Origin of the sequence: Sphingobium sp. AP49 (assembly GCF_000281715.2) — a bacterium.
GTDB lineage: Bacteria > Pseudomonadota > Alphaproteobacteria > Sphingomonadales > Sphingomonadaceae > Sphingobium.
Window position 1 is genome coordinate 2,043,698 of record NZ_CP124576.1, and the last position, 55,100, is coordinate 2,098,797.

Annotated in this window: 56 protein-coding genes, 4 tRNA genes and 1 pseudogene (1 of these 61 cut by a window edge); 31 read left to right on the forward strand and 30 right to left on the reverse strand. The window is 63.3% G+C overall.

Annotation, left to right across the window (positions count from 1 at the left end):
• The 7 genes and pseudogenes from PMI04_RS10005 to PMI04_RS10035 all read left to right on the forward strand — a co-directional run.
• Positions 1 to 52: the 3' end of a Xaa-Pro peptidase family protein gene (locus PMI04_RS10005; protein ID WP_007708300.1), read on the forward strand. Its footprint begins 1,208 nt before the window's first position; the window shows 52 of its 1,260 coding nt (coding positions 1,209-1,260); the start codon falls outside the window, past its left edge; its stop codon occupies positions 50 to 52.
• 126 nt (positions 53 to 178) lie between these two features.
• Positions 179 to 526 (forward strand): hypothetical protein, encoded by a 348-nt coding sequence (locus PMI04_RS10010; protein ID WP_007708297.1) that lies wholly within the window; start codon positions 179 to 181, stop codon positions 524 to 526.
• A 55-nt stretch (positions 527 to 581) separates the two neighbouring features.
• Entirely contained in the window at positions 582 to 3,236 is a 2,655-nt protein-coding gene (alaS, locus tag PMI04_RS10015; RefSeq protein WP_007708295.1) for an alanine--tRNA ligase, read from the forward strand.
• Positions 3,237 to 3,240: 4 nt separating this feature from the next.
• A complete protein-coding gene (locus tag PMI04_RS10020; RefSeq protein WP_238535895.1) occupies positions 3,241 to 3,834 on the forward strand; it encodes a nucleoside 2-deoxyribosyltransferase domain-containing protein in 594 nt (197 codons plus the stop codon).
• A gap of 59 nt (positions 3,835 to 3,893) precedes the next feature.
• Positions 3,894 to 4,373 carry a hypothetical protein gene (locus PMI04_RS10025; RefSeq protein WP_007708291.1) on the forward strand — a complete coding sequence of 160 codons (480 nt, stop codon included), beginning with the start codon at positions 3,894 to 3,896 and terminating at the stop codon, positions 4,371 to 4,373.
• A 42-nt stretch (positions 4,374 to 4,415) separates the two neighbouring features.
• Entirely contained in the window at positions 4,416 to 4,922 is a 507-nt protein-coding gene (locus PMI04_RS10030) for a hypothetical protein (protein ID WP_007708281.1), read from the forward strand.
• 20 nt (positions 4,923 to 4,942) lie between these two features.
• A pseudogene (locus tag PMI04_RS10035) lies at positions 4,943 to 5,880 on the forward strand (glutaminase).
• Here the strand turns inward: PMI04_RS10035 and PMI04_RS10040 are convergent.
• Positions 5,877 to 7,661, reverse strand: coding sequence for a cation:proton antiporter (locus PMI04_RS10040; protein WP_007708276.1), 1,785 nt, complete (start codon positions 7,659 to 7,661; stop codon positions 5,877 to 5,879). The pseudogene PMI04_RS10035 and the gene PMI04_RS10040 overlap by 4 nt on opposite strands.
• Before the next feature lie 190 nt (positions 7,662 to 7,851).
• Between PMI04_RS10040 and PMI04_RS10045 the strand changes: the two genes are divergently transcribed.
• Together PMI04_RS10045 and PMI04_RS10050 are read left to right on the forward strand one after the other, a co-directional pair.
• Positions 7,852 to 8,085, forward strand: a complete 234-nt coding sequence (locus PMI04_RS10045) for a hypothetical protein (RefSeq protein ID WP_007708274.1) — start codon at positions 7,852 to 7,854, stop codon at positions 8,083 to 8,085.
• A gap of 169 nt (positions 8,086 to 8,254) precedes the next feature.
• On the forward strand, positions 8,255 to 8,398 hold the full coding sequence (locus PMI04_RS10050) for a hypothetical protein (RefSeq protein WP_007708272.1): 144 nt from the start codon (positions 8,255 to 8,257) through the stop codon (positions 8,396 to 8,398).
• 257 nt (positions 8,399 to 8,655) lie between these two features.
• Here PMI04_RS10050 and PMI04_RS10055 read toward each other — a convergent pair.
• The 5 genes from PMI04_RS10055 to aroA form a co-directional block, all read right to left on the reverse strand.
• Positions 8,656 to 8,741, reverse strand: a tRNA-Leu gene (locus PMI04_RS10055).
• Positions 8,742 to 8,789: 48 nt separating this feature from the next.
• On the reverse strand, positions 8,790 to 9,080 hold the full coding sequence (locus PMI04_RS10060; protein ID WP_007708269.1) for an integration host factor subunit beta: 291 nt from the start codon (positions 9,078 to 9,080) through the stop codon (positions 8,790 to 8,792).
• A 164-nt stretch (positions 9,081 to 9,244) separates the two neighbouring features.
• A complete protein-coding gene (rpsA, locus tag PMI04_RS10065; protein WP_007708266.1) occupies positions 9,245 to 10,957 on the reverse strand; it encodes a 30S ribosomal protein S1 in 1,713 nt (570 codons plus the stop codon).
• 175 nt (positions 10,958 to 11,132) lie between these two features.
• A complete protein-coding gene (locus PMI04_RS10070; RefSeq protein WP_007708264.1) occupies positions 11,133 to 11,762 on the reverse strand; it encodes a d(CMP) kinase in 630 nt (209 codons plus the stop codon).
• The gene (gene aroA, locus PMI04_RS10075) at positions 11,759 to 13,099 is read right to left on the reverse strand and encodes a 3-phosphoshikimate 1-carboxyvinyltransferase (RefSeq protein WP_007708262.1); all 1,341 of its coding nucleotides are present in this window, start codon (positions 13,097 to 13,099) and stop codon (positions 11,759 to 11,761) included. Before aroA ends, PMI04_RS10070 begins: the two co-directional genes overlap by 4 nt.
• 146 nt (positions 13,100 to 13,245) lie before the next feature.
• Here aroA and PMI04_RS10080 point away from each other — a divergent pair, with 146 nt between their 5' ends.
• The 3 genes from PMI04_RS10080 (at position 13,246) to PMI04_RS10090 (ending at position 13,962) form a co-directional block, all read left to right on the forward strand.
• Positions 13,246 to 13,584, forward strand: coding sequence for a TIGR02300 family protein (locus PMI04_RS10080; protein ID WP_007708260.1), 339 nt, complete (start codon positions 13,246 to 13,248; stop codon positions 13,582 to 13,584).
• An 88-nt stretch (positions 13,585 to 13,672) separates the two neighbouring features.
• Positions 13,673 to 13,748 (forward strand) — tRNA-Ala (locus PMI04_RS10085).
• 138 nt (positions 13,749 to 13,886) lie between these two features.
• Positions 13,887 to 13,962: transfer RNA gene (locus PMI04_RS10090), tRNA-Ala, on the forward strand.
• A gap of 83 nt (positions 13,963 to 14,045) precedes the next feature.
• Here the strand turns inward: PMI04_RS10090 and PMI04_RS10095 are convergent.
• From PMI04_RS10095 to PMI04_RS10105, 3 genes are all read right to left on the reverse strand, one after another.
• Positions 14,046 to 14,531 carry a GyrI-like domain-containing protein gene (locus PMI04_RS10095; protein ID WP_007705136.1) on the reverse strand — a complete coding sequence of 162 codons (486 nt, stop codon included), beginning with the start codon at positions 14,529 to 14,531 and terminating at the stop codon, positions 14,046 to 14,048.
• Positions 14,532 to 14,582: 51 nt separating this feature from the next.
• A complete protein-coding gene (locus PMI04_RS10100; protein WP_007705138.1) occupies positions 14,583 to 14,927 on the reverse strand; it encodes an AraC family transcriptional regulator in 345 nt (114 codons plus the stop codon).
• A 76-nt stretch (positions 14,928 to 15,003) separates the two neighbouring features.
• Positions 15,004 to 17,280, reverse strand: a complete 2,277-nt coding sequence (locus PMI04_RS10105) for a UvrD-helicase domain-containing protein (RefSeq protein WP_007705139.1) — start codon at positions 17,278 to 17,280, stop codon at positions 15,004 to 15,006.
• Positions 17,281 to 17,393: 113 nt separating this feature from the next.
• Between PMI04_RS10105 and PMI04_RS10110 the strand changes: the two genes are divergently transcribed.
• Entirely contained in the window at positions 17,394 to 17,789 is a 396-nt protein-coding gene (locus tag PMI04_RS10110; protein WP_007705141.1) for a GFA family protein, read from the forward strand.
• 107 nt (positions 17,790 to 17,896) lie between these two features.
• Positions 17,897 to 18,238, forward strand: coding sequence for a hypothetical protein (locus PMI04_RS10115; RefSeq protein WP_007705143.1), 342 nt, complete (start codon positions 17,897 to 17,899; stop codon positions 18,236 to 18,238).
• Here PMI04_RS10115 and PMI04_RS10120 read toward each other — a convergent pair.
• Positions 18,195 to 18,689, reverse strand: a complete 495-nt coding sequence (locus PMI04_RS10120; protein WP_007705144.1) for an Rrf2 family transcriptional regulator — start codon at positions 18,687 to 18,689, stop codon at positions 18,195 to 18,197. The genes PMI04_RS10115 and PMI04_RS10120 overlap by 44 nt on opposite strands.
• Positions 18,690 to 18,797: 108 nt before the next feature.
• Between PMI04_RS10120 and PMI04_RS10125 the strand changes: the two genes are divergently transcribed.
• Positions 18,798 to 19,244 (forward strand): globin domain-containing protein, encoded by a 447-nt coding sequence (locus PMI04_RS10125; protein ID WP_007705146.1) that lies wholly within the window; start codon positions 18,798 to 18,800, stop codon positions 19,242 to 19,244.
• Positions 19,245 to 19,259: 15 nt separating this feature from the next.
• On the opposite strand, the gene rsmD is transcribed toward PMI04_RS10125, so the two are convergent.
• Positions 19,260 to 19,814: a 16S rRNA (guanine(966)-N(2))-methyltransferase RsmD gene (rsmD, locus tag PMI04_RS10130; RefSeq protein WP_007705150.1), complete on the reverse strand. Its 555-nt coding sequence runs from the start codon at positions 19,812 to 19,814 to the stop codon at positions 19,260 to 19,262.
• Complete coding sequence (locus tag PMI04_RS10135) at positions 19,811 to 21,310, reverse strand: pseudouridine synthase (RefSeq protein ID WP_007705155.1); 1,500 nt, start codon at positions 21,308 to 21,310, stop codon at positions 19,811 to 19,813. Before PMI04_RS10135 ends, rsmD begins: the two co-directional genes overlap by 4 nt.
• Before the next feature lie 174 nt (positions 21,311 to 21,484).
• Here PMI04_RS10135 and PMI04_RS10140 point away from each other — a divergent pair, with 174 nt between their 5' ends.
• Both PMI04_RS10140 and PMI04_RS10145 read left to right on the forward strand, forming a co-directional pair.
• Complete coding sequence (locus PMI04_RS10140; protein WP_007705158.1) at positions 21,485 to 21,955, forward strand: response regulator; 471 nt, start codon at positions 21,485 to 21,487, stop codon at positions 21,953 to 21,955.
• Between the two features lie 91 nt (positions 21,956 to 22,046).
• Positions 22,047 to 23,372 carry an MFS transporter gene (locus PMI04_RS10145; RefSeq protein WP_007705162.1) on the forward strand — a complete coding sequence of 442 codons (1,326 nt, stop codon included), beginning with the start codon at positions 22,047 to 22,049 and terminating at the stop codon, positions 23,370 to 23,372.
• Here PMI04_RS10145 and PMI04_RS10150 read toward each other — a convergent pair.
• The 7 genes from PMI04_RS10150 to PMI04_RS10180 all read right to left on the reverse strand — a co-directional run bounded on the left by PMI04_RS10150 (position 23,357) and on the right by PMI04_RS10180 (position 29,805).
• Positions 23,357 to 23,797, reverse strand: coding sequence for a DUF6628 family protein (locus PMI04_RS10150; protein WP_007705164.1), 441 nt, complete (start codon positions 23,795 to 23,797; stop codon positions 23,357 to 23,359). The two genes, PMI04_RS10145 and PMI04_RS10150, sit on opposite strands and share 16 nt — an antisense overlap.
• 68 nt (positions 23,798 to 23,865) lie before the next feature.
• Positions 23,866 to 25,200: a folylpolyglutamate synthase/dihydrofolate synthase family protein gene (locus PMI04_RS10155; RefSeq protein ID WP_007705165.1), complete on the reverse strand. Its 1,335-nt coding sequence runs from the start codon at positions 25,198 to 25,200 to the stop codon at positions 23,866 to 23,868.
• A 33-nt stretch (positions 25,201 to 25,233) separates the two neighbouring features.
• Positions 25,234 to 26,082: an acetyl-CoA carboxylase, carboxyltransferase subunit beta gene (gene accD / locus PMI04_RS10160; protein ID WP_007705166.1), complete on the reverse strand. Its 849-nt coding sequence runs from the start codon at positions 26,080 to 26,082 to the stop codon at positions 25,234 to 25,236.
• The gene (gene trpA / locus PMI04_RS10165) at positions 26,079 to 26,897 is read right to left on the reverse strand and encodes a tryptophan synthase subunit alpha (RefSeq protein ID WP_007705168.1); all 819 of its coding nucleotides are present in this window, start codon (positions 26,895 to 26,897) and stop codon (positions 26,079 to 26,081) included. The genes accD and trpA overlap by 4 nt, the downstream gene beginning before the upstream one ends.
• Before the next feature lie 2 nt (positions 26,898 to 26,899).
• A complete protein-coding gene (gene trpB, locus PMI04_RS10170; protein ID WP_007705172.1) occupies positions 26,900 to 28,153 on the reverse strand; it encodes a tryptophan synthase subunit beta in 1,254 nt (417 codons plus the stop codon).
• A gap of 99 nt (positions 28,154 to 28,252) precedes the next feature.
• Positions 28,253 to 28,897 (reverse strand): phosphoribosylanthranilate isomerase, encoded by a 645-nt coding sequence (locus PMI04_RS10175; RefSeq protein WP_007705174.1) that lies wholly within the window; start codon positions 28,895 to 28,897, stop codon positions 28,253 to 28,255.
• Positions 28,898 to 28,929: 32 nt separating this feature from the next.
• Positions 28,930 to 29,805: a lauroyl acyltransferase gene (locus PMI04_RS10180; RefSeq protein WP_007705176.1), complete on the reverse strand. Its 876-nt coding sequence runs from the start codon at positions 29,803 to 29,805 to the stop codon at positions 28,930 to 28,932.
• Between the two features lie 65 nt (positions 29,806 to 29,870).
• Here PMI04_RS10180 and PMI04_RS10185 point away from each other — a divergent pair, with 65 nt between their 5' ends.
• Positions 29,871 to 30,986, forward strand: coding sequence for a glycosyltransferase (locus PMI04_RS10185; RefSeq protein ID WP_007705179.1), 1,116 nt, complete (start codon positions 29,871 to 29,873; stop codon positions 30,984 to 30,986).
• A gap of 44 nt (positions 30,987 to 31,030) precedes the next feature.
• Here PMI04_RS10185 and PMI04_RS10190 read toward each other — a convergent pair whose 3' ends face one another.
• Together PMI04_RS10190 and gyrA are read right to left on the reverse strand one after the other, a co-directional pair.
• Positions 31,031 to 31,378 carry a DUF952 domain-containing protein gene (locus tag PMI04_RS10190; RefSeq protein WP_007705180.1) on the reverse strand — a complete coding sequence of 116 codons (348 nt, stop codon included), beginning with the start codon at positions 31,376 to 31,378 and terminating at the stop codon, positions 31,031 to 31,033.
• Entirely contained in the window at positions 31,375 to 34,098 is a 2,724-nt protein-coding gene (gene gyrA, locus PMI04_RS10195) for a DNA gyrase subunit A (RefSeq protein ID WP_007705183.1), read from the reverse strand. The genes PMI04_RS10190 and gyrA overlap by 4 nt, the downstream gene beginning before the upstream one ends.
• 276 nt (positions 34,099 to 34,374) lie before the next feature.
• On the opposite strand from gyrA, the gene PMI04_RS10200 reads away from it, so the two are divergent.
• Both PMI04_RS10200 and PMI04_RS10205 read left to right on the forward strand, forming a co-directional pair.
• Entirely contained in the window at positions 34,375 to 35,646 is a 1,272-nt protein-coding gene (locus PMI04_RS10200; RefSeq protein WP_007705189.1) for a hypothetical protein, read from the forward strand.
• A gap of 103 nt (positions 35,647 to 35,749) precedes the next feature.
• Positions 35,750 to 37,024: a tetratricopeptide repeat protein gene (locus tag PMI04_RS10205; protein WP_086014430.1), complete on the forward strand. Its 1,275-nt coding sequence runs from the start codon at positions 35,750 to 35,752 to the stop codon at positions 37,022 to 37,024.
• Between the two features lie 81 nt (positions 37,025 to 37,105).
• On the opposite strand, the gene PMI04_RS10210 is transcribed toward PMI04_RS10205, so the two are convergent.
• The gene (locus tag PMI04_RS10210) at positions 37,106 to 37,579 is read right to left on the reverse strand and encodes an Lrp/AsnC family transcriptional regulator (protein WP_007705196.1); all 474 of its coding nucleotides are present in this window, start codon (positions 37,577 to 37,579) and stop codon (positions 37,106 to 37,108) included.
• A gap of 218 nt (positions 37,580 to 37,797) precedes the next feature.
• Between PMI04_RS10210 and PMI04_RS10215 the strand changes: the two genes are divergently transcribed.
• The 6 genes from PMI04_RS10215 to PMI04_RS10240 all read left to right on the forward strand — a co-directional run bounded on the left by PMI04_RS10215 (position 37,798) and on the right by PMI04_RS10240 (position 42,848).
• Positions 37,798 to 39,519 carry a HAMP domain-containing sensor histidine kinase gene (locus tag PMI04_RS10215; RefSeq protein WP_238535872.1) on the forward strand — a complete coding sequence of 574 codons (1,722 nt, stop codon included), beginning with the start codon at positions 37,798 to 37,800 and terminating at the stop codon, positions 39,517 to 39,519.
• A gap of 61 nt (positions 39,520 to 39,580) precedes the next feature.
• On the forward strand, positions 39,581 to 40,618 hold the full coding sequence (locus PMI04_RS10220; protein ID WP_007705202.1) for a polysaccharide deacetylase family protein: 1,038 nt from the start codon (positions 39,581 to 39,583) through the stop codon (positions 40,616 to 40,618).
• Between the two features lie 26 nt (positions 40,619 to 40,644).
• Positions 40,645 to 40,720: transfer RNA gene (locus PMI04_RS10225), tRNA-Ile, on the forward strand.
• A gap of 163 nt (positions 40,721 to 40,883) precedes the next feature.
• A complete protein-coding gene (locus tag PMI04_RS10230) occupies positions 40,884 to 41,348 on the forward strand; it encodes an Arm DNA-binding domain-containing protein (protein WP_238535873.1) in 465 nt (154 codons plus the stop codon).
• A gap of 327 nt (positions 41,349 to 41,675) precedes the next feature.
• A complete protein-coding gene (locus PMI04_RS10235; protein ID WP_283184878.1) occupies positions 41,676 to 41,945 on the forward strand; it encodes an OB-fold nucleic acid binding domain-containing protein in 270 nt (89 codons plus the stop codon).
• Positions 41,946 to 42,374: 429 nt separating this feature from the next.
• Positions 42,375 to 42,848 (forward strand): autoinducer binding domain-containing protein, encoded by a 474-nt coding sequence (locus PMI04_RS10240; protein WP_157178061.1) that lies wholly within the window; start codon positions 42,375 to 42,377, stop codon positions 42,846 to 42,848.
• 499 nt (positions 42,849 to 43,347) lie between these two features.
• Here PMI04_RS10240 and PMI04_RS10245 read toward each other — a convergent pair whose 3' ends face one another.
• Positions 43,348 to 43,998 (reverse strand): TetR/AcrR family transcriptional regulator, encoded by a 651-nt coding sequence (locus tag PMI04_RS10245; protein WP_157178062.1) that lies wholly within the window; start codon positions 43,996 to 43,998, stop codon positions 43,348 to 43,350.
• Between the two features lie 102 nt (positions 43,999 to 44,100).
• On the opposite strand from PMI04_RS10245, the gene PMI04_RS10250 reads away from it, so the two are divergent.
• Both PMI04_RS10250 and PMI04_RS10255 read left to right on the forward strand, forming a co-directional pair.
• On the forward strand, positions 44,101 to 44,388 hold the full coding sequence (locus PMI04_RS10250; RefSeq protein ID WP_007705209.1) for a hypothetical protein: 288 nt from the start codon (positions 44,101 to 44,103) through the stop codon (positions 44,386 to 44,388).
• On the forward strand, positions 44,385 to 46,883 hold the full coding sequence (locus tag PMI04_RS10255) for a glycoside hydrolase family 2 TIM barrel-domain containing protein (protein ID WP_007705219.1): 2,499 nt from the start codon (positions 44,385 to 44,387) through the stop codon (positions 46,881 to 46,883). The genes PMI04_RS10250 and PMI04_RS10255 overlap by 4 nt, the downstream gene beginning before the upstream one ends.
• 185 nt (positions 46,884 to 47,068) lie before the next feature.
• On the opposite strand, the gene PMI04_RS10260 is transcribed toward PMI04_RS10255, so the two are convergent.
• From PMI04_RS10260 to PMI04_RS10270, 3 genes are all read right to left on the reverse strand, one after another.
• Positions 47,069 to 49,402, reverse strand: a complete 2,334-nt coding sequence (locus PMI04_RS10260; protein WP_007705222.1) for an arylsulfatase — start codon at positions 49,400 to 49,402, stop codon at positions 47,069 to 47,071.
• The gene (locus PMI04_RS10265) at positions 49,399 to 50,049 is read right to left on the reverse strand and encodes a helix-turn-helix domain-containing protein (protein ID WP_007705226.1); all 651 of its coding nucleotides are present in this window, start codon (positions 50,047 to 50,049) and stop codon (positions 49,399 to 49,401) included. Before PMI04_RS10265 ends, PMI04_RS10260 begins: the two co-directional genes overlap by 4 nt.
• Positions 50,050 to 50,425: 376 nt before the next feature.
• Positions 50,426 to 51,319 (reverse strand): LysR family transcriptional regulator, encoded by an 894-nt coding sequence (locus tag PMI04_RS10270; RefSeq protein ID WP_007705230.1) that lies wholly within the window; start codon positions 51,317 to 51,319, stop codon positions 50,426 to 50,428.
• A gap of 96 nt (positions 51,320 to 51,415) precedes the next feature.
• Between PMI04_RS10270 and PMI04_RS10275 the strand changes: the two genes are divergently transcribed.
• The 3 genes from PMI04_RS10275 to PMI04_RS10285 are packed head-to-tail and all read left to right on the forward strand — an operon-like array spanning position 51,416 to position 53,000.
• Positions 51,416 to 51,745: a nuclear transport factor 2 family protein gene (locus PMI04_RS10275; RefSeq protein ID WP_007705231.1), complete on the forward strand. Its 330-nt coding sequence runs from the start codon at positions 51,416 to 51,418 to the stop codon at positions 51,743 to 51,745.
• The gene (locus PMI04_RS10280; RefSeq protein WP_007705232.1) at positions 51,742 to 52,122 is read left to right on the forward strand and encodes an SDR family NAD(P)-dependent oxidoreductase; all 381 of its coding nucleotides are present in this window, start codon (positions 51,742 to 51,744) and stop codon (positions 52,120 to 52,122) included. Before PMI04_RS10275 ends, PMI04_RS10280 begins: the two co-directional genes overlap by 4 nt.
• The gene (locus tag PMI04_RS10285; protein WP_007705237.1) at positions 52,068 to 53,000 is read left to right on the forward strand and encodes a VWA domain-containing protein; all 933 of its coding nucleotides are present in this window, start codon (positions 52,068 to 52,070) and stop codon (positions 52,998 to 53,000) included. Before PMI04_RS10280 ends, PMI04_RS10285 begins: the two co-directional genes overlap by 55 nt.
• A gap of 39 nt (positions 53,001 to 53,039) precedes the next feature.
• Here PMI04_RS10285 and PMI04_RS10290 read toward each other — a convergent pair whose 3' ends face one another.
• The 4 genes from PMI04_RS10290 to PMI04_RS10305 form a co-directional block, all read right to left on the reverse strand.
• A complete protein-coding gene (locus PMI04_RS10290; protein WP_007705238.1) occupies positions 53,040 to 53,249 on the reverse strand; it encodes a hypothetical protein in 210 nt (69 codons plus the stop codon).
• 60 nt (positions 53,250 to 53,309) lie between these two features.
• Entirely contained in the window at positions 53,310 to 53,438 is a 129-nt protein-coding gene (locus tag PMI04_RS10295) for a hypothetical protein (protein ID WP_007705239.1), read from the reverse strand.
• Between the two features lie 118 nt (positions 53,439 to 53,556).
• Positions 53,557 to 53,853: a DUF6481 family protein gene (locus tag PMI04_RS10300; RefSeq protein WP_349293596.1), complete on the reverse strand. Its 297-nt coding sequence runs from the start codon at positions 53,851 to 53,853 to the stop codon at positions 53,557 to 53,559.
• 731 nt (positions 53,854 to 54,584) lie between these two features.
• Positions 54,585 to 55,034, reverse strand: coding sequence for a DoxX family protein (locus PMI04_RS10305; RefSeq protein WP_007712142.1), 450 nt, complete (start codon positions 55,032 to 55,034; stop codon positions 54,585 to 54,587).
• Positions 55,035 to 55,100: the final 66 nt, after the last annotated feature.

A 55,100-nucleotide genomic window follows, 5' to 3' on the forward strand; every position in this document is an offset into this window, starting at 1 on the left:
GCCGCAATGGTTCTCCAAGCCGCCGGTGTCGATCGAGGCGCCGATCAATTGATCCTCCCCTGAAAGGGGAGGGGGACCGTCGCCGAAGGCGGTGGTGGAGGGGTGTCAGCCCTATCTCGCGAGGGTTTTACACCCCTCCGTCAGGGCTACGCCCTGCCACCTCCCCTTACAGGGGAGGATGGGCTATGTTTCACCAATGGACGTCAAACTAATATACAAGGTTCGCGCTGGAGACGTGGTTATCGGATCGGTCGCGCTGGATCACTGGGATCAATTCATGGGCGTAGCCGGAGGTCCATTCTATCCTCACGAGGCTTATGCGCCGCATCTCCACGCTACGATTTTGGACGGCGTCGATCTCAATGAGGCCGGGCAGCGGTTGCCTCTCAACATCGTTGATAGCGACGATGTGCAATTGAACTGTGAGGCGGTCGCTATTCAAGACTGGGCGTCTTCTGTGGGGGATGATGCTCGTGAGGTTACTATCTTCGGAGTGGAGAGTTTGCCTTCGTTCGAGGGCAAGTAGCTCACGACCAAATCCCCCGCTTGTGCGGCGGGCCGCTTCCCACTAAATCGCGCGCATGACCTCGACCAACGACATTCGCCGCAGCTTCCTCGATTATTTCGGGGCCAATGGCCACACCATCGTTCCGTCCGCGCCGCTGGTGCCGCACAACGACCCGACGCTGATGTTCGTGAACGCCGGCATGGTGCCGTTCAAGAATGTCTTCACCGGTCTGGAAACGCGCCCCTACAAGACCGCTACGTCGAGCCAGAAGTCGGTCCGCGCCGGCGGCAAGCATAACGATCTGGACAATGTCGGCTATACCGCGCGCCATCACACCTTCTTTGAAATGCTGGGCAATTTCAGCTTCGGCGACTATTTCAAGGAACAGGCGATCCATCATGCCTGGACCCTCCTCACCAAGGAATGGGGCCTGCCCGCGGAAAAGCTGACCACGACGGTCTATCACACGGACGACGAGGCGTTCGACCTGTGGAAGAAGATCGCCGGCCTGCCCGATCACAAGATCATCCGCATCCCGACCAAGGATAATTTCTGGGCGATGGGCGACAGCGGCCCGTGCGGTCCCTGCTCGGAAATCTTCTACGACCATGGCGACCATATCTGGGGTGGCCCGCCCGGATCGCCGGAAGAGGATGGCGACCGCTTCGTCGAAATCTGGAACCTGGTCTTCATGCAATATGAGCAGGAAGCCAACGAGATTGTTTCGGAACTGCCCAAGCCCTCGATCGACACCGGCATGGGGCTGGAGCGCATCGCGGCCGTCATGCAGGGCGTCCATAACAATTATGATATCGACACGTTCAAGGCGCTGATCGCCGAGAGCGGGGCGCTGACCCGCACCGCGACCGACGGCGAGTTCCAGGCCAGCCACCGCGTCATCGCCGACCATCTGCGTTCGACCAGCTTCCTGATCGCCGACGGCGTGCTGCCGGCGAACGAAGGCCGTGGCTATGTGCTGCGCCGGATCATGCGCCGCGCCATGCGCCATGCGCACATCATCGGTGCCAAGGATCCGCTGATGTATCGCCTGGTGTCGAGCCTGGTGTCGGAAATGGGCGGCGCCTATCCCGAACTGGTCCGCGCCCAGCCGCTGATCGAGGAAACCCTGCTGCGCGAGGAAACCCGCTTCCGCAAAACGCTGGAAAACGGCCTCAAGCTGCTGGACGAGGCGACCGCCGATCTGGCCGAGGGCGCGACCCTGCCGGGCGAGACCGCGTTCAAGCTCTATGACACCTATGGCTTCCCCTATGACCTGACCGAGGATGCGCTGCGCACCCAGGGCCTGTCGGTCGACCGGGCCGGCTTCGACGCCGCCATGGCCGAGCAGAAGGCCGCCGCGCGCGCCGCCTGGAAGGGATCGGGCGAGAAGGCGTCGGACGAGATCTGGTACGACATCGCCGAAACGCTCGGCAGCACCGAGTTCATCGGCTATGCCTCGACCAAGGGCGAGGGCGAAGTGCTGGCCCTCCTCAAGGATGGCGCGCGCGTCGATGCGGCGTCGGCCGGCGACAAGGTGACGATCATCACCAACCAGACGTCCTTCTATGGCGAGAGCGGCGGCCAGAATGGCGACGCCGGCACGATCACCACGCTGGGCGGCCTGGTGGCCGAGGTTGCCGACACGTCCAAGCCGCTCGGCCGCCTGCATGCGCATCAGGCCGTGATCAGCGCGGGCAGCGTCAAGGTCGGCGATACCGTCAACCTGACGGTGGATGTCGAGCGTCGCGATCGCATTCGCGCCAATCACAGCGCCACCCACCTGCTCCATGCCGCGCTGCGCAAGGAACTGGGCGGCCATGTCACCCAGAAGGGCAGCATGGTTGCGGCCGACCGCCTGCGCTTCGACTTCTCGCATCCCGAGGCGCTGACCCACGCCCAGATCGCCAAGGTAGAGGCCGATGTGAACGCGCAGATCCGTCATAATGACGAGGTCATGACCCGGCTGATGACCCCGGACGACGCGATCGCCGCCGGCGCGATGGCGCTGTTCGGCGAGAAATATGGCGATGAAGTCCGCGTCCTTTCCATGGGTAAGGGTGACGACTACAGCTATTCGGTCGAACTGTGCGGCGGCACCCATGTCCGCGCGCTGGGCGACATCGCCCTGTTCAAGATCGTGTCGGAAAGCGCCGTGTCCTCGGGCGTGCGCCGGATCGAGGCGCTGACCGGCGAGGCGGCGCGCCTGTGGCTGGTCGAGCGTGACGAGAAGCTGCGCCAGACCGCAGCCGCGCTCAAGACCACGCCGGAAGAGGTGCCCGCGCGCATCGCCGCGCTGGTCGAGCAGAGCCGCAAGCTGGAGCGGGAACTGGCCGAGGCCAAGAAGGCGCTGGCGCTGGGCGGTGGCGGTTCGGCCAAGCCGGCCGGTCCCGAGAAGGTCGGCAGCGTCGACTTCCTGGGCCAGGTGATCGACGGCCTCGACCCCAAGGAACTGCGCGGCATTGTCGACGGCAACAAGAAGACGCTCGGCAGCGGCGTGTCGGCGGTGCTGGCCGTGGTCGATGGCCGCGCGACCATCGCGGTGGGCGTGACCGACGATCTGACCGGCAGCTTCAGCGCGGTCGATCTGGTCCGTGCGGGCGTCGAGGCGCTGGGCGGCAAGGGCGGCGGCGGCCGTGCCGACATGGCCCAGGGCGGCGGCCCCGATGGCGACAAGGCGCAGGCCGCGATCGACGCGGTCAAGGCCGCGCTCGCCAGCGTTCCGGCCTGACACGATGGGCAGGCGCACCGCCGGTGCGCCTTCCGTCCCTATGCTGCGCCTGATCCTGGCCTCCTGTCTGCTCGCCCTGCCGATGACGGCGCGGGCGGGGGAGGCGGTGACCATCACCTCGCCTGATCCCTTGCCGGCCGCGCATGATCGCGCGCGCCTGTTCCTGGGCGGCAGCATCGACATGGGCAAGGCGAGCGACTGGCAGCGCGACATGATCGCCGCGCTGGCTGACGAGAAGGTGACGATCCTCAACCCGCGCCGGGCCGACTGGAACCCGGCCTGGAAGCCCGAAGCGAGCGATCCCCATTTTCGCCAGCAGGTGGAATGGGAACTGGCCGCGCTGGACAGCGCCGACATCATCATCGTCTATCTGGCGCCGGGCACGCAAAGCCCGGTCAGCCTGCTGGAAATGGGCCTTCATGCACGCGGCGGGAAACTGGTCGTGCTCTGTCCCGACGGCTTCTGGCGCAAGGGCAATGTCGACATCACCGCCGCCCGCTATGGCGTGGAACAGGTGTCGACGATCGAAGAATTGACGAGCGTGGTCCGCCGGCGCATCGCCGAGGCCAATCACCGCCTGGGTGGATCGGGCCGCTAACGTAACATTGTCTTAAAGACCATGGCCTAGCCTCTTTCCGTTCCTTGGGGGAGAGTGTCATGCCATTGATCGCCATCTTGCTCGCGACCGTTCCGCAGCCAGCATCACCGCCGATCCAGGCGGTCAGGGTGCCACCGCCGGTTTTCAATCCGGTGCCGGTTGCCAGTGAGACCGATCAGGTGCCACCGGTGCCGGTCAGGGTCAGCCTCTATTTCGGCCGTGAGACGCTGTGGACGGGCACTTTGTCGGTGGGCAGTGCGCCCGCACGCCTGTCGATCAACGAGGCAGCGAACGTGCAGCCTGATTGCGATCAGCCCAGCTTTCGCGCCAATAGTCGTGCGATCGAAGTGACGCTGGGGCGTCAGAATTTTCGCAACAGGGACAGCTTCACTCTCAGCGCCCGTTACAGCCGGCCAGCGCAGGACGGTCTGTGCCCGACCGGATCGCGCCAGGTGTCGGTCGAACAGATGCTGACCCTGCCGTCCGGAACGGTGACGGTGGAAGGAGACGGCGGCTTTCGGGTCGTGCTGCAGCGTTGACCCGGCCCTGCACGGCTGACAGGTTGCGGGGCAGGGGGATTTATGGCGAGCATTGCAAGCAGATCGACGCAGCCACGGAGTCTCGCGCCGGATCGCTATGAGCGGTTTCTGGCGGCGGCGTCGGTCATCCTGCTCGCCGTCGTGCTGACTGCGATCGGGCGGGGGCATGGGCAGTGGGGGCAGGTGCCGGGCCTCGTCCGGTTCCATCTGCTGACGATCCTGGTCGCGCTGGCGCTGACCCCGGTGATGCTGTTGCGGCGGCGCGGCGACGGGCGGCATCGCTGGATGGGCTGGGTCTGGAGCGCGGCGCTGTTCCTGACCGCGCTCGACAGTTTCCTGCTGCACGGGCCAGGCGGCCGGTTCAGCATCATCCATATCCTGTCGATCTTCACCCTGGTCCAGGTGCCGATCATCGTGCTGTCTGCGCGGCGCCACGACCTCAAGCGTCATCGCCGATCGGTACGCGGCATGGTGACGGGGGCGCTACTGATTGCGGGCTTCTTCACCTTCCCGTTCGATCGGCTGCTGGGCCACTGGCTGTTTGCGTGAGCGCGGCTTAAGAGGCGGGGATGGATATTGCTGTACTGATCGATGACATCGTGGCCGCCATGGCCAGGGAAACCGAACGGGGCACCGTCGCCAGCTATATTCCCGAACTGGCCAAGATTGATTCCGCCCGGTTCGGTATAGCGATTGCCACGGTGGATGGCCGGATGATCTGCGGCGGGGATGCGGACATGGCCTTTTCGATCCAGTCCGTTTCCAAGGTGTTTGCGCTGACCCAGGCGCTTGGCAAGGTGGGGGATCAGTTGTGGGATCGGGTCGGACGCGAGCCATCGGGCAATGCCTTCAACTCGATCGTCCAGTTGGAACAGGAACAGGGGATTCCACGCAATCCCTTCATCAATGCCGGGGCGATCGTCGTGGCGGACATCAATCTGGGCGGACATCAACCCGCGTCGCGATCGGCGAAATGTTGCGCTTTGTGCGCTATCTCGCCGGCGACGATGCCATCCGTATCAATGAAGAGGTCGCCGCTTCGGAGACCGCAACCGGCTATCGCAACATGGCACTGGCCAATTACATGCGGGCGTTTGACAATGTCCGCCATCCGGTCGACCTGGTGCTGGGCACCTATTTCCACCAATGCGCGATCGAAATGAGCTGTCGCCAACTGGCTCTGGCCGGTCGTTATTTGATGCTTGATGGCCGTCATCCCGACGGCGGCCGGGTGGTATCGCCCAGCCGGGCTCGGCGCATCAACGCACTCATGCTCACCTGCGGCCATTATGATGCTTCGGGCGATTTCGCCTATCGCGTCGGCATTCCCGGCAAGTCGGGCGTAGGCGGGGGAATATTGGCGATCGTGCCTGGCCGCGCGTCGATTGCGGTCTGGTCGCCAGGGCTGAATGCCAGCGGTAATAGCCAACTCGGCACAATTGCGCTCGAAACACTGGCTCGCCGCACGGGCTGGTCGGTTTTCAGCCCGCCCGAAAGCGTCGGTTAGGGCACCTCGTCCTGGCGCAGCCGGCGCAATTTCGGCGTCGCTTCCATCTGAGCCGCATTTTTGATGCCAACGCGCAAGTCTTCGCGTGCCTGATGGATGGAGGCAATCACCGGCCCCATCGCGACCCCCAGGTCGACCAGAGCGGTTTCGGCCAACTGCAATGAGCTTTCCAGCGTCTCGGGAACGGCATCGCTGGCGCCGGCCTTGTAGAGTTGTGCTGCATGGTTCACATCGCGTGCGCGGGCGATAATGGGCAGGTCTGGAACCCATCCGCGTACACGCTTGGTGACGCGAACCGACAGTACCGGATCGTCCATCGTCAGGATGAGTGCGCGGGCATGACCAAGGCGTAGCCGGTCCAGCATTTCCGCACGCGCGACGTCACCGAACAATATGGGATAGCCCATGCGTCGGGCTTCGGCGACGACATCGGGATCGGATTCGACCACGATGAAACGCTGGTTGTGGGTCTTGAGCAAGTCGCAGACCATCTGGCCGACGCGACCAAAGCCGATGACGACTGCCGCTGCGACGGTCTGGTCTGGTTCGGTCTCCACCCGTTCTTCGCCGATCGCGGTCTCCAGCCTTTGGGCGATGTCATGACCGAACCGGGCGAGAAGGGGGGTGATGGTGAGGCCGATGGCCGTCACGATCTGCCAGAAGGCTGCGGTAGACGGCAGGATCAGCTTTGCGGCCGCAGCGGCGGAGAGCACGATCAGTGTCGTTTCGGACGGACTCGACATCAGCACGCCGACCTCCAGCGCGACACCTTTTCGCACGCCCGAAAAATAGAGGAGCAGGCCAGTCACCAGCGTCTTGGCCAGAACCACACCGACCACGGCCAGCAACAGGCTCGGCCAGTTGGCAAGGATGACCCGGATGTCGAGGCTCATGCCCACGGTAATCAGGAAAACGCCGAGTGCCAGTCCCTTGAACGGCGCGGTCATGACTTCGACTTCGCCATGATAGTCTGTTTCCGCGATCAGTAGGCCTGCCAGCAACGCGCCGACGATCGGCGATAGGCCTGCGATCGATGTCGCCATGCTGGAAACGATGACGACCAGCAGGCTCGCGGCCAGGAAGACTTCAGGACTTTTGGTGCGAGCCGCCTGGCGGAAGATATGGGGCAGGAAAAAGCGTCCGAACACCAACATCAGCGCGATCGTGATCCCCCCTTTCAGCAAGGTCGCCGCGAGTTCGTTCCAGGCAGCGTCAGGGCTGGTCGCGATCGATGGGGCTAGCGCGCCCAGCATGAAGATGATGGGAACAAGTGCCAGGTCTTCGAACAGCAGCATTGAAAAGGCGGATCGACCGACCGCGCTCTGTGTCCCGACCATCGGCAAGACGACGGCAGTCGAGGAAAGCGCGAGCGCCAATCCCAGTCCAATGGCGCCGGCGGTAGGCTGGCCCAGCAGAAAGAGGCCGATGGCAATCAGCGCGGCACTTCCGATCAGTTCTGCCGCACCCACGCCGAAGACCTGCGCGCGCATGCTCCAGAGGCGGCGAAAGCTGAGCTCCAGTCCGATCGAAAAGAGCAATAATATGACGCCCAGTTCGGCGAAGGGTTCTATCGCCTCCCGGTTCGAGATGGTGACATGGTAAAGCCAGGGATATTGGCCGACAAGCGCACCCAGTCCGGCAGGGCCGACGGCAAGACCCACCAGAATGAAGCCGATGACGGGACTGATCCGGAACCGGGCAAAGCCTGGGATGACTAGTCCGGCGGCGCCCAGGATGACCAGGGAGTCGCTGAAGCTTTGGGGGTTGATCGCATCGGCCATGCCGTATCATCGCGGTAGGTTGCGGGAATATCCACCCATTCCCTTGAAAAAACTTTGTGAAGCGATGCGACGCGGCGGCAATCGCATGCGGCGATCGTGGTGCGTTTTGTTACCCCGCTGTAATTTTCCGGAAATCCCGCTGCAAAATTGCGCGGTCTAAAAGGGAGCGGCTATTTTTGACGGATTGACGATGATGGGAACGACACAGGCGCCCCAGAGCGACGCGCCGATAACAGCCGCGGATATTGAAGCCTGGGCTCGCGTGGAACGGGCATTGGCTGGCAAGCGGCAGTTCGGGATTGGATTTTCCGCCGCCATGCACAGGCGACAGGCGGACATTGCGGGCGTACGCGACCTGGCATGCCCGACCTATGAAGAGGCGGTGGCGCATGACCGCGCGGACCGAATCAGCGTGGCCGGATAGTGGCTTGAAAGGCGTGTCTTGAAAGCGGCGGGGCGCAAAGGCAGCGAAACAATGCTCATCTGCCAACCGCTTAGCGATCGTTTGATTTCGATCAGTATGATTTCCTGGAACGAGACCAGATGCTCCCGGTTGAGTGGACGTGCCATCTGGCACAGCAGGAGAGAATGAAATGGCAAACCAGAACCAGAATCCCGGCCAGCAAGGCGGTCAGCCCGGCAAGCCCGATCAGCAGAACCAACAGGATGATCAGCGGCGTCAGCAGGGCGGTGGCCAGCAGGACCGTCGCGAGGACCAGAATCGCGAGCAGCGCTGATCAAGTGCGCCGCTTGGCGTAAATGAGGGCCGCCCTTATTGGGTGGCCCTTTTTATATGGCCGAAAATATCTCGAACAGGTTCATCATCGCATAGCGAATGGAAGCCAGCCTAGGAACGGGCATGGCGGGATGGCCAGGAATCGATGCTGTTGCGGCACTAGGGCAGGATGGAAACATCCTGATTTTGTCGGAATAATGTCGGAATGCAAAAAGCGCTGGCGAGCGGCAACGCATGGAAAAGCCATGCTTTACAATATGGTGCGGACGATGGGACTTGAACCCATATTCCCAGGGGGAGGCGGATTTTAAGTCCGCTGCGTCTACCGATTTCGCCACGTCCGCGCTGGGCCTTCCCCTGAAGGCTCGCGCGGCGCAGGTCAAGAGCGGCGGTCAGCTATGCGGCTTGCCGTTGAGCCTTTCTCGCATTTCCTTGCCCGGCTTGAAATAGGGTACCCGTTTGGCAGAAACCGGTACCTGTTCGCCGGTACGAGGGTTTCGTCCTGTCCGGGCGTCGCGCGCCCGGGTGGTAAAGGCGCCAAAGCCGCGAAGCTCCACTCGGCCGCCGCTGGAAAGCCGCTCGACGATCTCCTTGAAGAAGAGGTCGACGATCTTTTCCACTTCCGGCAAGCTGAGCTCTGGATTCTCTTCGGCGAGTTTCTGGATCAGTTCCGAACGGATCATAGCTCCTCCAACTCCCCAACATTGCCCCGCCAATCCATAATCTATTGTCAAGCCGTTGACAATCGGGGCGCAATCAAATCGTTTCGATGGTGGAAGGACGGCAAAAAGCCCGCCGGAACAGGGTTCCGGCGGGCTTTTTTATACCTGGTGACAGGTGGGAAGGCTTAGCCTTCGTTCTTGGCCTTGAGCGCTTCGCCCAGGATGTCGCCGAGCGACGCGCCGCTGTCCGACGAGCCATACTGAGCCACGGCCTGCTTCTCTTCGGCGATCTGCATCGCCTTGACCGAGAAGGTCGGCTTCTTGGCGCGGTCGAAGCCGATCACCATGGCGTCGAACTTCTGGCCGATCTGGAAGCGTTCCGAACGCTGCTCGTCGCGGTCGCGACCCAGGTCGCTGCGCTTGATGAAGCCGGTGGCGCCATCGTCGCCAGCCTGGACTTCCAGACCGCCGTCGCGGACTTCCAGAACGGTCACGGTGACGATCGCGTTCTTGTTCAGGCCAGCAGCAGCAGCCGAGGTGCCGCCAGCGGCCGGACCACCACGCTCAAGCTGCTTCATGCCGAGGCTGATGCGCTCCTTCTCGACGTCGATGTCGAGAACGACAGCCGAAACCGTCTCGCCCTTGCGGTGCAGCGCCAGCGCGTCTTCGCCCGAAATGCCCCAGGCGATGTCCGACATGTGGACCATGCCGTCGACGTCGCCGTCCAGGCCGATGAACAGGCCGAACTCGGTCGCGTTCTTGACTTCGCCCTCGACGGTCGAACCGATCGGGTGACGTTCTGCGAACGAATCCCACGGATTGCTCTGGGCCTGCTTGAGGCCGAGCGAGATGCGGCGCTTCTCGGGATCGACTTCGAGAACGATGACTTCCACTTCCTGGCTGGTCGAAACGATCTTGCCGGGGTGGACGTTCTTCTTGGTCCAGGACATTTCCGAAACATGGACCAGGCCTTCGATGCCCGGCTCCAGTTCGACGAACGCACCATATTCGGTGATGTTCGTGACGCGGCCCGACAGCTTCGCACCGACCGGGTACTTGGCGGCTGCGCCTTCCCACGGATCGCTTTCCAGCTGCTTCATGCCGAGGCTGATGCGCTGGGTTTCGCGGTTGATGCGGATGATCTGGACACGGACGGTGTCGCCGATGTTGATCATCTCGTTCGGGTGGTTGATGCGCTTGTACGACAGGTCGGTGACGTGCAGCAGGCCATCGATGCCGCCCAGATCAACGAACGCACCATAGTCGGTGATGTTCTTGACGACGCCTTCGATGATCTGACCTTCGGCCAGGGTCTGGATCAGGCCGCTGCGCTGTTCGGCGCGGGTTTCTTCCAGGATGGCGCGACGCGACACGACGATGTTGCCACGACGGCGATCCATCTTGAGGATCTGGAAGGGCTGCGGAATGTCCATGAGCGGGGTGACGTCGCGAACCGGGCGAATGTCGACCTGCGAACCGGGCAGGAAGGCCACGGCGCCGTCGAGGTCGACGGTGAAGCCACCCTTGACGCGGCCGAAGATGACGCCTTCGACGCGGGCGCTTTCGGTGAACTCGGCTTCGAGCTTGTCCCAGGCGGCTTCGCGGCGCGCGCGGTCGCGCGACAGCATGGCTTCGCCATGGGCGTTTTCGACGCGGTCGACATAGACTTCGACTTCGTCGCCGACCTTGAGGTCAGCCTTCTGGCCGGGTGCGGCGAATTCGCGCAGCGGCACGCGGCCTTCCGACTTCAGGCCGACGTCGATCAGCGCCATGTCGTTTTCGATGCCGGTAACGGTGCCCTTTACGACGCGGCCTTCAAAGCCGCCGTCTTCGCCACCGAGAGAATCATTGAGAAGCGCGGCGAAATCGTCGCGCGAGGGGAATGCCGTAGAGGCCATGGTTGGTCCTTCACTCATCATTGCTGGCCAATCGGTTGTGTCCGATGGTCTTTGGCCAAACCACGCATGCGGCCGAATACCGCCTGCATATCCAAGGGGTTAGGCTGTAGAACGCTCAGGCTGGAAAAGCGAAAGGGCGCCCGGAAATGTCCGAGCGCCTTATCGGGTCACACGCTTACGGGCGACCTTCAAGCTGGGCGTCCACAAGCGCGATGGCCCGCTGGACGGCGGCGTCTATAGTCAAATTGCTGGTATCTAGCAAGTCGGCGCCATCGGCGATCTTGAGCGGGGCATGATCGCGGCTCATGTCGCGGGTGTCGCGGGCCTGGATGTCGGCAATCAGGCTGTCCATGTCGGGTTCGCCGCCATGGGCGAGGGCATCCTTGAAGCGGCGTTCGGCGCGGACATGGACGCTGGCGGTGACGAAGATTTTGGCATCGGCGTCCGGCGCGATGACGGTCCCAATGTCGCGTCCGTCGAGGATGGCGCCGCCTGGCTGGGTGGCGAAGTCGCGCTGGCGCTGGACCAGCGCGTCGCGTACGCTCTGATGCACCGACACGCGCGAGGCGAGGCTGCCGACCGCTTCGCTGCGCAGCGCCGGATCGGCCAGGATGGCGTCGTCGAAACCGCAGGCGGCGAGTGCATCGGCCTGATGATCCGGATCGCCCCCATTTTTCAGTACGGAAAGACCCACGGCGCGATAGAGCAGGCCGGTGTCGAGCACCGGCAGGCCATAATGGCGCCCCAGCGCCTTGGCGATCGTGCCCTTGCCCGATGCGGCGGGGCCGTCGACGGCGATGATCATGCGATGGCTCCGAGTGTCTGGAGGAGCGTGGTGAAGGTCGGGAAGCTGGTCGCGACCGGGCGCATGTCGTCGATGGTGACGCCGTCGCGCGAGACGAGGCCGGCGACCGCGAAGCTCATGGCGATGCGGTGATCGAGCTTGGTGGCGATCGGGCCGCCGCCGGGCAGGGGCTGGCCGGCGCTCCCTTCGATGATGATGCCGTCTTCCAGTTCCTCGACCGTGACGCCGATCGCGCGCAGGCCGGTGGCCATGGTGGCGATGCGGTCCGATTCCTTGACCCGCAGTTCGTCGAGGCCGCGGAAGATGCTGCGGCCATGTGCGAACGCCGCCGCGACGAAGGCGACGGGATATTCGTCGATCATGCTGGGCGCGCGGGCAGGATCGGGTTCGACGCCGTTCAGGGCGGAGGCGGTGACGACCAGGTCGCCGACCGGCTCGCCGCCGACGTCGCGGGCGTTGATGATCTCGATCGATCCGCCCATTTCGCGCAGCAGGTCGATCAGGCCGGCGCGGGTGGCGTTGAGGCCGACATTTGCGATCGTCACCTGCGATCCCGGCACCAGCAGCGCGGCGACCATCGGGAAGGCGGCCGACGAGGGGTCACCGGGCACGACGATATTCTGCGGCTTGAGTTCGGCTTCGCCCTTCAGCGTGATGATGCGGGTGCCGTCGGCCTGGACCTCGACATCAAGGTCCGCGCCGAAGCCCTTGAGCATGCGTTCGCTATGGTCGCGGGTCGGGATCGGCTCGACCACGCGGGTGATGCCGGGCGTGTTGAGGCCGGCGAGCAGTATCGCCGACTTCACCTGGGCCGAGGCGACCGGGAGGGTATAGTCGAGCGGCACGGCCGGGCAGGCGCCGGTCATGGTCAGCGGCAGGCGATCGCCCGGGCTGGTGGTGAAGCTGGCGCCGACGCGGGAGAGCGGTTCGGTGACGCGCGCCATCGGGCGCTTGCTGAGGGACGCGTCGCCCACGAAGGTGGCGGTGATGGCGTGGCTGGCGACCAGGCCCATCAGCAGGCGGGTCGAGGTGCCGCTATTGCCCATGTCGAGCGCTTCCTGCGGCTGGAGCAGGCCGCCGACACCGACGCCGTGGATATGCCATACGCCGTCTTCATCGCGTTGGATGTCGGCACCCATGGCTCGCATCGCGGCGGCCGTGGCGAGGACATCCTCCCCCTCCAGCAGGCCTTCGACCCGGCTTTCGCCGACGGCCAGGGCGGACAGCATGAGCGAGCGGTGGGAAATGCTCTTGTCGCCCGGAACCGCGACGCTGCCCGAAAGCGCGGGGGCGGCGGTGAAGGTCATCGGACTGGGTTGGTCATTATGGCTGGTCACGGGGTATCCATCATCTTGGAACCGAAAAAATGCGCCCGGCTTTTGACAGCGCGGTTTCGCTATGGCAAGGCGCCCGACGTTTCGTGGACGACTTCCGTCGTACCGCGTGATTTCTGTTTGAGCATCGAAGAAGGAACAGGCCGGACATGGTGAAGGCTGAATGGGGCACGAAGCGGACCTGCCCGAAATGCGCGACTCGCTTCTACGACCTGGGCAAGGATGACCCGGTGACCTGCATCAATTGCGGCGCCGCTTGGGAGCCCGAACCGGTGCTGAAGTCGAAGCAGCCGCTGCCTTATGAAGAGGTCGCGCCCAAGAAGGTCATCGAGACCGCAGACGGTGAGGTCGAGACGGCCGACGACGATCTGGACATCGATATCGACGTCGATGACGATGAAGATTCGCCGGACAATGACGTCGATCTGGGTGGTGATGACGACCTGGGCGTTGACGCCGGCAGCGACGATAATGACGACGATAATTAATTGAAAATTGTGCTTGCCAACGGGGTCGCCTCCTCCTAGAGGCAGCGACCTCCGAGGCGCCGGACCCAACGGCGCTTCATGATGGTAAGGGGCCTTAGCTCAGCTGGGAGAGCGCCTGCATGGCATGCAGGAGGTCAGCGGTTCGATCCCGCTAGGCTCCACCAATTTTTCGGAACCAGAAAATGTCCCTCGGGCATTTTCCCGAAAAATACCCAAGCGCAAGCGCGGGTTTGGACATATGACCGACGGCATTGCCGGACATGGTCTGATCCATCGGGACGCGGCCAGTGCCGTATCAGGATGGGGCCTTAGCTCAGCTGGGAGAGCGCCTGCATGGCATGCAGGAGGTCAGCGGTTCGATCCCGCTAGGCTCCACCATTTCCGGAAAAGATAGCCCGGATATTACCTCACATCGTCGATGACCTGCCCGCATCCTTGCGGTGCGAGCCATCATCTGTGCGTCATTTCAGCGGCAGAAACAGGTCCGTGACCGCTGCATGTTCCGCAACTTCGGGAAAGAAGGCGAGGCGCTGGCAATAGAGCGGGAAATCGCGCGTTTCCTCCCCACTGGCCGGTAGCCAGTCACGGTAGAGATAGAGGGCGGCAGGCTCCAGATTGTCGCTGTTTCCCGTCACTCGCAGCACGGCGCAGCGGCCGCCCGGAATGATGCCGACTTCTATCGGCACGCCATGGGCGTCGAAGGGGCGGCTGGTGCCCGCGCACAGATCGAGTCGATAGTCGAGCGATGGCGTGGTGCGCGGGTCATCATGAAAGATGTTGAAGGTCGCGCTGCTCGACGGCGGCAACCCCGCCGCCTTGCGCCAGGCGATGAAGCGCCGGATCGTATCGCCGATCGTTGCGGGATCGCCGCGATGCTGCATGATCGCGACCGGCGTTTCGGTCACATCGCGAATGACGACGGCGTCCCGGGTGAATTTCGTCTGCATATGCTTGCTCCTCACTTCGTCAAATGGCCCAAGGGCGGCAAGCCACGGTTCTCAGGCGGGAGAGGAGCGGAAGGAAGACGGTGATTGCCCGAAATTCCTGCGAAAGGCGCGGGCAAAGGCATCGGGCGCGTCATAGCCGGCATCCAGCGCAATGGCGGTGATCATCTGCCCATGGCGATAGGCCAGCCGATAGGCGGCGCGCTTCATGCGGGCCAACTGGACATAGCGATGGACCGACAGGCCGAATATCGCGCTGAATTGGCGATGGAAATGATATTTGGAAAAGGCCGCGACGCTGCTGATCGCATCCAGATCCAGATGATCGTCCAGATGCCGATCGATATGATCGAGCACCCGCTGCATCCGGTCCTGATATTGATCCAGCATCGCCTTCATTTTCGTCCTCCGTGGCGAGGCCAGTTAGGCGCTTTCGGGCGGCGGGTGCTCGACTGATCTTGCGGTCTTGAGCCGGTCAGGCCAACGAGACGAAGCTGTCCATCACCCGCTTGCGGCCGGCGGTCTCGAAATCGATTTCCAGCTTGTTGCCCTCGATCGCGGCGATCGTGCCATAGCCGAATTTCTGGTGGAAGACGCGCTGGCCGAGCGCCACATCGTCGCGTCCCTTGTTGCCGATCGACACCGCCGAAGTCCGCGCCTCGACGATTCGCGCCGGCTCGCGGTTGAACTGACCGCTGGTCTGGGCGCGCTGCCAGCCGGGGCCGCGGGCGGAACCGCGTGCGACATTGGCGAAGGGATCGTCCCGTTCCGACCAGTTGGCGCGCCAGAGCGAGGCGCCGCCGGACATGCTGCTTTCCTCATCCACATGTTCGGGCGGCAATTCGCCGACGAAGCGGGAGGGGATGGAGCTAGTCCATTGGCCATAGATGCGGCGGTTGGCGGCATGGAGGATGGTGCAGCGCTTGCGCGCGCGGGTGATCGCGACATAGGCGAGGCGCCGTTCCTCCTCCAGGCTGTTGAGCCCGCCCTCGTCCAGCGCACGCTGCGAGGGGAAGATGCCTTCCTCCCAGCCGGCGAGGAAGACATTGTCGAACTCCAGCCCCTTGGCGGCGTGGATGGTCATGATGGTGAGCTTGCGCTCATCCTGCTGCGCCTCATTGTCCATGACCAGACTGACATGTTCGAGGAAGGCGCCCAGCGTCTCATATTCCTCCATCGCGCGCGTGAGTTCGCTCAGGTTTTCGAGGCGGCCGGCGCTCTCGGTCGAGCGTTCGGCCTGGAGCGTGGCGGTATAGCCGCTTTCGTCCAGGATCTGGCGGGCCAGTTCGGCATGGGGCAGTTGTGCGGCGCGATCGCGCCAGCGGGCGAGGTCGCCGATGAAGGCCCCGAGCGCGCGGCGTGCCTGGGGCGTCAGTTCGTCGGTGTCGAGGATGCGGGCGGCGGCAAGGGCGAGCGGGATGCCCTCCGCGCGCGCCAGACGGTGCAGCTTTTCGACCGCCTTGTCGCCCAGGCCGCGCTTGGGAACGTTGACGATGCGCTCGAAGGCGAGATCGTCCGCCGGCTGGTTGACCAGGCGCAGATAGGCGAGCGCATCGCGGATTTCGGCGCGCTCATAGAAGCGGAAGCCGCCGACGATGCGATAGGGCAGGCCGATCTGGATGAAGCGGTCTTCAAACTCGCGGGTCTGGTGCTGGGCGCGGACGAGGATCGCCACCTCGTCCAGCGATCCGCCGGCGCGGGTGATCGCCTCGATCTCGTCGCCGACGCGGCGGGCTTCCTCCGGCCCGTCCCACACGCCGAGCACGCGCACCTTTTCGCCGACGTCGATGTCGGTCCACAATGTCTTGCCCAGGCGATTGCCATTTTCCGCGATCACCCCGGATGCGGCGCCCAATATGTGCGGGGTGGAGCGGTAGTTTTGTTCCAGCCGGACGATTACGGCGCCCGGAAAATCCTTTTCAAAGCGCAGGATATTGGCGACTTCTGCGCCACGCCATGAATAGATGGACTGGTCGTCGTCGCCGACGCAGCAGATATTCTTGCGGGTCTGGGCGAGCAGGCGGAGCCAGAGATACTGGCTGCTATTGGTGTCCTGATATTCGTCCACCATGATATATTTGAAGCGCTGTTGATATTGCTCCAGCACGTCGCGGTGACGCTTCAATATGGTCAAAACATGTAGAAGCAAGTCACCGAAATCGCAGGCATTCACCTCGCGCAGTCGGGCCTGGTAGGCGGCATAGAGCTTCTGCCCCTTGCCATGGGCATAGCCCTCCGCCTCGCCGGCGCCGACTTCCTCCGGAGTGAGGCCCTTGTTCTTCCACTGGTCGATCAGGCCGGCGAGCTGGCGCGCGGGCCAGCGCTTTTCGTCGATCCCCTCGGCCTGGATCAGCTGCTTCATCAGGCGCAACTGGTCGTCGGTGTCGAGGATGGTGAAATTGGACTGGAGCCCGACCAGTTCGGCATGGCGACGCAGCATCTTAGCCGCGATCGCATGGAAGGTGCCGAGCCAGGGCATGCCCTCAACCGCCGGGCCGATCATCCGGCCGACGCGCTCGCGCATTTCCCGCGCCGCCTTGTTGGTGAAGGTGACGGCCAGGATTTCCGAGGGCCAGGCGCGCTGGGTCGCGACCAGATGGGCGAGGCGGGCGGTCAGTGCTGCGGTCTTGCCCGTCCCCGCGCCGGCCAGCACCAGCACCGGCCCCTCCGTGGTCAGCACAGCCTGACGCTGCGGTTCGTTGAGACCCTTCAGATAGGGCGGGTCATTGGGCGAGGGAGCAGGCACGGTCATGGGCGATCAACTAGGGATGGGCGGTTGTGGGGGCAAGGGCGGATGGCCTTGCAGCGGGACGTAATCTATGAGAACAAAAAGAGAATCACGCAAGATGCGAATGGAGCAAGATGATGGTGACGGGGCGGTGCCAGTGCGGGGCGATCCATTATGCGGCGGTGGATGAGCCGGTTTATAGCGCGCTCTGCCATTGCAGCGATTGTCGGATGAGCGCGGGTGCGCCGATGGTCGGTTGGGCTTTGTTCCCGCATGACAAGGTGACGATAGAGGGCGATCCGGTCGCCTATCAGTCGTCCGACAATGCGACTCGCCATTTCTGCGGCACTTGTGGCACCGGGCTGTTCTACACCAATCCCACGGTGTTTCCCGGCATGATCGACATCCAGACCGCGACGCTGGATGACCAGTCGGCCTTCCCGCCGGCGATCCATGTCCAATATGCCGAGGCGGCACCGTGGATGGCGGCGGCGCACGACCTGCCCCGGTTCGAGCGTTACCCGGCGGACTGAGCGCGACCCGCGTCAGCGACGGCACGGCTCGTCGCTGACGCGGGGAACGGAGCAGTGGGTGGCCGGTTTCTCCCTTGCTCGGGGCAAGGAGCAGAAGGACCAACCCGATGAAGATCGTCATGATCGCCGGTTTCGCCGCTCTGTCGCTGGCGGCGCTACCCAGTCAGGCCGGCGCACAGGCAATGTCACCGCCCGCCCAGAATCAGGATCCCAATGCGGCGCAGCCGGCTGGCACGGTTCCGGCCGAAACGGGCATGGCGCCTGCGCCCGCCAATGTGCCGCGCGATCCGGCGGCACCGGTGGGGTCCTCGTCCAATCCCGTGACTGTGGGCGGCAATATGACGCCGCCGCCGACCGAGGCGAAGGCTTATCCGGTCTGCGGCAAGAACGTGCAGGACAGTTGCGTCAATCCGGGCGAGGCGAAGAGGAAGATGCGCAGGCCGGGCTGAAATCCGGCTTGGGGTCGCCGGTTGAAGGGCCGGGCAGGGCGGCGATGAGCGCGGCGAGGCCGGTTCTGTCGCGCGCCGCATCGGCCAGGCTATAACCGTCCAGCACCGTCAGGAAGGCGCCGACCGCCTGTGCCAATATGCTTGACAGGCCGCAGGCCGGACGGATCGCGCAGGACGCGCAATCGGCCATCGCCATGTCCGGTTCGCTATGGCGCACCACTGCGCCGATGCGGATATCGGCAGGATCGGCGGCGAGGGCAAAGCCGCCACCCCGGCCGCGCTGGGTATGGATGAAACCACCTTGGCCCAGGCCATGCACCACCTTCATCAGATGATTGCGCGACAGGCCATAGGCGCCGGCAATCTCCGGGATCGTCGCCCGTCCGCCCGGCACGGCGGCAAGATGGATCAGCACGCGCAGCGCATAATCGGTATGGCGGGTCAATTGCATCGCGCCCTCCTATCCTGCGGGCAGACCGTCATAAACATATATTCAATTTACATCTTAAAAGATGTATATTAAACGAACCTTATCGAGTCCCCCGATGAGGAGCCTGTCATGCGCGAAATTCTGTCCCCCGAAACCATCGCCATCGTGAAGGCGACTGGCCCGGCGCTGCGCCGCCATGGCGTCGAGATCACTACCCGCATGTATGCGCGGCTGTTCGAGGATGCGTCGATCAAGGACATGTTCGACCAGGCGGCGCAGGCCAGTGGAGAGCAACCGCGCCGGCTGGCGGCGGCGATCCTGGGCTTTGCGGAAAATGTCGACAAGTTGCAGGCGCTGGACGGTGCGATCGCGCGCATGGTGCAGCGCCATGTCGATACCGGGGTGCAGCCGGACCATTATCCCAAGGTGGCGGCCGCGCTGCTGCCGGCGATCCGCGAGGTGCTGGGTGAAGCGGTGGCGACGGATGAAGTGCTGGCCGCCTGGGCCGAGGCCTATGGCTTCCTGGCCGATATCCTGATCGGCAAGGAACAGGCGGCCTACGCAGAGGCCGCCTGATATTCCGCCTGATCGTTACGCGGCGGGTGCGCTATCCTCTGCGCGGAGCAGGGTGAGGCGCGCCTTGCCGACGTCGCGCACGGCGTCGACGGTGAAGCCCTTGACCGTCACATCCTCGCGCCGGTCGGTTTCGATGCTGATCCAGGTGGACAGGCTGGTCCAGCCGAGGCGTGCGAGCTTGTCGAGCGCGACCTGGCCCGCGCCGGTGTCATAGGGCGGGTCCATGAAGATGAGGTCGAGCGGCTTTTGCGTCGGGCCGAGCGCTAGTACGCTGGTCTGGCGGATGTCCGGGCGCAGGCCGAGCTTGTCGCCATTGGCGCGGATCGCGTCGATCGCCGCCTTGTCCTGCTCGACGAACAGGCAGGAGCCGGCGCCGCGCGACAGCGCCTCGAACCCCAGCGCGCCCGAGCCGGCGAAGAAATCGCCTACGGCCAGCCCCTCGAATGAGCCGAGGCGGCTCGCCAGCATCGAAAAGAGCGTCTCACGCGTGCGGTCGCCGGTAGGACGGGTGGCATCACCCTTGGGCGCGACCAGCGGACGGCCGCGCCATTGACCCGAAATGATCCTCATTCGGCCCCCTTCTTCAGGCTGTTGCGGAAGACGATCAGGTCATGCTGGCGCACTTCCTCGACCGCGCCGCTGGCCAGTTCGCCCAGCTCGAACGGGCCATAGCTGGTGCGGATCAGGCGATTGACCTTGAGATCGAAATGTTCGAGCACGCGGCGGACTTCGCGGTTCTTGCCTTCGGTCAGGGTCATTTCGACCCACTGGTTGCGGCCGGTGCGCCGTTCCAGATTGGCCTCGATCCGGCCATATTGGATGCCCTCGATCTCGATGCCGTCGAACAGATCCTCCAGCTGCTGCTGGCTGACCTCGCCAAAGGCGCGGGCGCGATAGGTGCGCGGCACGCCGGTGGCGGGCAATTCCATCTCGCGCTTGAACTCGCCGTCGGTGGTGAGCAGCAACAGCCCTTCGGTATTCATGTCGAGCCGACCGATCGGCATCAGGCGCGGCAGGTCGTCGGGCAATATGTCGTAGATGGTCGGACGGCCGGCGGGATCCCGCTCGGTGGTGAGGAAGCCGGTCGGCTTGTGGAACAGGAACAGGCGCGTGGGCGCGGGCGCGGCGACGGCGTTGCCGTCGACGGTCACGCCGTGCAGCGAGGTCAGCAACGTCGCCGGCGTGTCGATCGCGACGCCGTCCCTGGCGATGCGGCCTTCCTCGATCATCCGCTCGATCTCGCGGCGCGAGGCAATGCCGGCACGGGCGAGCAGCTTGGCGATGCGCTGCGGCTCGCCCTTGCCACCGGCCTCCGCTGCGGCGTGGGCCGGGTGCGGGTTGGCAATATGGGCGGCGGCCGGTTTCTTCGGACCAGGACGGCGCGGCGGATAGGAAGTGCCGGGGGTGCGGCCTTCGGGGCGCGGACGGGCCGAGCGGTCACCAAAAGCGGGACGCGCGGGGCGCTCGCCAAAGGCGGCGCGGGCAGGGCGGTCACCAGCTATGCGTTCGGGCCGCTTGCCTTCGGTCGGACGGCCGCTGCGGGCAGGACGCTCTGCACGATCCTGCGGGGCGGTGCGATCGGGGCGTTGGCCACGGGGCGGGCGTTCGGTACGCCCCTCGCCGCGCTCGTCGAAACGGCCGCCACGGCCGTCGCCGGCAACATTGCGATCCGGACGGGCGCCACGCGCCGGCCTTTCGCCCCGGCTCTCGCCCTGGCGTTCGCCGAAGCGACCGCCAGGGGCTTCGTCCGCATTATTGCGATCGGGGCGCGGGCCACGACCTTCCCCGCGCTCGCCTCGGCTTTCGCCGAAGCGGTTGCCACGGGCTTCACCGGGGCCATTGCGATCAGGGCGCGGGCCGCGTGCCGGGCGCTCTCCCCGCAGGGCGGGGCGTTCCGAACGACCTTCGCCCCGTGCGTCATAGCGACCTTCGTTACGACCTTCCGATCGGGCCGGGCCACGGCCAGTGCCGCGCTCAGTGCCGCCGCGCGATCCGGGGCCGGAAGGACGCTTGGGACCGCCCGGACCTGACCGGCGCGGCGGACCAGATTTTTTTGGCGGTTCCACTTTGAGCATTCCTTTTCGTGACGGGTGGCCATCCCCATATGAGGGCGGCACGTGCAATATGATGAACGGTGCCATACCGCCGCCCATGCGAACGGCGGAGCCCCGGCCGGGCGCAACCCGGCGCCGGGGCGCGGCGTTGGTCGGTTGCATGGCGGAAACGGGGCAGGACAGCAAATGTTTTTCGGGCGAATCAGAGGGGAAGATGCTGCCGGAGATGCCGGCGCCACGGTGCGCAGCGCCATTCGCAGCGTGCTGGTGGTGGAGGATGAGCCGCTGGTCGCCTTCGACCATGAACATATCCTGCTACAGGCCGGCTATCGCATTGCTGCCACGGTCGACAGCCATGCCCATGCCGCCCGCGTAATCGATGCTGGTTCGGTCGACCTTGTCGTCACCGACATCAATCTGCGTGGGGGGCGTTGCGGCATAGAGGTCGCGCGTCATGCCCATGCAAGGCAATTGCCGGTGCTGTTCGTCACCGGTGCCTGTCCGGCCGATGCCCGGTCGCTGGCGGTCGGTTGCCTGGCCAAACCTTTCGCGCCGCGCGATCTGCTGGCGGCGATCGCGGTGGTCGACGCGGTGCTGGCCGGGCGCGCGCCACCGCGCAAGCCACGCGGCATGAAGCTGTTCGCCGAGATCGCCTGAACCGGGCCATGGCAGCGGCGGTGCCGCTTGCCTCTGCCGCATTTGCTCATATGGTGGCGCCCGGATCGCATCATCGGGGGCATCACGGATCATGACGGAATTGGCCGGCGGCACGCGCAGTTGGAGCGACGCGGTAAAGCCCTATGTGCAGAAGGAGCCGCTTGCCGCCTTCTTCCTGGGGGTTTCGTCCGGCTTTCCTTATGCGATGATCGGCGCGACGCTGACGACGCGGCTGGCGCAGGATGGCATCGACAAGAAGGCGGTGACCGCCTTCACGCTCGCCTTCCTGGTCTATAACCTCAAATGGCTATGGGCCTGGATGGTCGATGGCGTGCGCCTTCCGATCATCGGCCGGCTGGGGCAGCGCGTGTCTTGGCTGTTGCTGACCGGGGTTCTGGTGATGGCCGCCGTCGCCAATCTGGCGCTGGTCGATCCTACGGCCGGCCTGTTGCAGACCGCCTATGCCGCGATCCTGGTCGGGGCGGCGGGCGCGACCTTCGACATCGTGATCGATGCCTATCGGATCGAGACGCTGAAGCCCGAGCAGTTGGGCGTGGGGTCGGGCATGTCGCAATATGGCTGGCGGATCGGGTCGGTCGCGGCCGGCGCGCTGGCGCTGGTGCTGGCGGCGCGGATCGGTTGGCACGGCGCCTATCTGGCCTGCGCGGTCTTCGCCCTGCCGGCGATGCTGACCGGCCTGGTGCTGGGCGAGCCGGAACGGCATCGCGAGGCAGCAGCGCGGCGCGGGATGGGTGAGGTGTGGCAGTCGATCGCTGGGCCACTGGTGGAGTTTTTCCGCCGTCGGGGCGCGGTCCTCGTCCTCTGTTTCATCCTGCTACACAAGATCGGCGATACGCTCGCCAACCTCACCTTCCGCCTGCTGTTCGATGACATGGGATACAGCAATGACGAGATCGCCATCTATGATGTGGGCATTGGCTTCTGGGCCTATCTGATCGGCATCTTCGTTGGCGGCATCCTCTATGCGCGGATGGGCATGAAGCGCTCGGTGCTGGTCAGCCTCGTTCTGATGGGCGTGTCCAATTTCAGCTTTGCCGCGCTGGCGGCATTGGGGAAGAGCAACTGGGGCATGGCCGGCGCGATCGGCTTTGAGAATTTTGCCAGCGGCATCGGCGGCGTCACCGTCGTCGCCTATTTCTCCGCGCTATGCGACCTGCGCTTCACCGCTGCCCAATATGCGCTGATCTCGGCGGCGGCCAGCATCGTCGGCCGTTTCCTGACCGGGACGACGGCCGGCGCGCTGATCGAACGGTTCGGCTATGTCGACTTCTATCTGCTGACGACGGCGCTGGCCGTGCCGGGCATCTTGCTCTTCTGGCTGATGATGCGGGCCGGATTGATCGATGCCAGTATCGGTACGGCCGCCAGCGTCGCGGGGGATCAGCCCGCTGCGTAGAGGTCCAGCGGCCGGCCAAGGTCGCTATGCGCCTGCGCCACCGCCTGCAGGCAGGTGAGCGCGCCCAGCGCATCATCATTGCCGAGCAGTCCCGAAACATTGTCAAACGCGATGCGCGGATCGCGCAGCGCATCGCCTACCGCCTGCATGATCGCTGCCTCGTCCGCCGTCATCCGCGCGCAGCAACAGGGCGCGACCAGGATCTTGCGGCTGGCGGCGCGCGCCAGTTCCAGCATCATCGCCCGCATCAGCACCAGCGGCCGGCGATAGCTTTTGCCAAAGGCGCCCAGCATCGCATTGGCGGCATGGGCATCATTGACCCCGGCCGTCGCCATGCGGCGCATGACGAACAGGAACAAGCGATTGCCATAGCCGCCCGGAATGGGCCGGGGCAGTTCGACGGGGTAGCTTTCTCCATATGCCATGCGGGTGCGCCTTTGTGTGACTCGGGGACACACAAGCTACGCTATTGCGAGGCATTCGCAAGTCTAAATCAGTCGGGCAATTGTCCGTTCAACCGCAAAATCTCTCCGGCAAGGTAGAGCGAGCCGGCGATCAGCAGGATGGGCGTTGCGTCATCGGCCTGGGCCGCATCCTGGGCGATCGCCGCGATCGCTTGCTCTGGTTCGGCATGGGCCGTGCAGGAGATGCCCCAGCGGGCGGCGATGGCGGCAAAGCGCTCGGGCGGATGATGGTCGTGCCCCGGCACCGGCAGGGCATGGATGTGCGCGATCCGGCCGGCAAAGGGGGCGAGATAGGCATCCATATCCTTGTTGGCCAACATGCCGATGACCAAATGGATCTGGCGACTATGCAGTCGCTCGGCGGTGAAGAAGGCGCTGATCGCCTGGCCAGCGGCCTCATTATGGCCGCCGTCGAGCCAGGCCTCGGCGGCCAGCGGCAGAATGGTCAGCAGCGGGCCGCGGTCGAGCCGTTGCAGCCGGGCGGGCCAATGCGCCCAGAGCGGCGCAGCCTTGAGCGCGGCCTCGCTGACCGGCACAACCTGCTGATGGCGCAACATCGCGATGGCCAGCGCTGCATTCTGGGCCTGGTGCGCGCCGGGCAGGCGGGGCAGGGGGGCGTCGAGACGGCCCTGTTCGTCGCGATAATGGAGCCGGTCACGATAGATGGCGGCGTCCCAGTTGTCGCCCATCGCCAGCCAGCTGGTGCGGGCGCGGGCTACCGCGTCCAGGATCACCGGGAAAAGCGCATCGGGATAGCGCTGGGTCACCAAAGGCGCGCCGGGCTTCGCGATGCCGGCCTTTTCCCCCGCGATGGCGGTCAGGCTGTCGCCCAGAAAAGCCTGATGGTCGATACCAAGCTGCGCGATGCCACAGACGACGGGATCAGTGATGACGTTGGTGGCGTCGAGCCGGCCGCCAAGCCCGACTTCGATGATGCAGGCATCGGCGGGATGTTCGGCAAAGGCCAGGAAGGCAGCGGCGGTCGTCACCTCGAAGAAGCTGGCACCAATTCCCTCCGCGACGTCCAGCACCCGCTCCAGATAGCGGGCGAGCATGGTGTCGCTGATCAACTGGCCTGCGATCCGTATCCGTTCGTTGAAGCGGACCAGATGGGGCGAGGTGAAGACATGGACGGTCTTGCCATCCGCTTCCAGCGCGGCGCGCAGGAAGGCGCAGGTCGACCCCTTGCCGTTGGTACCCGCGACATGGAAGACCGGCGGCAGGCGGCGATGCGGATTGTCCAGCCGCTCCAGCAGTTGCGTGATCCGTTCCAGCCCCAATATGTCGGCGCCCGGCGACAATGACCAGAGCCGGTCAAGCTGCGCCTGGACCTCTGGATCGTCCGAAACGGCGTGATCGGCCATGGCGCGCTGATCCCCCTATCGCGCTATATATGGTCAGGCCGCAGCGCGCGGCGTCAGATAGCCGATCACGCGGGCCAGCGTATCGCGCAGGTCGCTGCGATGGACCACCATGTCGAGCATGCCATGATCCAGCAGATATTCGGCGCGCTGGAAGCCTTCGGGCAGCTTTTCGCGGATCGTGCTTTCAATGACGCGCTGGCCGGCGAAGCCGATCAGGGCATTGGGCTCCGAAATCTGGATGTCGCCCAGCATCGCATAGCTGGCGGTGACGCCGCCGGTGGTCGGATCGGTCAGCACGACAATATAAGGCAGTCCGGCGGCATGTAGCTTCTGGATCGCCACGGTCGAACGCGGCATCTGCATCAGCGAGAGGATGCCCTCCTGCATCCGCGCGCCGCCGGCGGCGGTGAAGATGACATAGGGGCATTTGTGCGCGATCGCATCGTTGACGCCCTGGATGAAGGCCGCGCCCACGCCCATGCCCATCGACCCGCCCATATAGGCGAAATTCTGCACTCCCATGACCAGCGGCACATCGTCGATCGCGCCGCGGGCGTTGATCAGAGCGTCCTGATCGCCGGTCGCGGCGCGGGCAGCCTTGATCCGGTCGGGATAGCGCTTGCTGTCGCGAAACTTGAGCGGATCTTCGGTCACATGTGGGGTCGGCAGCAGGATGAAGCCGGCGTCGAGGATCTGCTCGAAACGCGCATCCGGACCGATCCGGCCATGATGGTCGCAACGCGGGCAGACCGACAGATTTTCTTCCCATTCCTTGATGAAGATCATCTCGGCGCAGGACGGGCATTTGTGCCACAGCGTCTCTGCGGTGGTTTCCTTCTTGGTGAAGGGCAGGGCGTTACGAACGCGGTTGATCCAGCTCATGCTGCGGTCTCCCGGGAGAAAGTGGTAAGGGCGCCGCTGAGCGACGCGACGAAGTCCTGGACGAAGGGGGCGGCGGCATCGCCATGCGATCCGACGATGTCGACGATCGCCGAGCCGACCACCACACCATCGGCAACACGGCCGATGGCGGCGGCCTGTTCGGGCGTGCGGACGCCAAAGCCGACCGCGATCGGCAGGTCGGTGGCGGCCTTCAGCCGATCGACGGCGATTTCGATATTGGCCTGTGCCGCCTGCTGCTTGCCGGTGATGCCGGCGACGGCGACATGATAGAGGAAGCCGCTGGCGCCATTGAGCACGGCGGGCAGGCGGGCCGCATCCGTGGTCGGGGTGGCGAGGCGGACGAGATGGACGCCGACGGCGCGCAGGGCCGGGCCGAGTTCGGCATCTTCCTCCGGGGGGATATCGACGCAGATCACCCCGTCGACGCCGGCGGCCTGGCACTGATCGGCGAACCAGTCGGAACCGCGCACCAGCATCGGATTGGCATAACCCATCAGGATCAGCGGCGTTTCCGGGTGGCGCGCGCGGAAATCGGTGGCCAGCGCGAACACGTCCCTGGTCTTGGTGCCCGAACCGAGGCTGCGCAGATTCGCCAGTTCGATCGCTGGGCCATCGGCCATCGGATCGGTGAAGGGCATGCCCAGTTCGATGATGTCTGCGCCGCCTGCGACCAGCGCATCGAGGATGGCTGGGGTCGCGGCGACGTCCGGATCACCGGCGGTCACGAAGGTGATGAGGGCGGCGCGGCCCTGTGCCTTGCAGGCGGCGAAGCGGGTGGCGAGACGGTCGGTCATGCTCACATCTCCACTCCCAGGGCGTCGGCGACGGTGAAGATGTCCTTGTCTCCTCGGCCCGACAGATTGACGACGATGATCTTGTCTGCGTCCAGCGTCGGCGCGACCTGTTCGGCCGCCGCCACGGCATGGGCGGATTCGAGCGCGGGGATGATGCCTTCGAGGCGGGAAAGGGTCTGGAAGCTGTCCAGCGCCTCATCATCCTTGATCGGCATATAGTTCACCCGGCCGATCTCGTGCAGCCAGCTATGTTCTGGGCCGATGCCGGGATAGTCCAGACCCGCCGAAATGCTGTGCGCTTCGGTGATCTGGCCGTCCTCGTCCTGCAGCAGATAGGTGCGGTTGCCGTGCAATATGCCCGATGCGCCGCCAGCCAGCGATGCGGCATGCTTCTTGTCGAGGCCTTCGCCGGCGGCTTCCACGCCGATCATCGCGACTTCGGGATCGTCCAGGAAGGGGTGGAACATGCCGATGGCGTTGGAGCCGCCGCCGACCGGGGCGATCAGCATGTCGGGCAGGCGGCCTTCGGCTTCCATGATCTGCGAGCGGATTTCCTTGCCGATGATCGACTGGAAATCACGCACCAGCTCCGGATAGGGGTGCGGGCCGGCGGCGGTGCCGATGATGTAGAAGGTGTCATGGACGTTCGACACCCAGTAGCGCAGGGCGTCGTTCATCGAATCCTTGAGCGTCGACGACCCCGAATGGACCGGTATGACTTCCGCGCCGAGCAGCTTCATGCGGAAGACATTGGGCTTCTGCCGCTCGACATCCTTGGCGCCCATGAAGATCTTGCATTCCATGCCGAACAGGGCGGCGACGGTTGCGGTGGCGACGCCATGCTGGCCCGCGCCGGTTTCGGCGATGACCTTCTTCTTGCCCATGCGGCGGGCGAGCAGCGCCTGGCCGATACAATTGTTGATCTTGTGCGCGCCGGTGTGGTTGAGTTCCTCGCGCTTTAGGTAGATCTTGGCGCCCTTGCCCGGTTCCGCCTTGGCGCGCAGCGCCTCGGTCAACCGCTCGGCATAATAAAGCGGGTTGGGGCGGCCGACATAGGAGCGCAGCAGTTCCGCGAACTCGGCGTCGAACGTCGGGTCAGCTTTGGCGGCCTTGTAGACCTGCTCCAGTTCCAGAATCAGCGGCATCAGCGTTTCGGCGACATAGCGGCCACCAAAGGCGCCGAAATGGCCATTATCGTCCGGCTGAGTCCTCAGGCTATTGGGAAGACTGTTGGGCAGGGTGATGGTGTCGGTCATGAATATCTTTCCGGGGACAAATGATGGGCGTTCGCTTCGGTTCAAGAGGAAGCGATCAGCGCCATCGTCCTTCAATGCGCACGGCAGGGGCGTTCAGCGTCAACATGCGGACACCGCTTTGCAGAAGGCCATGATCTTGTCCACACTCTTGATGCCGGGGGCATCCTCGACGCCGGATGAAACGTCGATCAGCGGCGTGCCGGTCAGGCGGATCGCCTCGCAGACATTGCCGATGCCAAGGCCACCCGACAGGCCCCAGGGCGTCGGGATCGCAAGACCGCGCAGCAAGGTCCAGTCGAAGCGCAGGCCCATGCCGCCGGGCAGCGCGGCGCCATCGGGCGTCTTCGCGTCGAACAGCAACCGGTCGACCGTGCCGGCATAGGCATGGGCGGCGTCGATGTCGGCGCGGGTCTTGACCGAAATCGCCTTCCAAACCGGCAGACCGAAACGTTGGCGGATGGTGGCGACGCGCTCCGGACTTTCCTTACCGTGCAACTGCAATGCAGTGATGCCTCCGGTACCGGTCAGGCGGGCCAGTTGCTCATCATCGGCATCGACCACGACGGCGACGCGTTCGACATGGGCGGGGACGGCGACGGCGAGCGCGCGCATCTGGTCCGGTTCGACATGGCGCGGGCTTTTGGGAAAATGGACGAAGCCGACATGGCTTGCGCCCGCATGCACGGCGGCGCCCACCGTCTCCGGCGTCGACAGGCCACAGATCTTGGTCGCGATTCGGGACATGGGCGGGCCTTTAAACCGTAAGGGCAGGGAAGTCACATCGTCGCGGGGAAAGGCGCATGGCCTTCGCGGGTCAGGTCCATGTCGTGCAGCGCCAGCCATTCGTCTGCATGGGCAATGCAGGCCTGGCCGAGAAAGGCGTCGGCGGTTGCGATGATCGCCTTGTCATCTAGGGTCGCCGGGTCGAGTGGAGGGTGCCAGTGGAGGTCGAAGCGGGCGCCCGATGTCCGGGCAAGATAGAAAGGCGTGAGGCAGGCCCCGGTCTTGCGCGCCAGCCGCAGGGCGATCGACAGATTGCCCGACGGTGGCAACGGCCGGCCGAAGCGTGGAAACCAGACTTGCTGCTCGCGTCGCTCATCGACCAGGATGTAGAGCATCGCCCGGTCCTTGGCTAAATGGCGCATGATCTCGCGCGCGGCGCCGCCGCTGCCGGTGATCGCTTCCCCCATATAGCTTTGCCGCGCGCGCTTGAGCTGCGCGGCCACGCGGGGATCCTCAGGCGGATCGTAGACGCCCAGCGGCGGCCGGTCGGTCGCATGCTTGAGATGCGCCGCCATCAGATCCCAATTGCCCATATGCGTGGTGAGGAAGATCATCGGCCCGGGCATATCCAGCACCGTCCGATAGCCGGCGGCATCGATCACATGGACATGGCGGGGGCTCACCAGCCGGTCGATATTGGCCAACTCGGCCAGCGTTCGACCGATATTGAACCAGCGCCGAGTCAGGATGTCCTCCCGCGCCGTTTCCGACAGGTCGGGCCGCAACAGCGCCAGATTGGCGCGGGCGCGGGCATCGCGCAGCTTCATCCTGGGGCGGGCAAGCCGCACCGACAGCCAGCCGCCCAGCCAGGAAGCGACGCCGGCTGGCAGGAGGCGGAGCAGGGTGAAGAGAAAGGGGTTGGAGAGCATGGTCCTGCCCGTCATACAGGAGCCGTTGAGGCGGTAAAGAGCCGCGAAGGGGGCTGGTGGTGACGATGATGCTGGCGCTGTGGCTGCTGCTCCAGGCACTGAGCCTGCTGGGCGTGGTCAATTATTGGCGGCATCTGCCGGTGGACCGGCAGGAGGAGGCGCCGGACGGCGCGGTGATGATCCTGTCGGTGCGTGATGACTGGGAAGGTGACAGCGACCTTGTCACCCGCCTGAAGGCACAGAGTGCGCCTTTTCGTCTGCTGCTGGCTACCTCCGGGACGTGCGCGGCGGCGGAGGCGCTGGCGGCGTCCGACCCGGACTGGGTGCAGATCGCGCGGGCGGGCGTGGCGAGCGACGAGGGGCAGAAGGTCCACAAGTTGCGGGCGGCGCTGGCGGCGCTGCGTGACACCGATCGATATCTGATCTTCATCGACGCGGATATCGAACCGCCGGCGCGGCTGGTCGGGCGGCTGCTCTTTCCGCTGGCGCGGGACAAGGCGGATATGGTGACAGGCTATCGCCTGCTGCTGCCGGCCGGGGCTGGCATGCCGGCACTGGTCGGCGCGGTCGAATTACAACTGGCGACGCTGCCGCGCGCGGCCAGTTCGACCATGCCCTGGGGTGGAGCGATGGCGATGACGCGGGCAGCGGCCGAGCGGATCGACATCGATGCGGCGCTGGCCGGGCGCCTGTCCGACGACATGGCGATCGGGCTGGCTGGCTGGCGCGCCAAGCTGCGGATGCGGCCGGTGCGCGACCTGCTGGTGGCGAGCCCGCTGGACGGAAATATCGGCGCGCTCTGGGCTTTTGGCGTGCGCCAATATCGCCATATCATCACCAACAGCCCGCGCATGTGGGCGGTGGCGACTGGCGCGGTCGCGCTGCAATCGGGTTTCTGGCTCTGGGCGCTGGGCTGGGGCGGCTGGCCGGCGATCGTGATCGGCTATGGCGCGGCCTGGGGCCGGGCGGCGGCGCGGCGGCGGATATTGGGCGCTGTGCTGGAACCGGCGCAGGCAGCGCGTGCGCGGCGATCGCTCTGCTGGGATATGGTGACGCCCTTTGCCGTCTGCTGGGCGCATTTGGCAGTCCAGCTCCAGGCCTCACTTTCCAACCGCATCCGCTGGGGCGGCTGGACCTATCGCGTCGTGCGCGGCCGGGTGGTGGAGATGGAGCGGGGGTAGTTCCATTCCTCCCCGAGACTGGCTCGGGAAGGAATGGGAATGGCTCAGAACCCGGCTGGAAACAGGTGGTTGCCGGCGTCGTCGAGGCGCAGGATCACCTTGCCGGCGACGGCGCCGATCGGCAGGTCGCCATAGAGATGGGGGAAGAGCGCGCCGCCGCGCGACACTTCCCATTTGATCGCCTCGCCAAAGGGGGCGAGGTCGATCATCAGCATGACCAGCCGATCCAGTCCCGCGAAATGCTTGGCCGCCGTCTCGGCCGCCTGATCGCGGGTGGACATGTGGATATAGCCGTCCTGCAGGTCGATCGGCGCGCCCTTGAACACGCCGTCGGCCTTGAACTGGTCATATTGTTCGGCGGTCAGTATCTTGTAGGCGAAAAGCTCGCTCACGCCTCGCCACCCTCGCTGCCGGCTTCCGGTGTCGCCTCGACGTCGCCGTCAGCCGGGACTTCGACATTGTCATCTTCGCTGTCCTCGATCCGCGCGGTAGAGACGACATGCTCGTCCTTGGCGACGTTGAACAGGCGCACGCCGGCCGAGTTGCGGCCAATGACGCGCATCGACGACAGGCCCATGCGGATCAGCTTGGCCTGATCGGTGACCAGCATCAGATGATCCTCCAGCGCGACCGGGAAGCTGCCGACGACCAGGCCGTTGCGGGCGATATTGTCGATATTGGTGATGCCCTGGCCACCGCGACCGGTGCGACGATAGTCATAGGCCGAACTGATCTTGCCATAGCCATTGGCGCAGACGGTCAGGATGAACTGTTCCGCTTGCGCAAAGGCGGCCATGCGTTCGGCGATATTGATCGCCGGGGTTGCCTCATTCTCCTTCCAGGGCGCCGCGCGCAGATAATCGTCGCGCTCCTCGGTGGTCGCGTCGAAGCCCTTGAGGATCGAGAGCGAGATGACCTCGTCGCCGTCCTTCAGGGTCATGCCGCGCACGCCGGTCGAGGTGCGGCTCTGGAACTCGCGCACGTCGGTGGCGGCGAAGCGGATCGCGCGGCCCTGGCGGGTGGCGAGCAGCACGTCATCCTCTTCGGTCAGCAGGGCGACGCCGATCAGGCGATCGTCGCTGCCTTCGTCGAAGCGCATGGCGAGCTTGCCGTTGCTGGGCACATTGGCGAAGGCGTCCATGCTGTTGCGGCGCACGGTGCCGTTCGCGGTGGCGAACATGACGTGCAGTTCCTTCCAGCTGTCCTCATCCTCGGGCAGCGGCAACACGGTGCGGATGGTTTCGCCCGGTGCCAGCGGCAGCAGGTTGACCATCGGCCGGCCGCGGGTGGCGGGGCCACCCTCGGGCAGGCGCCACACCTTCATGCGATAGACCTTGCCGGCGGTCGAGAAGAACAGCACCGGCGTATGGGTCGACGTCACGAACAGTTCGGTGACGGCATCCTCATCCTTGGTCGCCATGCCCGAACGGCCCTTGCCGCCACGGCCCTGGGCGCGGAAGCTTTCGAGCGGGGTGCGCTTGATATAGCCCTGCACGGTGACGGTGACGACCATCTCCTCGCGCTCGATCAAATCCTCGTCGTCGATGCCGTCGGCGGCCGGAGCGATGACCGACACGCGCGGCGTGGCGAATTCGCTTTCGATCGTCTCGAACTCTTCGCGCATCACGGCGTAGAGCTTCACCCGGTCGCCCAGGATGGCGAGATATTCGGCGATCGCTTCGGCCAGCTCGGCCAGTTCCTTGCCGATTTCGTCGCGGCCGAGCGCGGTCAGGCGATGCAGGCGCAGGTCGAGAATGGCGCGGACCTGGACGTCGCTAAGCTTGTAGCTTTCGCCGGTGACTTCGGTCTCGATCGCTTCGACCAGGCGCAGATAGGGCGCGATCTCGCCGATCGGCCATTCGCGTGCCAGCAGCGATTCGCGGGCGGCCGCCGGGCTGGCCGAACCGCGGATGATCTTCACCACCTCGTCGAGATTGGTGACCGCGACGACCAGGCCGAGCAAGATATGGGCGCGGTCGCGCGCCTTGTTGAGCTCGAACTTGGTGCGGCGGGTGATCACCTCCTCGCGGAACTTGACGAACGCCTCGATGATTTCGCGCAGGCCGAGCAGTTCCGGGCGGCCGCCACGGATCGCCAGCATGTTGGCGGGGAAGCTCGACTGTGCCGGGGTGTTGCGCCACAGCTGGTTGAGGACGACGTCCGGGGTGGCGTCGCGCTTCAGGTCCATGACGATGCGCACGCCTTCGCGGCTCGATTCGTCACGAATGTCGCTGATGCCCTCGATCCGCTTGTCCTTGGCGGCTTCGGCGATCTTCTCGACCAGGCCGTTCTTGCCGACCTGATAGGGGATGGAGGTGAGGACGATCGAGCGGCGGTCGCCGCGTCCTTCCTCTACCTCGTGCCGGGCGCGCATCAGGATCGAGCCGCGACCGGTATGATAGGCGCTGCGCGCGCCCGACTGGCCCAGGATCAGCGGCGCGGTCGGGAAATCGGGGCCGGGGACGATCTGGATCAGTTCGTCGGTCGAGATCGCCGGATTCTCGATATAGGCGAGGCAGGCGCGCAGCACTTCACCCAGATTGTGCGGCGGGATGTTGGTCGCCATGCCGACCGCGATGCCGCCGGCGCCGTTGACCAGCAGGTTGGGGAAGCGGGCCGGCAGCACCTGCGGCTCGCTTTCCGACGCGTCATAGTTGGGCGTGAAATCGACGGTATCCTTGTCGAGATCCTCCAGCAGCGCGGTCGCGACCTTGGCCAGGCGCGCTTCGGTGTATCGCATGGCGGCTGGCGGATCGGGATCCATCGAGCCGAAGTTTCCCTGGCCGTCGATCAGCGGCACGCGCATCGACCAGTCCTGGGTCATGCGGGCCAAGGCGTCATAGATCGAGCTGTCGCCATGGGGGTGATATTTACCCATGACTTCACCGACCAGACGGGCGGACTTGCGATAGGGGCGATTGTAGACGAAGCCCGATTCCTGGGCCGAGAAGAGAATGCGGCGATGCACCGGCTTCAGGCCGTCGCGCACGTCCGGCAGGGCGCGGGCGACGATGACGGACATGGCATAGTCGAGATAGCTCGACTTCATCTCGTCAACGATGCTGACGGGGCTGATGTCCGAAGGGTCGGCGAGGACGGTCTCGTCGGTCAATGCGATTCTCTTTTTGGATGGGTGTGATGTGCTGCCACCGCACTAGCCGAGCGAAACAATCCTGTCACCCCTCGCGCGTACGCGCGCGCTCGCACGTGCAGCCAAGGCGGTAATCGGCGGGGCGGCGAAAAGCGGAACGAACGCGCAGCATGACAGTTGCAAAATACGCCGATATAGGCTTGTTCAAAGCCCGTTCACGCGCCGCCCCCTAATCGGCGCACAACCCGGATGTCGCCTGTGGTCCCGGCTGTCAGGCACGAAAAGGAGATGAGGATCATGCGTTTTGTTACCCCGCTGTCGCTCGCGCTGGCTCTGGCGCTGACCGGCGGCGCCGTTTCGGCTCCCGCCTCCGCCGCGAAGAAGGAAGAAAAGCAGGCCGGCCCCAAGCTGAACATTTCGCCCGAAGTGCTGAAGTCGCTGCAGGCCGCGCAGAAGGCTGCCGAAGCCCAGGACTTCGCCGGTGCCAAGGCGGCTTTGGCCGAAGCCGACAGCAAGGCTGCGTCGAATGATGACAAATATCAGATCGGCGCCATCAAGTTGAACACCTCGATTGCTGCCAAGGATACGGCGATGCAGAGCGAGGCGCTGGCCCAGATGCTCGACAGTGGATTGACCCCGCCTGAGCAGGCCGGGCAGTTCAATGCCGTGGCGGCCGATCAGGCGCTCGCTGCCAAGGATTATGATCTTGCGATCAAGCGTGCCCAGGCTGCGCTGGCGGTGAACTACAAGCCGGAATCGGTCAACCCGACCCTGGCGCAGGCCTATTTCGGCAAGGCCGGTACGGCCAACGCATCGGCTGAACCGGCGCGTGGCCTGAACCAGCAGGGGTTGGCTGCGCTCAAGGCGGCGGCAGACGCGACCAAGGCTTCGGGCCAGGCAGTGCCCGCCCAATGGTATCAGATCGGTGTCAGCCGGGCTGCCGCCGCGCGTCTGCCTGAAGTGACCGAATGGGCGAAGCTGGCCTATACCGCCAATCCGAGCGGTGAAAATCTGCGTACCCTGATCCGGCTGTTCCAGCAGGCCAATCCGAACATCACCAACCGCGAAAATCTCGACGTATTGCGCCTGATGGCAGCATCGGGCGGGCTGGTCGTCGCGGCCGACTTCACGGAATATGCCGAAATGGCGTCGAAGACCGGCATTTATGGCGAGGTCAAGTCGGCGATCGACGCAGGGCGCAGCAAGGGTGTCCTGAACGCGAGCCAGGGCGGCGAAACCTATCAGGCGGCTGTCGGCAAGATTCCGGGTGACAAGGCGTCGCTGGCGTCGGCGGAAGCAGACGCGGCAAAGGCTGCCAATGGCAAGATCGCTGCGGCAACGGCCGATGCCTATATGGGCTATGGTGATTATGCCAAGGCATCGAAGATGTTCGAGCTGGCCAAGCAGAAGGGCGGGGTGGATGCCGACGAAATCAATACCCGCATGGGCATCGCCAAGGCGCTGGGTGGTGATGTGGCATCGGCCAAGACTGCGCTCCAGTCGGTTCAGGGCGGCGCACGCAAGCAGATCGCGGATCTGTGGCTGACCTATCTGGCTACCAAGGGCTGATTGGAACGACGCGCCGCCGGCTGGTCCGGCGGCGCGTATTCATTGTGACGACATGACCGGTCGCGGGGCCGGGGATATTATTCGGGGGAGGCCTGTCATGGCCATGCGACGCGTTTCTATTCTGACTTTCGGCCTGCCGGTGGCATTGGCCGGTGCCATGTTGCTGGCGGGGCCGGCGTCCGCAAAGAAGAAGATCGTGGTGGCTGGCCCACCGATCCAGATGTCTGATGCCTTCCGGGCGGATGTCCAGGCTGCCGAAGCTGCGATCAAGGCACGCGACGCATCGACCGCAAATCTGCGGATCGCGACGCTCAGCCCGACAACGGACTTCGAGGCCTATGTGGCCGCGGGCCTGCGGTTCGAGACTGCCGTATTGCGGCGTGACGTCCAGGCGCAGCGCATCGCGCTGACCGACATGTTCAAGACCAGTTCGGTTCCCAAGACGGATGCGCCGCGCCTGCGCTTTGTGGCTGCCTATCTGTCCTATACCGTTGGCAATTATGCTGATGCGGTTGCCCAATTGGATTATGCCAAGACGCTCGGTTATGATGGTCTCGACGCCACCATGCTGCGGGCCGACATTGCGATGCGCAAGGGCAAGCCCAAGGATGCGCGCCCCTTCGTCCAGGAAGCGCTGGCGCGTCAGAAGGCGTCCGGCCAGCCAATTCCGGCAGCCTGGTATGACCGGGCCATTTCCATGGCGTATCAGGCGGGTGACTGGAACGAGGTCAGCAGCCTGTATCGCGAAAGGCTGGAAACCTATCCCTCGACGCCGGAATGGCGTTCGGCGCTGATCAATTATCTGGCGGGGCAGGAGAATGACGCCCAGGTCCAGCTCGACCTGTATCGTCTGCAGGCCGCAAATGGGGCCATGGCCAGCGAGCGCGATTATCAGGCCTATGCCCAGCTTGCGGAAAAGACCGGCAATTTCGCCGAGGCCAAGGCGATCATCGAAGCCGGTCGCGCTGCGGGCAAGCTGACGACGACCCAGGCGACCACGGCGCAACTGCTCAAGGCGGTGACGCCCAAGGCGACCAAGGATATCGCGGCGATGCCAGCGCTGGCCAAGAAGGCGGCTGCTGCAAAGGATGGCAAGGCTGCGCTCGACGCGGCCGATGCCTATTTTTCGCTGGGTCAGTATCCGCAGGCGGTGGAGCAGTATCGCGCGGCGCTCAGCAAGGGCGGGGTCGATGAAGGTCGGGCCAATGCACGATTGGGCATCGCCATGGCCCGGTCCGGCGATCTGACGGGGGCCAAGACGACATTGGCCCAGGTAAATAGCGGAGGCTGGAGCAATGTTGCCGGCTTCTGGTCGGTCTGGGTCGATCTCCAGAACCGCAAGTCGGCGCAGCAGAACGCGGCGCCGACTGCCGGCTGATGAACAAAACGGCCGGATCCCGATGGGACCGGCCGTTTTTTCACCCACAAGGGGGCACATTGGCCATGATGGCTCGGGCCGTCAGACCGGCAGGGGCACGCCCGGGACATTTTTCGACGTCCGGATGGTGAGCGATGTCTTGACGCTCACCACATTGGGGGCGGGTGTCAGCTTCGACGTCAGAAACTGCTGGAAGCTCTGCAGGTCGCGCGCGACCACCTTCAGGATGAAATCGATCTCGCCGTTCAGCATGTGGCACTCGCGGACTTCGGGCAGCGCTGCGACATGGTCCTGAAACGCCTTCAGGTCTGCTTCGGCCTGGCTCTTGAGGCTGACCATCGCGAAAACCGTGATGGTATAGCCCAGCATGGCCGGATCCACGACGGCATGATAGGCCGTGATTGCACCCGCCTCCTCCAGGGCGCGCACGCGGCGCAGGCAAGGCGGAGCGGTCAGCCCGACTTTCCTTGCCAGTTCCACATTCGTCATCCTGCCGTCCTGCTGCAATTCGCCCAGGATCTGCAGGTCGATGTCGTCGATATTAGGCCCCGCCATTAGATTGATTATTTCCTTACCTGTTACGCCCGGCGTATCATAATAATGTTTCAGAGCAATGCAATTGTCCCACTATGCGACGATCCGATTGTGCGCGGGACTAGGCCCTTTCCCTTTAGGAGAGGAGGGCTTATCGGTAAGGAATATCGGTCCGCCGGTGGGGATGATGTTCACGCCTGGCGCGCAAATGGGGACTGTAGTTGCGTTTCAACGATATCATGCAGACAGTGCTCGCGGCAGAAAATCGCGGCGGCCTGGGCGCAGTGACGCTATGGCGTCAGTGCGTCGATCTGCTGGCGCAGCATGACCGCTATGATCGCCCGCCGATGATGGAGGCGGACCGCGATGCGTTGCTCGACCGGCTCGACAGTCTTCGTGGGCGGGTCTCGGAAGTTCAACGAATCGCGACCGTGGTGGAATTGGGGGGGCGGCTGCGTTCGCCCAGCCTGATCCGCTTCTTTGCCAATGATCGTCCCTCGATCGCAGCGGCGGCCATGGCGCGCGCGCAGTTGGCGGACACGCTGTGGGCGCAATTGCTGCCGCAACTGACGCCGACGGCCCGTGGCGTGTTGCGTGGTCGTCGCGACATGGGCGCGGAAACCCGGCATGGGCTGGAGGCATTTGGCCCCGCAGACCTGGTGTTGACGGTGGCGGCCCCGGTGCAGGGCACATATCCGCTGCCGGCGGCGGACATCGCGACATCCGCGATCGTGGAAGCGCCCGCACTATTGCCTATGGCCCGGGACAGGGCGGATGCGGCGCCGACGCACGGCGTGGTGGACCAGGGACAAGATCAGATCCGCAATCTGGTGGATCGCATTGCGCGGTTCACCAGTACGCGCCGTCCCACCGATGCGACCGACGACGTCGCGCCCGCCCGGGCGACGGAGGCGCGCGCCTTCGCATTTGAAACGGATGCCGCCGGCTTGCTGGTCTGGGTCGATCAGGGGCCGCGCGCCGCGCTGGTCGGATTGTCGTTGGGGGAAATGCCGTTGGAAGGGGCCAGTGGTCCCGACGGCCATGTCGCCGGTGCCTTCCAGCGGCGCAGTGGTTTCCAAAATGGACGCTTCACGATTGTCGGTGGGGCGATGGAGGGCGAATGGCGGCTTTCCGCGACGCCGTTCTTTGACCCCCGATCGGGGCGGTTCCAGGGCTATCGCGGACAGGCACGACGGCCTTATTTGCATGAAGTGGCTGCGACGCCGCCGGCAGGGCCAGTCACCATTGCGGGGCTTTCGGCCGATTCCCTGCGCCAGCTGGTGCATGAACTGCGGACCCCCTTGAATGCCATCTTGGGCTTTGCGGAAATTATCGAGCAGGAACTTTTCGGGGCGGCCGGTCCGGAATATCGGGAGATGGCAGGAAATATCGCGGTTGATGCCCGACATCTTCTGGCCGCATTCGACGATCTCGATCTAGCGGCCAAGGTGTCGCGCGGTGATGCGGGCGGCGCGCTGCAGGCGATTGATCCTGCCCTGCTGGTCATGCAGGTTGCAGCGCGATTTCGTGACCAGGGGGGCGATGCCGGCACGCCGATCGATATCGTCATCGCGCCCGACCTGCCGCAGGTCAGTATCGATCCCGTTCAGGGTGAACGCATGATCCAGCATCTGCTGCGCACGCTGATCTCTGTGGCGCCGGTCGGCGAAGCGGTTACCGGGGCCTGCTGGTTCCAGCCGGACGGGGGGGGCGGCCGCGTGGTGCTGTCGATCGATCGGCCTTCGACGCTGGCCGGGATGGAGGAAGCCCATCTGCTTGATCCGGGCTATACGCCCGATGGCGACTGGGCCGACGGGCCGCTGCTGGGCCTGGGCTTTTCATTGCGGCTGATCCGCAGTCTTGCCGCAGGGTGCGGTGGCAGCCTGGATATCGAGGCGGGGCGGGTCATGCTGGTAATCCCGGCGCAGGTGCGGCAGGAAGATGCGGCGGGGAACGCCTGACGCGGAATGGCGCGCGGGCGGGGGAAACGCTATCGCAACCATTCTGTGCCAGGGAAGAGAGATGCAGCCTTCCTTCCATGACGGCAATCTGCTTCGGGCGCCCTTGCCAGAGGACATGATTGCGCTCGATCCCGCCTTCGGTACCCGGTTCATGCTGTTCGTGGATACCGAGGAGGAGTTTGATTGGAACGCGCCGTTCAGCCGTCAGGCGCAGGGTGTGACTGCGCTGGCGGGCATGGCGCGCGGGCAGGCCTATTTTGCCGCCGCCGGGGTCAAGCCGATCTATGTCACCGACTATCCGGTAGTCGAAAATGATGCCGCTGCGGCGATGATGGCGGAATGGGTCGATGCCGACGCGGCGGATATCGGGGCGCATCTGCATCCTTGGGTCAATCCGCCCCATGTGGAAGAGGTGTCGGCGCCGAACAGCTATGTCGGCTTTCTTCCCGAAGCGGTCGAGGCGGCAAAGCTGGAAGCGCTTGCGCGACGGATCGCCGATCGTTTTGGCCAGCGGCCTACGGTCTATCGCGCCGGTCGCTACGGTGTTGGCATGAACAGTGCGCGGCTGCTCGAAGCGGCCGGGTTTCGGCTCGATACGTCGGTTCGCAGCCGATTCGACTATAGCGACCAATATGGGCCCGATTTTCATGGCCTGCCGCAGAACCCCTATTGGGCCGGGCCGAACAGATCCCTGATGGAATTGCCGCTTTCGACCGCGATTACCGGGCTGTTGCGGGCTGGGGGCGAGCGCTTCTATCGCGCGACCCGGACGATCGGGCCGCTGGCGGGAATGCTCGCGCGCGCACGCATGCTTGCGCGCGTTCCCCTGACGCCTGAGGGCATTTCGGCACAGGAGGCAATGGCGGCGATCGACGCGTTGATGGAGGAGGGGGTTCGCGTCCTCAATTTCAGCTTTCACTCGCCCACATTGGAGCCGGGCCATACGCCCTATGTGCGCGAGGAACGGGATCGGACGGCCTTTTATGCGTGGTGGGACGCGGTCCTTAACCATCTGGCACGACGCGGGGTCAGGGCCGCCACATTGGATGCGCTGTTTGACGCAGTTCCGGTGCGTGTGGAGGCTTGCAAAGCGGCCTGATGCTGCCTATCCCGCGACCCGGGGTGGGGCCTGTAGCTCAATGGTTAGAGCTGGCCGCTCATAACGGCTAGGTTGCGGGTTCGAGTCCTGCCAGGCCCACCAAATATTGCTTCCAGAACAGCTCATGTGGTATGGATAAATCCTTGTAAAGCAAGGAGTTGTCGAGCCATGATGGTCCAAAACAGTTCTTAACAGATCAGGTCGGTTCACCGAATCTGGGGGCGAAATTGGGGGTAGAGCGCGCCGAATTGGGGGCTAAATTCCCATGCCGCTTACCATTAATGACATAAAAAACGCCAAGCCTGCTCGCAGCGATTACAAGCTCGCTGATTCCGGAGGGCTTTATCTTCTCGTATCGAAGGCTGGGGGTAAGACCTGGCGCTTCAAATATCGCGTGGGGATCGTTGAAAAGGCCATCACGCTTGGACGCTACCCGGAACTGGGATTAGTCGCTGCGCGAGATGCTCATCATGAGGCCAGGAAGTTACTGGCCGAAGGAAAAGACCCAGCGATAGAGAAAAAAAGGTCAAGCTCGCCAAGGCTGAGGCCTCTAAAGCCACATTCAGGAAACTGGGCAATGAGTGGCTCCTGGATCAAGAGCCCATATGGTCTGTGTCGAACTTCAAACGGGTTCGACATCGTCTCGAGCGCGATCTCTATCCGCTATTTGGCAACATGCCTGTCGGGCAGATCGAGAGTGCAGCCATCCTGCGTGCCCTACGCCGCATAGAAGCGCGTGGATCGATCGAGACCGCCAAGCGGGTGCGTGGCTATATCAAATGCATTTTCCGCCGGGCAAAGGCTGAGGGCTATGTCGATCATCCGATCCTGCTGGAAATCGACGAGATCAAGGATGCTCTCAAGCCAGCTAGGAGAGGAGCGAGGCAACCTGCGTTGACCGAACTGCCCGAACTGCTGGAGCTCCAAAATTGCGTGGACAGATCGACGTCCAATCTACTGGTCAAACTTGCCTCTCGCCTGCTTTCCCTGACCCTTGTGCGGGTGGGACGTGGCTGGCGTGGTCCTAGTTCGGCAGCGGCCAGGCTCTGCCAAAGGCGTGCTGTTCGTCACGATCGAGGACGAAACCGGGGTGGCGCAAGGGATACTCTGGCCCGACCGTTTCGAAATCTACCGGAGGCAGGTGATGTCCGCTTCAATGATCAGCATGCGGGGGCGGCTTCAGAAGGAAGGGGAGGTCATCCACATCATCTGCGATCGGATCATCGATCAGGATGACATGTTGCGCTCAATTGGCACAACGGACGTTCGTCTGGCCACCGGGTGGGGGATGGTGCAAAGCATGGAGCCGGTCCGGACCCGCGCGTAAAGTTGTCGCTACCCAATAGGGCGCTGGCGTCAGCGCCGTTCGATCAGGTCAGGGATTGAGAGGATTTGGTCCGCATCCGTAGCCATGACTTTCATTGAGCTTCTGACCGTCAAGAGGCGGTCGGCAATACTTAGGTATAACTAGATCGGATGCAAAATGAATTGAATTTCCGATGCTACGCCGTTCTAATGGTTCGCTATTCGAACCTGCTTGAAGGATAAATATCCGGCGCAGGAGAGGTGCCAAAGGCCGGAAGGGACTGTCAAAATGCCCACGGCTTCGGGAAAAGTAATACTCAAATAGAGAGGTTCGAGAATTGTGCCGACCCAGTCGGCCTCGGAAGCCGGCGCCGTGTTTGGCAGCCCTCATTTGGACCGCCTCAGAGCGGTGAATTGGCCATCGCTGGCCAGATTGAGGGAGTGCGACATCATGGACAAGCCTTTTTGGAACCTGATCGATCGGATCAGAGCCGCTTCGGACGATGGCGAACTCTTTAACCTGCTCGATGAAGGAACCCATTTCATCGGCTTTACCCAATTTGCCATGGGTCATCACGTTGATCTGAACCAACCACCTGAGGCGGCGATCAGGCTCACCAATTACAATCCGGCGTGGGTCTCAGAATCAATCGGAAGAAAATATTACCGGGACGATCCCGTCCATCGCGCAAGCGTGCTCGATAACGCGCCTTTCGCGTGGGATGATCTCAAGCACATGCTCAATCTGACGTCCAAGCAGAGCAACATACTGCGTCTGCAATGTGTTCGATGCTTGGCCGCTCTCCATTCATCTGACGCTGCCATAATCGCGCGCTTGTTTGGATATCGTTGGCTCGCTGAAGACTTATACCTGTGTCTCGCTCCCCGCGATGCGCCGCAAAGTGGCCGATCTCTTGCACGCTAGCTCGCCCAGGTTTGGCCAAGCGCAAGTCAGCGAACAGCCGATCAAGGTCGGTTACACGCCGTTCGCCCCGCAATAGCCGTGCCACTCTGCGCTTATGGTCTTCGTTGAGCATAGTTCCTGATTGATCAAAATATGCTAATTATCAAGGCCATGCTATGATGTTTCATTTAGGATGTCATCTGTGGTCGCCGTTGGAACCGCAAGTCGGACACCGCAATTCTTGCGGCGCGCTACTGATGTCAGCAGAGGCCGGCGTATTGCTGGCCACGAAGCGGTTGTCCCGTCTCAGGAGGGACAAGATTTTCGCGGTCGTTCCCGATCTAGGATCTGTCGGGGTGGTTGGTGTATCAAAGACGCGGTCGCTCCTCCAGATCCTCGAGCCGGCCATTCGTCCCAGCTGCCGCGCTGAGGTCGACCCTTATTGGTCACTCATTTCCGATTTTTCGTTTCCAGAATACGGACCGGCAGCCTTTTCCCATGGTGAGCGCTCGTCCCTCGCTTACCAACCGTTTCGGCCATTGCAGAAAATACCTACGAGATATCCAGCATGCTCACTGGCTTCTGCATCGGACAGTGGCTTCCTGCTGGAGCGGAATGCAAGGATCCCCGAGAGCATCGCCATGAATGTCGTCGCAGCCTTGTAGGCATCCGCAAACTCATTCTGCGCGAATGTCTTGATGTCGAGCGCGATGTAATCGATCATTTCGGTGTGACCGAGGACGGCATAGCGTTCGGCCGCATCATCGGGCCAAGCATGGGTAGCAAGCTGGGTGACAGCCTGAACCTCCGCTTCGGTCGCCCAGGTCAATAACCATGTCGCATAGAATTCGAGACGCTCATCCAATCGTTCGCTGAGCATCCAATTCTTGCGGGAGTTGACCTCACTCCACGCCCTGACGCGTTGCCCGATCACCGCCTTCAATAGAGCCGTTTTGTCGGAATAGCGCTTGTACAGGGTACTGCGTGGCACGCCGGCGCGTGTCGCAACCGCATCCATGCTTGTCCGCTCAAATCCTTCCGCGAGGAAAATCTCGGTCGCCGCATCCAGGATATTGCGGGTGATCGCCGCAGCCGTCTCGGCAGTCGGCCTGCCTTGCTTCACACCATATGAGTTCATCCTCAATTCTCTCCCGAGCGCGTCACGGGCCATCCCCTCTTGAAACGCTACACATTGTAGCGTTAATTTGCCACGACACATCGTCGCACACGTACGGCAACACACAAAAGATCAAGCAGGAGAGGATCACTAGGCATGGATGCTCCACTTTTTCCGCCGGCCACCGATTTCGCCCAGCCACGACGCCTACCGCAAAGATTGAGCGCAGCCGAAACCCCGATTGCGATACTCAAGACCATCCCGCAGGCATGGGCAATCGTCACAAGGGAGATCCCCGGCATGGATCGTCGGGTTGGTGGTGACCAGATCCGGCCCCACCTCAACAATTTCTCGCTAGAATCGCTGCTGCCTTTCGGAGCGGTACCACGCGACGCTGTGGCGCGCATCGACAGCCAGTTCCTCGCACTGGGAGTGGAGTGGTGATCGACAGCGATTTGCAAACGGATCGACGGAACGTTCTGGCTATGACAGCGGGTACGGCGTTGGTTTCACTGGGGCAGGGCAAAACGGCCTCCGCCGCTGCCACGTCCCGCAGCGCCGGCTCTGTCGGCCGCGCTATTTCGTTCGACGACGACTGGCGCTTTCATCGCGGCGAAGGGCAAGGCTTCGAGGCACTCGGCCTCGATGATACGACGTGGCGGCGGGTGGACCTCCCACATGACTGGAGTGTCGAGGACATTCCCGGAGGCCAGCCGCCCGATCAGTTGGGACCGTTCGACAAGCATGCCCTTGGCGGCAACGCGACCGGGTTCACGGTGGGCGGCGAAGGCTGGTATCGAAAGCGCTTCAGGGTCGATGGTTACCCAGCGGAAGCGATGATCGAGATACTCTTCGGCGGCGCCTATCTTGAGACCGACGTCTGGCTGAACGGCCGACATATTGGCGGCAATGTTCACGGCTACATCCCATTCGCCTTCGATCTGACACCTGCTCTCGATCGAAAGGGCGACAATGTCCTTGCAGTGCGCGTGCGCAACCTCGGCAGGAACACACGTTGGTACGCAGGCTCTGGCCTCTACCGGCAAGTCACGCTCAACGTCCTCCCCGCCTCCACCCGTATCGCGCGTTGGGGCGTTGCCGGCTGGACCCGTCGGATCGAGGGAGGTCGCGCCGAGATCGACATTACCACTCGCATCGAAGGGGCACGGGCCGATATGGACCTTGTCACGCGCCTGCGTGACGAAAATGGAGCGGTGATTGCCGAAGCCGTGGCACCGGTAGATGCAGAGGTCAGCCAGGCGCTGGTGGTGCGCGGACCCCGGCTATGGTCACCAGAAAGCCCCGCCCTTTATACGCTTGAAACGGAACTGAGGCAGGCCGGTCGGACGATCGACCGCACTGAACAGCCTTTTGGTATCCGCATCGTCACCTTCGATCCGCATCGCGGAGTTGCGATCAACGGGACGCCGATCAAACTCCATGGCGGTTGTATTCACCATGATAATGGCCTGCTTGGTGCACGCGCTTTCGCCGATGCCGATGAACGGCGTATCCGCCTGCTCAAGGCGCGTGGCTTCAATGCGGTTCGCAGTTCACACAATCCGTCGGCAGCCAGCCTGCGTAGCGTATGCGACCGCCTGGGCATGCTGCTGATCGAGGAAGCGTTCGACGTCTGGCATGAGAGCAAGGAACCGCAGGACTTTGCCACTCAGTTCCGCGCGCATTGGCAGGACGTCATATCAGCGATGGTCCTGCCAGCACGCAACAGCCCTTCGGTCATCATGTGGAGCATCGGCAACGAGATTCCGAGCCGCGCCACTGACGAAGGCGTGCATTGGGCCTGGACGCTGGCCAATGCGGTCAAGAAACTCGATCCAACGCGCCCGGTGACGGCCGGGCTCAACGGCGTGCTCGGCGCCGAGATGATTGCAGAGGCTGCGACTGCACGGCCGGGTATGGCAGGGAAGCGGGATAATGCGTCGACCATCTTTCTGGATGTTCCGGGCTATAATTATCGGCTGGAGGAGATGCAGCGGGAGTTCGCCCGGCATCCGGAGCGGGTCGTTTATGCCTCCGAGACTTTTCCCAAGAACATGTTCGACTATGCAGAATTATTGCGTCATGAGCCGTCATTCCTGGGCGAGTTCGTCTGGACGGCGATGGATTATATCGGCGAAGCAGGGATCGGCGCCCAAGCCCAGCTCAAGACTGGGAGCCCGCCATTCTACATTGCCGCTTGGCCCTGGGCGAATGCGTGGTGCGGCGATCTCGATCTGCTGGGCTATCAGAAGGCGCAATCGCTAGCTCGCGACGTTGCCTGGGGTTTAAGCTCGCTGGAGATGGCCGTCCAACGACCGGTGTCTGAAGGTATGTTCGAATGGGTCTCAGCCTGGGGTTGGTCAGACGAATTGGAAAGCTGGAGTTGGGCCGGGAACGAGGGCAAGCCACTCGCCGTGCGCCTCTATTCCTCGGCTGACCGGGTCGTGCTGCTGCTGAACGGCAAGCCTGTCGGCGAGAGAAATTTGGCAGCCGGGGACAAGATGTGCGCGGAACTGCAAGTACCTTATGCTCCGGGCGTTTTGGAGGCCATCGCTTATCGCGGCAGCGTGGAAGTCGCCCGCCGCAAGTTGGAGACAGTGGGAGGTGCCGCAAGGCTGCGCCTGCTGCCCGAGCGCCATAGGATAGACAGCAGCCGCCAATCGCTCGCTTTCGTGCCGATCGAGGTGCAGGACAAGGCGGGTCGCCGGCTGCCCGACGACCAACGTCGCATCAGGCTAAACGTCATTGGCGCTGCCGAAATCATCGCCTTTGGCAGCGCCGATCCAATCGGAACGGGTTCGTTGCAGGCGCCCGAGGCGCAAACTTTCCGTGGTCGAGCAATGGCAATTCTGCGTTCACAAGGTGAGCCGGGGACCGTTTGCATTGAAGCACGCTCGGAAGGATTACCGGTAGCTTCGACGACCATAAAGTTTGTTTGACCGACATTGTAGGAGAGACGGAGGTGGAGATGGGCGCGCGCCAATGACGACCCATTATTGCCATTCAGAGATCAATTATCGATGCCCAGCTGCAGAAGGTCAGCTTTTGCAGCTGGCACCATCAGCAACGAGTGATGTTCGGAGCATTCTGGTTATACGTTCAAGCTCGACATGAAATAGGATCTTCAGTCGAGATTGATCCTGATACGGGAGATGTCGCCATCGAGCATGCCATGCGGCGTTCGATAGTCCGTCACCGGCACACCAATGTCCCGGCCGGTGTCCAGTGTTTCAGTGTTGCCGCTGGGCATAAGAATGCTTGAAGGCAAACGGCCTCGCGCGAGTTCTCCTGTTCCACTGCTGATGGACAGCTCGGCCGGACCAGCACGCCCCTCCACCGCAAACCGCATGCGCAGCGTTGTCGCGCCTTTCGGAAGCGTGGCATCGGCTCTGATGCGGATGATTTCCGCCGGGTCGGTCGAACGCGCCCAGACAAATGTGGGATGCCCCTCATCCAGAAAAAGGCTCCAACCGCCAGAGTGGCTGCCCAGCGCCAGGACAACGCCCGAAGCATCGGCCTTGTCGAGCACGATATCCGCATCGAGCGTGAAAGAACGGCCGATCAGGCGCGGCTCGGCAGATGCCGGCAGGCTGACATCCTTGCCCCAGTAATTGAACTGCTTGCGCCCACTGCCTTTCATCATCGCCGGGGTTGCACGGCCGCGGCCGGCGGTATGAAACAGCGGAAAGACATTGTTGCGCCTGGCCTCATCGCGCCAGGTTGCGATCATCGCCTGCACACGCGCAGGGTCTTTGGCCGCAAGGTCCGTCGACTGGCTGAAGTCATGATCCAGATCATAGAGCGACCATTGCAGCGCAGGCTTGGCCCCGTTCCGGGGGACCATCTCCCAGGATAGCCGACCATCCTCGCCGCTCAGGAACCAGCCGTCCTGGTACAGGCCGACCTTGCCGCCCATCTCGAAATATTGCGTGCGCGGCTTGGCTGGCTCGCATCGGTTCAGGCTGGATAGCAGGCTCTGTCCGTCGATAGCCTTCTGCGCGGTGCCCAGCACCATAGTGGGGGCAGGCAGGTGGGTGGCCTCCAGAACGGTGGGGACAATATCGATCAGGTGGCCGAACTGGCCGCAAACCGCGCCAGGATGCGCAACATGCCCCGGCCAGGACAAGATCATGCCATCCCTGATGCCGCCCAGCATCGACGCATATTGCTTGCTCCAGCGCAGCGGCGCATTCATCGCCAGCGCCCAGCCAGCAGCATAATTGCCGTAACTCATCGGCCCGCCCAGCTTGTCGATGTTGGCGTGGGTGTAGACCTCATTTTCGTCATCCGCGCCCATCGCGCGCAGTTCGTTGAACGCCCCTTTCGGGCTGCCCTCCGCGCTGGCGCCATTGTCGCCGATGATAACGGAAACCAATGTATGGTCGAGTTCGCCCATGCGTTCGAGTTCATCGAGCACGCGGCCAAACTGCTCATCCTGATAGGCAAGCTGGGCCGCAGCGACTTCCATCCCCCGTGCAGCATAGGCCTTGTCCTCGGCGGAGAGACTTGCCCATGCGGGGATTTCGGCGGGCCGCGGCGTCAGCTTCGTGCCCTTTGGAACGATCCCTGCTGCAATCTGGCGTTTCAGGGTCTGTGCGCGCACCTCGTCCCAGCCCAGGTCGAACTGGCCCTTGAAGCGCGCAATATATTCGGCGGGTGCCTGATGCGGCGCATGGGTCGAACCGGGGGCGTAGTAGATCAGGAAGGGCTTGTCCGGGGCGCCGGCCTTTTGGTTGTGCACCCAGCGGATGAGATCGTCGGCAAGGCGCCGGTCCAGCATCTTGCCGCCGTTGCCGATGCCGCCTTCGTCCGGGTCAACCCGGCTGGTGCCGCGATACAGGTTGGGCGCGAACTGGTCGCTGTCGCCGGCGTTGAAGCCATAGAAATACTCGAAGCCCAGCCCGGTCGGCCAGTTGTCGAAGGGGCCAGCCTCGCTGCGTTCGTCGGCAGGCGTATTATGATGTTTGCCGATCATGGCAGTGCTGTAGCCGTTGAGACGCAGCATCTGCGCAATGGTAGCCGTTTCGGGCAGGATGGCGCCGCCATATCCAGGAAAGCCGAGGCGCAGGTCGGAAAGATAGCCGACGCCTGCATTATGGTGATTGCGTCCGGTGAGCAGCGCTGCCCGGCTGGGCGAACAGATGGCCGTAGTATGAAAGCGATTGTAACGCTGTCCCATCATCGCCAGCCGCTGGAAGTTCGGCGTGGGTACCGGACCGCCAAATGTGCTCGCCATCGCGAAACCCGTATCGTCCGACATGAATAGCAGAATATTTGGCGCCCCTTCTGGTGGGCGAACGGAGTGGAATGGCATGGGGGTCGAGTCTACGGCTTCTTCGGCAATGACGCCGGTGAAGACAGGCGCAGGGATCGGCAGGACTGTGCGATCCTGCGCGAAAGCGGGGCCGGCGGCGATCATCGCCAGTGTCGCACAGGCGCGGTTGAAATAGCTCTTCATGAATGGAGTTCCTTTGCCGCGGGGGCACCGAATGCGGCGGCGGCCATGACAATCGCATTCTCGAACATGTGGCGGGTGTTGCCGGGCGACACCCCGTCGTGATCAAGCATCTGGATGGCGGTCGTGAGCATGCTCAAGACCAAGCGCAGCCGGCGATGGCCCTCATGGCGGGTCTCAGGCGGCAGACAGGCGACGAGCAATTGGGTCACCCGCTCTGATTGCGGATAGTCTCCAACGACGAAGCCGCGTGCCGCAATCTTGCCGGAGCGTTCCAGCGCGCCCAGGAAGCGAACGAAGCTATGCTGGCCATTGGCGCCGGTTTGCTCGAACAACGGCAGCGCAAACACGGTCATTAAATCGAGAATGGTGGGCGTTTCATCACGCACATCGAGAGCAGCCAGTAATGCACCGCGCCGAGCGTCGATGCCAGGCAGGCGACGGTGAAGGACTGCCTGGATCAGCCCGTCCTTGCTGCCAAAATGATAGGCCACGACGTTAGTGTTCAGCGCGCCGATTGCCGTCGCGATCTGCCGCGTCGAGGTCTTCTCCAGCCCCTCCTCGGAGATCAGCCGTTCCGCCGCATCGATGAGTGCATCGCGCGTCGCTTCCCGGCGCGGATCGTCACGTTGCCGCTTCAAATTCGTCATCTCGCTCTCCCCATCATCTAAATAAGGCGAGTGAGTTATTTTATGCAATCTGTGAGAGAGATCGATTGAAATGCACCGTCTCAGCGATGTTTGAGCCTCACGTCAGCGCCAGTGACTGACGTGCGATGGCAAATAGCTGGCAGATGATGTGATCCGAGGGCTCAATGCTCGATATGTCAGCGGAAAGCATGAGGCTGTGGGATGGTCAGGCTGACAGATTTCGGCTTCCGTCGCCGACCCTTTGCAGCCGCTCAGGGTGCTAATCCTGATCCCCAAGTGCGGAAGGTCCGGTATTTTGGCATGTCGACCCTGGTACCGCCATTCAGCCTAGCACGGAGAATGGCAGTTGATGGCAAAAGCAGTCCCGGCAAGTCGGTTACACGGGTGATTGTCGCGCCATCTCGATCAGGGCCCTGAAAGCAGCTGAAGCATTTCGCCGGCTAGGATAATAGAGGCACAAGGGTGCGAGCGGCGGCGTCCAGTCTTCCAAAACACGGATCAGGCGTCCCGCCTGGATGTCGTCCCGGACATCGATTTCCATGAAATAACCGATGCCGACATGATCGAGCACGGCGATGCGCGACAAGCTCGCCTCGTCCAGCGTTATGGGGCCGGAAACGTCGATTAAAACGGGCTGGCCGTTCTTCTCGAAGTGCCAGCGATGCAGCGCGCCGTTTGGCAGCCGGATGCGCAAGCAGGAGTGGTGAAGTAGGTCCGGGGGTGTGCGTGGTTTGTCGTTGGCCTCGAAATATTCAGGCGACGCCACGACGGCAAAACTGCGCGGAGGTCCGACTGGAATGGCGATCATGTCGGTCGGCACCAGGTTTGCGGTTCGCAATCCGAGGTCGAACCCCTCAGCGACGATGTCGACAATCCGGCCCTCGGTGACGAGATCGATATGAACCTTGGGATAATGTCGCAGGAACTTCAGCAAAAGTGGGCCGAGTATCTCCCGTGCGCCTGTGGCGAAGGCATTGATCCGCAGAGTTCCGGAGGGTGTTTCCTGCTGTGACCGAGCGGCTCCCATCGCTTCGTGGAGAGTGCTCACAGCGGGTCCAACCTGCTCGACGAAATTTCGTCCAGCATCGGTGAGGGACACGCTGCGAGTCGTGCGATTGAACAGTCGGACGCCAAGCTGCCCTTCCAACTTGCCGATGGCATTGCTTAGCGCAGTGGTGGAAAGCCCCAGTTCCAGCGCTGCCGCGCGGAACGATGCCCGCCGCGCTATCGCGAGCACAGCGTCAAATTCGATCAAACCGTGTTTCGACATTGTCCCGCCTTTCGCAACGCCACATGCCGGTTTAGCCCGATTATCACAATCATTGTACGGCGCTAAATTCTCCTCGTCACCGCAAGGAGCATAGCAATGCCGATCGAACTACCCGAACCCATCGCCGACTATGTCGCGGCCAACGCACGGCTCGATGCAGACGCCATGCTCAAGCCGTTTGCTGCTGACGCGGCTTTCCTGGATAATGGGAAGCGCTTTGAGGGCCACGACCAGATCCGGACCCTGTTCGAGGAAGAGGTCATCGCCGTGAAAGCCATCTTCACACCGGATGCGATCCGCCGCGAAGATGGTCTGGTCGTCGTCGAAGGCCCCGCCCATGGCGACTTTCCCGGTAGTCCCATCCGCTTCACCTACCGCTTCGCGATCGAAGCCGATGCGATCAAGGCAGTGGAGGTCACGGCATGACGATCAAGGCTGATCGGACCGAGTTCGCAGGAAAGCGCGTACTCGTCAGCGGCGGCACCAAAGGTGCGGGCCGCGCCACGGTCGACCAGTTTCTGGCCGGAGGCGCGCGCGTCATCACCGCCGCGCGCGGAACGCCGGAGCCCATCGACGGAGTGGAGTTCGTCCAGGCCGACCTCGCAACCCCGGAAGGCAGCAAGGCGCTGGCGGATGCTGCTCTCGAACGCCTGGGCGGCATTGACATTCTCGCGCATGTCATCGGCGGTTCGTCTTCATTACCGAAAATCCCGACCGATGTTTCGGAAAGGTCGAGCTGGAGAAGGCGGTGCTGGAGAAACGCGGAAGGCCGATCGGCACCGCTGTTCCGCCGACACGCGTGATCATCGCTATCGACGGGTCAGGTTCCATGGCCGGGGCGATCGGTGGCCAGAGCAAGCTTGAACTGGCGCGTCAGTCCGCGCTCGGCTTCATCGATGGTCTCCCGTCCACCGTCCAGGCTTCGCTGCTTGTGTTCGGCCAGCAAGGTGACAATAGCGAGGCTGGCAAGGCAAAGTCCTGTAGAGGCGTTGACGTACTCGCGCCGATGTCGATTGATCGGGCGAGGCTTACTGCCGCGGTGAAGGAAGTTCGCGCCATCGGCTGGACACCGCTCGCCGCCGGGCTCGAGCGCGCGCAGGTGCTACTGGACACTGCCGCGAAGCCCGGCGAACAGGTGATCTACGTCGTCTCCGACGGCAAGGAGACATGCGGCGGTGATCCGGTTGCCGTCGCGCGTCGAATAAATGGCGGCAACACACGGGCGGTGGTGAATATAATCGGTTTCGGACTTCCATCAAAGGACGCGGCAGCGCTCAAGGCGGTTGCAGATGCCGGCGGCGGCGGCTTCGTCAACGTCCAGACCCGCGCCGACTATGATCGGACCATCGCAATGGTGCGGGAGTCAAATCGTCAGTCGGCGAACGCCGTCCGGACGAGCAATGCGATCAGCCGCAACGCGGTCAATACGTCCGACGTGGTCTCCGATGCCTCGCTGTGCATCAGCGACCTGGTAGATGGCGAGAGCAAGCGCATGAGCGATGATCTTTCAGCGCGATGGAAGCGCGGTGAGAAGGTGCCATTCTCCAGCGAGGCGTTGAGGCTCGCGCAGGAACGCCATCGCGGCCTCCTCGATCGTGCGGAGGCCTTTTCGAAAAAGCGTGGTAGCGACGAGGACGCGGCCAGTAGCGAAATGCGTAATGCGGAAAATGTTCAGCGCTGAAGTGCAATCAACCTCCCGGTGCGAAGGTAGAATAGCGCTTCATTTGGTCGCATATTGTCCGGATTCGGCTTGGAAGACATCGCGCGCGAAATTGCGGGCAGCCGTCGCAGTCTTGAAAAGTTCCGCCTGCAACTGGGATGTTACCAGCGGATAGCCTTGAGAATTATGGCGCGTCTCTCGCGTCGTGAGACGGTAATTCCCATCCTCATCCGTGTTGATCAGAAAGGGTTTAACATTTGCACGGGACATAGGCGCTCCTGGTTGAGGGACAGCAGGCCGGCGACGCGAATGCTCCGCCGGTAGAAGAAGTCAGCCCAGCACAGCGGCAACGATCCGCTTAAGTTCGCTGCTGGACAGGGTAGCGGACAACGGCTGATGCGACGGGTGGCCCGGTGGCAGCAGGCTCGCGCCTTTGCCGGCCTTGGATATGGTTTTCATGAAGTTGGTCCTAGCGGCATCATGCCGCATCAATTGGGCTGTTGCCCGGAAATGATGGGTGGGATTGAGCCGCAGTGCACCGGTAGGGCCTCCAGCCCATATGGTGCGCTACAAGCCGTCACGACGACGCCCGATTCTTACGTGCGAGATAGCGCGCATCGCGCGCGGCCTTGCGCTCGGCTTCGGTCAGAACCGGCTTTTGCTTTACTGCTGCTGCGGCGGCCGCTTCCTGCGCCTTCGCATGCTTGAGCGCCTTGGCAGCAAGCAAGGCATGCTGCCGCTTTTCCCGCTTGGCTGCTTCTTTGGCCAGCCGACTGGCCAAGCGGCCGGCGGCAGCCGCCTCATCTATTGGCGGCTTGGCCCGCAGTTGATCGAGTGCCCCTGTACGAGCCCGCGCTGCGGCACCGATGCGCACCTGAAAGCCTGGCTCCTTGTATTTTTCATGCGGTTGGAAAATGTCCTGTTATATATGTGTATTGAAATGGCCGGCCCGGCCACATGATGTTACGGCGTGGCCCGTCCAGACTATCCGATGGACACCGACCGTTGGGAAGAGAAAGCCCCAGCCGCGGATGTCGATGGCGATTTCCATATCGCTGCTTCACGGTGAGAAGCGGCGTCTGCGCCATGGAAATCTTTGCTTTGGCGATCAGAAAGACTGTCCTTATCCCATCATTCATTCGGACGCGCGACCATTCGCGCGTCCTGGCTTCATGAGGGCAATAGTGGACAAAGGGAGAGCCGTGGCGGCCCAATAGCCGTCAAAGTCGACGTTCAGCGACATGCTTGTAGCACGTATCGTCGAATATTGAAACTCTGCGTGGAAGCAAGGCGCTCCGCCTGTCTCTATCGCAGCAGCGCATCGGAGCCGGCCTTTCACAGTCAGCTTCGAGGGGGCAATTCCAATAGCTGACTGTCCGGACCGCAGAGCCAAAAAATGGCCGCCGAACGGCCGCCATGGGTCGGTTGTGATGCATCCGACTGCCCGGCCGTGGGATCATGCCGTCGTCCCAACCGGCTTGGTCCAACGACAAATTTTCATATAATCTGGCGTTCGCGGTCGGTGCTGCGAAGCTGGCCTCCCGTGAACGCGGTGCGGGAGAATATCGGTTGCTGTCAGGCAAAATTTCTGACGCTCCCTGTGCCTCACATCCTTGATCGGGGAAAAATGAGCGCATCCATGGAGAATATGCCGCCACCATGGGCGACAAGGGGAAGCAGGATCGCGGCCCAGCTGAGATGAGTCGGCCATGCGTCGGGATAGACAAATGTCTGGATGACCAGGGTCATGCCGAGCAGGGCGAGTGCCGAAAGCCGTGTGAACAGGCCCAGCAACAGCAATATCGGGAAGAGATGCTCCGCCCAGGTTGCCATTGTTGCCGCAAGCTCGGGCGGAACGATCGGCAGAGCATATTCGGTGCGGAATAATTCATATGTGCTGTCTGTGATGGTGATGATACCCTCTACCTTCGTTCGTCCCGACAGGAAGAATATGGCGGCAATGCCCAGCCGGGCGACCAGCAGCAATAGCGCATCGAGCAACTGCGCCTTGATCCGTCGGACGGTGGTGTTGCGCATTTGCAGGGGCATGTTCATCATTCGTCTCCAGGAAGGTTGGCCGGGACGGAATGGTGCCCCGGCCGCCATGATCAGTCCTTGGGA

Coding starts and splice junctions, on each gene's coding strand:
- PMI04_RS10010 (WP_007708297.1), top strand. CDS start 179: ATGGGCTATGTTTCACCAATGGACGTCAAACTAATATACAAGGTTCGC.
- alaS (WP_007708295.1), top strand. CDS start 582: ATGACCTCGACCAACGACATTCGCCGCAGCTTCCTCGATTATTTCGGG.
- PMI04_RS10020 (WP_238535895.1), top strand. CDS start 3,241: ATGGGCAGGCGCACCGCCGGTGCGCCTTCCGTCCCTATGCTGCGCCTG.
- PMI04_RS10025 (WP_007708291.1), top strand. CDS start 3,894: ATGCCATTGATCGCCATCTTGCTCGCGACCGTTCCGCAGCCAGCATCA.
- PMI04_RS10030 (WP_007708281.1), top strand. CDS start 4,416: ATGGCGAGCATTGCAAGCAGATCGACGCAGCCACGGAGTCTCGCGCCG.
- PMI04_RS10040 (WP_007708276.1), bottom strand. CDS start 7,661: ATGGCCGATGCGATCAACCCCCAAAGCTTCAGCGACTCCCTGGTCATC.
- PMI04_RS10045 (WP_007708274.1), top strand. CDS start 7,852: ATGATGGGAACGACACAGGCGCCCCAGAGCGACGCGCCGATAACAGCC.
- PMI04_RS10050 (WP_007708272.1), top strand. CDS start 8,255: ATGGCAAACCAGAACCAGAATCCCGGCCAGCAAGGCGGTCAGCCCGGC.
- PMI04_RS10060 (WP_007708269.1), bottom strand. CDS start 9,080: ATGATCCGTTCGGAACTGATCCAGAAACTCGCCGAAGAGAATCCAGAG.
- rpsA (WP_007708266.1), bottom strand. CDS start 10,957: ATGGCCTCTACGGCATTCCCCTCGCGCGACGATTTCGCCGCGCTTCTC.
- PMI04_RS10070 (WP_007708264.1), bottom strand. CDS start 11,762: ATGATCATCGCCGTCGACGGCCCCGCCGCATCGGGCAAGGGCACGATC.
- PMI04_RS10080 (WP_007708260.1), top strand. CDS start 13,246: ATGGTGAAGGCTGAATGGGGCACGAAGCGGACCTGCCCGAAATGCGCG.
- PMI04_RS10095 (WP_007705136.1), bottom strand. CDS start 14,531: ATGCAGACGAAATTCACCCGGGACGCCGTCGTCATTCGCGATGTGACC.
- PMI04_RS10100 (WP_007705138.1), bottom strand. CDS start 14,927: ATGAAGGCGATGCTGGATCAATATCAGGACCGGATGCAGCGGGTGCTC.
- PMI04_RS10105 (WP_007705139.1), bottom strand. CDS start 17,280: ATGACCGTGCCTGCTCCCTCGCCCAATGACCCGCCCTATCTGAAGGGT.
- PMI04_RS10110 (WP_007705141.1), top strand. CDS start 17,394: ATGGTGACGGGGCGGTGCCAGTGCGGGGCGATCCATTATGCGGCGGTG.
- PMI04_RS10115 (WP_007705143.1), top strand. CDS start 17,897: ATGAAGATCGTCATGATCGCCGGTTTCGCCGCTCTGTCGCTGGCGGCG.
- PMI04_RS10120 (WP_007705144.1), bottom strand. CDS start 18,689: ATGCAATTGACCCGCCATACCGATTATGCGCTGCGCGTGCTGATCCAT.
- PMI04_RS10125 (WP_007705146.1), top strand. CDS start 18,798: ATGCGCGAAATTCTGTCCCCCGAAACCATCGCCATCGTGAAGGCGACT.
- rsmD (WP_007705150.1), bottom strand. CDS start 19,814: ATGAGGATCATTTCGGGTCAATGGCGCGGCCGTCCGCTGGTCGCGCCC.
- PMI04_RS10140 (WP_007705158.1), top strand. CDS start 21,485: ATGTTTTTCGGGCGAATCAGAGGGGAAGATGCTGCCGGAGATGCCGGC.
- PMI04_RS10145 (WP_007705162.1), top strand. CDS start 22,047: ATGACGGAATTGGCCGGCGGCACGCGCAGTTGGAGCGACGCGGTAAAG.
- PMI04_RS10150 (WP_007705164.1), bottom strand. CDS start 23,797: ATGGCATATGGAGAAAGCTACCCCGTCGAACTGCCCCGGCCCATTCCG.
- PMI04_RS10155 (WP_007705165.1), bottom strand. CDS start 25,200: ATGGCCGATCACGCCGTTTCGGACGATCCAGAGGTCCAGGCGCAGCTT.
- accD (WP_007705166.1), bottom strand. CDS start 26,082: ATGAGCTGGATCAACCGCGTTCGTAACGCCCTGCCCTTCACCAAGAAG.
- trpA (WP_007705168.1), bottom strand. CDS start 26,897: ATGACCGACCGTCTCGCCACCCGCTTCGCCGCCTGCAAGGCACAGGGC.
- trpB (WP_007705172.1), bottom strand. CDS start 28,153: ATGACCGACACCATCACCCTGCCCAACAGTCTTCCCAATAGCCTGAGG.
- PMI04_RS10175 (WP_007705174.1), bottom strand. CDS start 28,897: ATGTCCCGAATCGCGACCAAGATCTGTGGCCTGTCGACGCCGGAGACG.
- PMI04_RS10180 (WP_007705176.1), bottom strand. CDS start 29,805: ATGCTCTCCAACCCCTTTCTCTTCACCCTGCTCCGCCTCCTGCCAGCC.
- PMI04_RS10185 (WP_007705179.1), top strand. CDS start 29,871: ATGATGCTGGCGCTGTGGCTGCTGCTCCAGGCACTGAGCCTGCTGGGC.
- PMI04_RS10200 (WP_007705189.1), top strand. CDS start 34,375: ATGCGTTTTGTTACCCCGCTGTCGCTCGCGCTGGCTCTGGCGCTGACC.
- PMI04_RS10205 (WP_086014430.1), top strand. CDS start 35,750: ATGCGACGCGTTTCTATTCTGACTTTCGGCCTGCCGGTGGCATTGGCC.
- PMI04_RS10210 (WP_007705196.1), bottom strand. CDS start 37,579: ATGGCGGGGCCTAATATCGACGACATCGACCTGCAGATCCTGGGCGAA.
- PMI04_RS10215 (WP_238535872.1), top strand. CDS start 37,798: ATGCAGACAGTGCTCGCGGCAGAAAATCGCGGCGGCCTGGGCGCAGTG.
- PMI04_RS10220 (WP_007705202.1), top strand. CDS start 39,581: ATGCAGCCTTCCTTCCATGACGGCAATCTGCTTCGGGCGCCCTTGCCA.
- PMI04_RS10230 (WP_238535873.1), top strand. CDS start 40,884: ATGCCGCTTACCATTAATGACATAAAAAACGCCAAGCCTGCTCGCAGC.
- PMI04_RS10240 (WP_157178061.1), top strand. CDS start 42,375: ATGGACAAGCCTTTTTGGAACCTGATCGATCGGATCAGAGCCGCTTCG.
- PMI04_RS10245 (WP_157178062.1), bottom strand. CDS start 43,998: ATGGCCCGTGACGCGCTCGGGAGAGAATTGAGGATGAACTCATATGGT.
- PMI04_RS10250 (WP_007705209.1), top strand. CDS start 44,101: ATGGATGCTCCACTTTTTCCGCCGGCCACCGATTTCGCCCAGCCACGA.
- PMI04_RS10260 (WP_007705222.1), bottom strand. CDS start 49,402: ATGAAGAGCTATTTCAACCGCGCCTGTGCGACACTGGCGATGATCGCC.
- PMI04_RS10265 (WP_007705226.1), bottom strand. CDS start 50,049: ATGACGAATTTGAAGCGGCAACGTGACGATCCGCGCCGGGAAGCGACG.
- PMI04_RS10270 (WP_007705230.1), bottom strand. CDS start 51,319: ATGTCGAAACACGGTTTGATCGAATTTGACGCTGTGCTCGCGATAGCG.
- PMI04_RS10275 (WP_007705231.1), top strand. CDS start 51,416: ATGCCGATCGAACTACCCGAACCCATCGCCGACTATGTCGCGGCCAAC.
- PMI04_RS10280 (WP_007705232.1), top strand. CDS start 51,742: ATGACGATCAAGGCTGATCGGACCGAGTTCGCAGGAAAGCGCGTACTC.
- PMI04_RS10290 (WP_007705238.1), bottom strand. CDS start 53,249: ATGTCCCGTGCAAATGTTAAACCCTTTCTGATCAACACGGATGAGGAT.
- PMI04_RS10295 (WP_007705239.1), bottom strand. CDS start 53,438: ATGAAAACCATATCCAAGGCCGGCAAAGGCGCGAGCCTGCTGCCACCG.
- PMI04_RS10305 (WP_007712142.1), bottom strand. CDS start 55,034: ATGAACATGCCCCTGCAAATGCGCAACACCACCGTCCGACGGATCAAG.